Source organism: Pseudomonas sp. FG6 (genome assembly GCF_057809015.1).
This window is the reverse complement of record NZ_JBMDJD010000006.1, coordinates 55,487-113,157: the sequence shown is the minus strand read 5'-3', so window position 1 is coordinate 113,157 and position 57,671 is coordinate 55,487. Positions and strand designations below refer to the sequence as shown.

The following is a 57,671-nucleotide window of genomic DNA, read 5'->3' as shown; positions in this document are numbered from 1 at the left end:
GGCATCAGGCGAATCGTTATAGGTATAGAAAGAGGCGGCAGTTTACCTTATGCATCGCAAGCTGCCCACGCGTTGGCCGGAACTTGGCCGATACGCAGTCTGAAGGGTTGACCCCGTATCAGCTGCGGCGTTCGACGATATAGCGCGCCAGCTCGCGCAACGGCTCGGCCGGCGCGTCAAACGGTCGCAGCGCGTCCAGGGCCTGGTCGCGCAGCTCCAGGGCGTAGGCTTTGGCAGCGTCGAGGCCGAGCAGGGCCGGGTAGGTCGGCTTGTCGCGCGCGATGTCGGCGCCCTGGCGCTTGCCCAGGGTCTGGGTATCGCTTTCCACGTCGAGGATGTCGTCCTGCACCTGGAACGCCAGGCCAATGGCCCGGGCATAGGTCTGCAGGGCTTGCAGTTGTTCAGGTGTGGCGTGGCCGCTGGCCAGGGCGCCGAGCTTGACGCTCGCCTCGATCAACGCGCCGGTCTTGTGCCGGTGCATGTATTCCAGCGCACTCTGGTCCAGCTTCAGGCCTACCGAACCCAGGTCGATGGCTTGTCCGCCCACCATTCCCGCCGGGCCTGCCGCCAGCGCCAGGGTGCTGACCATCTCCAGGCGAGTCTGCGCCGGGCAGTCGCTCAAGTTCGGGTCCAGCAGGGCGCTGAACGCCAGGCTCTGCAAGCCGTCGCCGGCGAGAATGGCGCAGGCTTCGTCGAATTGTTTGTGGGTGGTGGGCTGGCCGCGGCGCAGGTCGTCGTCGTCCATGGCCGGCAAGTCATCGTGCACCAGCGAGTAGGCGTGGATCAGCTCCAGCGCACAGGCCGCGCCATTGGCTTGCTCGGCCGCACCGCCCAGGGCTTCGCACGCGGCATAGGCCAGCAAAGGGCGTACGCGTTTGCCACCGTTCATCACGCTGTAGCGCATGGCTTCGTACAGTCGCGCCAGCTCGGGGCTCGGGGCGGTAAACAGACGATCCAGTGCAGCATTGACCCGGGCCTGGCTGCTGGCCTGATAAGCGCCGATCATTCAGGCTGTTCCGCGTCGAATGGTTCTTCGGTCAGCTCGCCGTCGCGTTCGAGCAGCAATTGCACCTTCTGCTCGGCCTGGGCCAGCGCCGCCTGGCAGTCGCGAGTCAAGCCGATACCCTGCTCGAAAGCGGTCAGCGAGTCTTCCAGCGACAGTTCGCCGTTCTCCAGTCGCTCGACCAGCGTTTGCAGGTCGGCCAGAGATTGTTCGAAATCCAGTGCAGCTTTTTTGCGGGCCATGGCGGCTATTCCGGTTGCTTGTTAAACCGGCGCGACACTAGCAGACATGGGGGGTTGGGGCAAATCAGGGGGGGCTGGATCGAAGCCGGGCGGATGGCTTGCTCTTGTGGCGAGGGAGCTTGCTCCCGCTGGCGCGCGCAGCGGCCCCCCCAAGCTGGCCCCATGGCATGTCAGACGAAATGCGCCCAGCTTTGATGGGGCTGCTGCGCAGTCCAGCGGGAGCAAGCTCCCTCGCCACAGGGTATTCAGTCAGTGGGATAACTGATTCGGTAGCGGGTGCTGCGCCCGCCACCGGGCATCCGTTCCAGGCAACCCTTCTCCAGCAGCTCCGCCAGATGGCGCGTGGCCGTGGCCTTGGAGACCTTGGCCACAGCCTGGTATTGAGCGGCGCTGATGCCGTGCTCGAAGCCTCTTTCGCCGCCATCGAGCAACCGGTTCAGCACTTTGCTCTGTTCGGGGGTGAATATCGACGCGCGATGGGCCTGCCAGAATCGCGTCTTGCCCAGGACGCTTTCGATCTGCGTCATCGCTTTCTGCAAACTGCGCAACAGCGTCTGTAGGAACCAGGTCAGCCAATCGGTGATATCCAGCGTGGCTTTCTGACTGCTTTCGAGGATCCGGTAATAGCCGGCACGGTCGTCCAGGATGCTCACGGACATCGCATAGAAACGAATCGCCTGGGCCTCGCCCTGGGCCAACGCCAAGTCGGTCAGGGTGCGCGTCAGGCGGCCATTGCCGTCGTCGAACGGGTGCAGGGTCACGAACCAGAAATGCGCGATACCGGCGCGCAGCAATGGATCGAGGCCGGCCCGGTGGCGGCTGGCTTCGAACCAGTCGATGAACGCTTGCAGTTGGTGCTCAAGGCCTTGCCGGGGTGGCGCCTGGAAATGAACGGTGGGGCGGTCCAGCCTGCCAGAGACCACTTGCATCGGTTCGTCACCGCGCAACGCCCCCACGCGGATCTGTCGATGGGCGAGGCCATCCGCGTGCTCGGGAAACAGCCATTCATGCCATTCCAGCAGGCGCTCGAATGTCATGGGTTGGTGGTAGTGCCGCGTCGCGTCCAGCAACAGGTTTGCCAACCCTTCGCTGCGTTGGCTGACCGCGGTGTCATCGACGTGTTCGAGGCCCAGGCGGCGAGCCAGGGATGAACGCACCGAGCTGACATTCAATTGCTCCCCTTCGATGGCCGAAGAGGTCACGATGTTCTGCAGCAGGGCGTCCAATTCGTTCTGGGCACTGAGCGAAGCCGTGACCGCGCCCGTCATGCCGAGCAACCGACCCTGGGTTTGCACGCATTCGCGCAACAGTGGGGCCAATGCTTCAGCTTGCCAATGAAAGTCGGGCCAATCGGGCTGTTGCCAGATCCAGTGAGCGCTCATATGTCTGTCCAAAAGATGGATGAGCCGAATACTAACGCTATTCGGCTCATTCCGTGAGCCGAATAAACGCTCTATTCGGCTCACACCACCCCCAGTACGTGATTTCCCACACAGAATCGCGTGTTCCCCGATTGTTAATAATTGGCCGAATCGCTAACCTTCGCGCCATCTACAGCCCCTATATGGCGGGCTCTCGGACGAAACCTGATAAATGACAAGAATGCGCCGGAGGATGGGCGCCAGGTTGCGTTGTGCATGGCAGGAGGCATACATGCGTTTTCTTTCATTGTTGATCGCGTTGGCCGTCGCGCCGCTGGCCTGGGCGCAGCCTTCGGCCGAGCTGTCGGAGCCGGTCGGTGGCTGGCGCTACAGTGGTCTGCTTGATCGCACGGAAAACCCGCAAGTGGCCTACCCCACGCCACCGATCGACCGTGGTGTGCAGCGCAACCGCACGATGATCGAAGGCCGGCTCAAGGCCATGGGCACGGTTCGGCCGCCCCATAGCCTGGCCGTCAACGGCAACCCGCTCAATCTCTACACCGACGACGAGGGGCGGTTCGCCCGGCCTTACGCGTTCGGCGCCGGCTCCAACAGCGTCGAAGTGCGCAGCTCCGAAGGCCAGTCCCTCAAGCGCGTGCAATTCTATGAAGCCAACAACCTGCGCACCCCCGCGCAGATCCGCGTGGTGCTGGGCTGGGATGACCCCAAGGCCGAGCTGGACCTGCACATCATCACGCCCGACGGCCAGCATGCGTTCTTCGGCCATCCCGCGCTGAGCAACGGTGGCGGCCTCGACCCGGATGGCGTCGACGGCCCCGGCCCCGAAATGTTCACCATGACCGCGCCGATGCACGGCACCTACCTGGTCTACGTGAACTATTGGGGCAACTACGGCAGCGGCGGCTACAACTTTGACGAGACCAGCAACGACAACGAGGTGATCACCTCGCAGATCAACCTGGTGCTCAACGAAAACACCGTCGATGAAAAACGCGAAACCTTTGTCGTGCCCCTGCGCGCCATCGGCGATCTGTTGCTGGTCAAGACTTTCAACTACTAAGTATCCGCTCCACGGATGAACAGGCCCTTGTGAATATGAGCGACAACACTGCTTCCCCGACCACGCCGACACCTGTCGCTAAACCTGCGCGCCGCTGGCCGGCGCTGCTGATCGGGCTGTGCCTGGCGGCCGGTGTGGCCGCCGGATTGGGCTGGTTCATGACCAAGCCCAAGGCCCCGCCCACGGCGCTGGCGCTGGAGAAGCTCGGCCTGAGCCGGCCTGATGGCCTGCTCGAAGCCCATTCCCTGAGCCAGTTGCCCAAGGACCTGTTGGCCGTGCCGTTCCTCAAGGCCACGCTCACCGAAGACTTCGTCTTCTACTATGAGACCCACGCCGACCGTCTCGGGTTGATGGGTAGCCTGCGCCGGATCATCTACGAGCATGACCTCAAGCTGCAGGACAGCCTGATCGAGGAACTGCTCGACCAGCCGGCCGATGTCGCCCTGTGGCGCGGTGCCGACGGTCGTCTCAAGGACTTCCTGCTGGTGATGGATCGCGGCGGGCTGGCCAAGGTGCTGGAACCGCTGGCGAAAGTCGCGCTGGACGATACGCAACTGAGCAAGCTCAGCGACCTGAAAGTCGCGGGTGATGAAGTCGCGCTTTACCAATTGAGCTACAACGCCAGCAAATCGCTGGTCTTCGCTTCCCACGGCGACAAGCTGGTGGTGTTGTCCAACCCGGCGAAACTCTATGACCCGGCCAACGGCCCGTCGGACGAACGCGGCAGCGTGTCGACGACCGCCCTGGCGGCCTTGCTCAACGGCGACAAGCTGTTCCCCGAAGCCTTCGGCCTGCCGCCCAAGGCGCCGGAGGTCAAGCAACGTATTTCGGTCAACGCCAATGTGCTGGCCATGGGGTACCAGCGTTTCATCCCGAACTTCGCCGGGCTGCGCTTCGACATGGACGACAAGGGCTGGCACAGCTTCCTGGCCATGGACGAGCTGGAAAACCAACCGGACTTCGACTTCAAACCGATCTGGCAAGCCATGCCCATGGGCGCCAGTGCCTGCGTCGCCTTGCCGTTGGCCGCAGAACCCCAGAAGCCGCTGCTGGTGAAACTCGGCGCCGACGAAAAAGCCGCCCAGGCCATGGTCGACCATGTGGCCGGCGCGGCGGGCCTGTGCTGGTACGCCGATTCGCGGCTGTACACGCCGCTGCTGGTGGCGAGCCTGAACGAAGACGACGGCAAGCTCGACGCCGACCTGGGCAAACTGTTCGGCTCGATGGTGGGCGCTTATGAAAACAATGCCGCCGAGCACGTGTTCCCGGTCGTCGAGAAGCAGGAAGGCGCGATGCACCAATGGCAGCGCCAGGTGAGCTCCAACTTCGGCCCGTACCTGGCCAAGGACTCGCTGCAACCGGACGCCATCACCGGCAAGGCCTTCCTGCGCGTCAGCCTGGCGCGTCATGGTTCGACCCTGCTGTTCTCCCTTGACGACAAACTGGTGGACAAGGCCCTCGGCACGCTCGACAAGCGCTTCCCACCGATGGCTGACGTGGTGCCCAAGGATGTGCTGATGCCGATCTATTTCGGCCCCGATTCCATGGCGCAACTGATGCAGCACGAAACCCTCGACAGCCTGCCCCAGGACATGGAGCCGGTGTTCTACAACGCCGCGCAAACCTACCTGATCCCGAAACTGCGCACCCTGGGTGGCTATGGCAAGTATGCCTTGACGTTGCCGGCCGGCAGCGAGCCGGACGGGCACTGGCAGTGGCTGCCACTGGAATGGAAAGCGCTGTGACCGGACTGATCCGCAATCCCGGATGGGCGCTGTTGCTGGCACTGCTGTGGGGCGGGCCGGCGCTGGCCGTCGAGACGTCGCCTGCCGTCGTGGCGAAGCCATCCGTTGATACGCCGCCGCTGGATGTGCAGCAATCCCAGGTCTTTCGGGCCTGGTTCGTGCGCATCGCCGAGGAACAACTGACCAAAGGCCCGAGCCCGCGCTGGTATCAGCAGGATTGCGCCGGCCTGGTGCGGTTTGCCGCCAACGAGGCGCTGAAGGTCCACGACGATAAGTGGCTGCGCAGCAATGGCCTGTCCAACCGCTACCTGCCGCCGGAGCTTGAGCTCAGTGACGCCCAGCGGCGCCTGGCCCAGCAATGGCAACAGGGCGGCGGCAAGATCGGCCCCTACGTCAACGCCATCAAGCTGATCCAGTTCAACAGTCGCCTGGTGGGCCGCGACGTGGCCCAGGCCCGTCCCGGCGACCTGATGTTCTTCGACCAGGGCGACGACCAGCACCTGATGATCTGGATGGGCCGCTACATCGCCTATCACACCGGCACCACAACCCCTACCGACAACGGCATGCGCTCCGCAAGCCTGCAACAACTCATGAACTGGAAGGACACCCGATGGATACCCGACGCAGCCAACCCCAACTTCATCGGCGTCTATCGACTCAACTTTCTCTCCCAATGACCGGTGCCCGCATGCTGCGCTTGTGTTCAAAACTACCCCTGCTGTTTGCCTTGTTGCTGGCACCTGTCGTCAATGCCGAAGACACGGTGGAACCCAGCGGCTATATGCCGGTGTCCGGTGAAAGCTTCTTCCTGCTGGCCGACAGCAGCTTTGCCAGCGATGAGCAGGCCATGGTCCGCCTCGAAGCGCCGGGCCGTGACTATCGTCGCTTCCGCATGGAGCCGTACGGCGGTGCCGATATCCGCGTCTATCGCATCGAAAAACCGCTGGACTTCCTCAAGCGCCAGAAGAACCTGCACCGCGTGGTCAGCGACGGCCAGTTCAAGGGCGAAGGCCTGTCGAACACCCTCGCGTACTTGTGGGACAACTGGTACCGCAAATCCCGTCGAGTGATGCAACGGGCGTTCTCCTATGAGTCGCGCCAGCAAGTCACCGAAGAGGTGCCGGAACTGAAGGTCGGCGACGCCCTGGTCGCCCCGACCCCGTATGACGCGCCGGCGCAGTTCGCCCTGATCCCGGGCCTGCCGGTGGTCAGCCAGTTCCGTTATCCGCTGTGGCAAGCCAAACCGATCCAGCCGCCGGCAGGCGTCGACCTGGCCGGTTCGTCCAGTGAATTCGTCAGCGTCGCGCCGGGCAACGTCTATGTACCGCTGGGCCAGCTGAAGCCGGGCCTGTACCTGGTGGAAGCGCTGATCGGCAAGTACCGCGCGACCACCATGGTCTTCGTCTCCAACACCGTGGCGGTGAGCAAGATTGCCGGCGACGAGCTGCTGGTCTGGGCCGCACGCAAGCATGAAGGGCGTTCGGTGCCCAAGGTCAACGTGCTGTGGACCGACGGCCTGGGCGTGATGAGCAGCGGTGCCACCGACGACGATGGCCTGTTGAGCCTCAAGCACGTCAGCCCGGAGCGTTCGTTCGTCATCGGCGAAGACGAGGAGGGCGGCGTCTTCGTCTCCGAGAACTTCTACTACGACAGCGAAATCTACGATACCAAGCTCTATGCCTTCACCGACCGACCGCTGTACCGGCCGGGGGATTGGGTCTCGCTGAAAATCGTCGGCCGTGAGTTCAAGAATGCCCGCGACTCGGTGCAACCGGCCGCCGCCGACGTCAACGTCAGCGTGCTGGACGCCACCGGCACCGCATTGCAAACCCTGGCGCTGAAACTCGATTCCAAGTCCGGCACCCAAGGTCGCTTCCAGCTGCCGGAAAACGCCGTGGCCGGTGGTTATGAGCTGCGCTTTAGCTACAAGGATCAGCTCTATAGCAGCGCTTTCCGCGTGGCCGAATACATCAAGCCGCATTTTGAAATCGCCCTGAACCTGGCCAAGCAGGACTACCGCACGGGCGAGCCGGTCAAGGGCAACCTGGTGCTGCTGTACCCGGACGGCAAGCCGGTGGTCAACGCCACTGTCAGCCTGAGCCTGCGCGCCCAGCAGCTGTCGATGGTGGATAACGAGCTGCAATACCTGGGGCAATTCCCGGTCGAGCTGACCAGCAGCGAAGTGACCACCGATGACAAGGGCAACGCGACCCTCGACCTGCCGGCCGCCGACAAACCGAGCCGCTACACCCTCACCGTGTTTGCCAGCGATGGCGCGGCGTATCGGGTCAAGACCACCAAGGAAATCCTCATCGACCGCGGCGCGGCGAACTTCCGCCTGAGCGCGCCCCAGCGCTTCAGCGCCGTCGGCCAGAAGGTAGCATTCAGCTACGTCAATGAAGGCAGCAACGAGCAAGCCAAGGCCGTGGCACCGGGCAGCTACGCCTGGGTACGGCTGGAAGACCAGAGCAAGGGCGAGGGCAAGCTGGCCGCCAAGGACAAGGGCTTCAGCCTGACCTTCGACCGCCCCGGTACCTACAACCTGACGCTCAAGGACGAACACGGCCGCGTCATCGGCGCCGCCGCGCACGCGGTGACCGGTGAAGGCGTCAAGGCCGTGCCGGGCACCGTCGAGATCGTGCTCGACAAGCCGCAATACAAGGCTGGCGACGAAGCCCTGGCCCTGATCACGTTCCCGGAGCCGCTCAGCGACGCGCTGCTGTCCCTTGAACGCGACAAGGTCGAGGCCACGGCGCTGCTGTCCAAGGGCGGTGACTGGCTGAAGATGGAGAAACTCAGCGAGACCCAATACCGCGCGCGCATCCCGGTGAAGGACAAGTTCGCACCGAACCTGACCTTCTCCGTGCTGTACACCAAGGGTGGCCAGTACAGCTTCCAGAACGCCGGCATCAAGGTGGTGACACCGCAGATCGACGTGGGCATCGTCACGGATAAACCCACCTATCGGCCGGGCGACACGGTGACCGTGGACCTGAGCACCCAGTTCGCTGGCAAGGCCGTTCCGGCGCACCTGAGTGTCAGCGTCGTGGACGAAATGGTCTACGCCCTGCAACCGGAAGTGGCGCCGACCATCGACCAGTTCTTCTATCACCCGCGCCGCAACAACGTGCGCACCAGTGCCAGCCTGTCGTTCATCAGCTACGACGTGGCGCTGCCAGGCAGCCCCGGTGCACCGGGCAAGGCCAACCGCAGCGAACGTGGGGTCAAGGTGCTGGAACGGCCGCGTCGCGAAGACGTCGACACCGCCGCCTGGCAACCGGAGCTGGTCACCGATGCCAGTGGCAAGGTCCGTTTCACCTTCAAGATGCCGGACTCGCTGACCCGCTGGCGCATCACCGCCCGGGCGATTGCCGACGACGGCCAGGTGGGCCAGAAGAAGCAATTCATTGCCTCGGAAAAACCGCTGTACCTGAAGTGGAGCGGCCCGACCCGCTTCCGTACCGGCGACAAGCCGCAACTGGGCCTGTTCGCTTTCAGCCAGTCGGAAAAACCGCTGAAGGCCGAACTGGTGATCCGCTACGCCGGTGCCGAGCAGCGCGTGGTGGCGGACCTGAAGAACGGCATCAACTACGTGGCGCTGCCGGCCCTGGCCTTGAGCAGCGGCGACCTGAGCGTGCAGTTGCAATTGAACGGTGAAACCCAGGACACCCTGGCGGTGAGCCTGAGTGCCAGCGGCAATGGTTGGCAAGTCACCCAGAGCCAGCGCCTCGACGTGGCGGGTGGCGACACACCGCTGAGCCTGCCGGCTGACGCCAGCGATGTGCGCCTGCGCCTGGACGACAGCCCGCAAGCGCTGTTCCGTTCGGCACTGGATGACCTGCTGGGTTATCCGTACGGCGGCGTCGAGCAGACCGTCAGCCAATTGCTGCCGTTGAGCATTGCTTATCCGACCCTGGCGTCGAACCCGCAGGTGCGCGACCGCTTGCGCCTGATCATGCAAAACAGCCGCTTGCGCCTGGTGCAGATGGCCGGTCCGTCGGCGAGCTTCACCTGGTGGGGGCAGGACGGCGAGCCGGATGCCTTCCTCACCGCGTACGCCTATTACGCCGACTGGCACGCCAGCAAGGTCCTGGACGTGAACCTGCCGCCGGAACACTGGCAGCGGGTACTGGAGGTCTACGCCAAGCAGGCCGGCGATACGCCGCTGCTGCAACGTGCCTTGATCCTGTCGTTCGCCAAGCAGATGCAATTGCCGGTGAACACCTTGCTCAGTGGCCTGATGGATGACCTGGCGAAGGCCAGCGAAGACAGCAGCGAGAGCGTGACCGACAATGGCGAAGACAGCCTGGTCATGAACGCACCGGATTCGGCCCTTGGCCTGGCCAGTGCCCGAGTCCTGACGGCGTCCCTGGCGAAACAGGCGAAGGTGCCGTTGCCGGCGGCCTTCAGCCGTCAACTGGACGCTGCGCAGCAGCAACTGGATGTCAGCTCGCAGCCGTTCGTCGAAGCCCTGGTGCTGTCGTTGCAAACCTTCGACCAGGCACGCGCCACGGCGCTGCTGGAACGCGTACTGCCGCAACAGTCCACGCTGGAACGGGCCCTGGCCCTGACCTGGCTGCAACACAGCATCGAACAGGCCGCGCCGGCCGTGGCCCTGGCACCGGGCGAAGGCTGGAAAGCCAAGCAAGGTGCTAGCGGCGAAACCTACTGGCAATGGCAAGGCGCGCAGCTGCCGACGATGCTGACCCTCAGCGGTGCCCAGGAACGTCCGCTGCAAGCGGCGCTGAGTTTCCGCAGCCAGCAACCGCCCGTGACGCCGATGGCCGTGTCCATCACCCGTCGCCTGTCGCGGCTGGTGCCAGGTGACGAGGCCTTCACCTTCAAGCTCGAAGCCGTGGGCAACAAGCCGTTGTCCAGCGACAGCCTGTACCTGGATGAAGTGATCCTCAACAGCAAAGCGCCAACGCCGCTGCGCTACGGCATGCTGGAAGTGCCGTTGCCGCCGGGTGCCGACGTGGAACGCACCACCTGGGGCATCCAGCTGCAAGGCAAGGCCGACAGCGAACCGACCTCCCTGGAAAGGGCGCGTTTCGAGCCGGGTCAGATGGCTTATGCGGTGCCGGTGGATGCCCTGAGCGGCGAGCTGCGCCTGCGTCACCTGGTGCGCTTCTCCCAGAAAGGCCAGTTCAACCTGCCGCCGGTGCGCTTCACCCAGGTCTACGCGCCGCAGCATCAGGCCCAGGAACAGAAACCAGCGCTCGGTCAGGTCACGGTCAACTGATATGCGCAGGCCTTGGGTCTGGTGGTGGTTGTGCTTGATTCCTGCGCTGGCAACAGCGCAGGAGGAGCCGTTGCGCCTGGCCTTCGACGGCCAGTTGCTGCGGGTCAGCCAGACCCAAGTGCTGGATCGCCAGCCGCTGCCGGACTCCCTGCAAGCGCCACTGGGCAGTGTGTGGAAGCTGTTCGTCTATGCCTGGCTGGTGGACACCGATGCCCGCGAGCCGGCCTACGAATGTCGCGGTGAATCGAAAGAAGAGGTCTACTGCTGCACGGCTGGGCAGAGCATCGGACGTGACCAGGCCTTGGTGAAATCCTGCGGCTTGTACTTCGAGCCGCAGCGGCTCGGGCTGTCGGCCAGTCACTGGCGTGATTACTGGCAGGCCCGCCAGGCGCCGGCGTGGCTGGCGGACCTGTCGAACTTGCAACCGCAGACGCAAGTGCCCGTCGCGCAACTGCTCAAGGCCCTGGGCACGCTGCCGGGCCAGGACCAGGCGCGCCGGGTCCTGCTGGACGTGGTGCTCAGCGCGGCGGACGGGCGTCTGGTCGGTGAATTGGGCAGTCGCCTGCGGGTCAAGACCTGGAGTTGGCTGGGTGATCAGGGGCCCGCGTCCCGCCAGGGCGGTTTCGCCGGTTGGCTGGTGGACGGCACGCCGGTGTGGGCCGGGGGCCGTGGCACCAGCCAGCAGGTGCTGAAGGTGTACGGCAATGGTTTGGCGACGGCTTTGCCGTCCCGCTGGCCGGCGGAAACCGGGCGTTGTGTGGAAGTCGGCCTGTTTGCCCGCTATCCCTGGCAACGGGTGATGGCGGGCGACCGTCCGGCTACGCCGGGGCAGTTGCGCGGCGATTACCGCGTCGAGTTCACCAACGGTAACCAACTGGACATTCACAGCGACGGCGAACTGTTCCTGTTGCCGGGCAAGTTGGTGGCGCGCTTGGATCGCGAGGAGTACGTCGCCCGGGTTTTGCAGCGTGAAGCCAAGGCCGAGCCTGCCGAAGCCGCCAAGGCGTTGGCCGTGGCGATCCGCACCTACCTGCTGCAAAACGCCCAGCGCAACGGCGACTGCCTGAGTATCGACGACAGCAGCCATCGCCAGCGCGTCGCGCCACGCCCGGCTGCGCCGGAAACTCGCGCCATTGCCGCCTGGACCAGCGACCTGGTCCTGGCCGGCACCGACGTCACTTACCACTCCGACCAACCTGGCCCGGACAAACTGTCCTGGGCCCAAGCGGTGGAGCAAGCCAATGCTGGCCAACGCTACGACGCGATCCTGCTGCACGCCTATCCGCGCGCCAGCCTCAGCCGCTGGGACAACCCGGTGGCGGCTTGCGAAGCGCTGCCCGGCGCCCAGGATTGGCTGCTCAAGCAACGTCGCGGTTGGCGTGAACGGCTGGAAAGGGAAGTGGGTTACAACGAACTCAGCGCGTTCGCCGTCTGCCGCCTGGCCTTTGGCCGGCCTTACGTCGATCGCGAACGCCAGCGCATCTATGTGCGCGGCGTGCTGACGCTCCAGGATCGCCTGGACCTGACGCACGAATATCTGCACCTGGCCTTCGAAGCTCACCCCAACGGCCAGGATGAAAACTATATCGAAGGGCTCGCCCGTCACCTTTTGTTGGAATAGACCATGACACTCCGTTATCCCCAGGTCTTGTTGCTGCTTTGCGCCCTGACCGCGTTGCCACCGGCCATGGCCGCCAACGGCGTCACCATTGACACCCCGATCGGCGGTTGGCGCAGCGGGGCGCCGGGCGGCGAAGACGAAAACTTCAGCCAGACCGTCAACTACCCGGCCTCCTCGGTCAACACGCCGGTGGGCCAGGCCAGCACGGCCCGGATCACCGGCCAGATCAAAGGTGCGCCCAAGGACAACGAGCCAGGCAAACTCATTGTCAATGGCGTGAGCATGCCCTTGAAGGTCGATGAGGAAGGTCGCTTCGACCGGCCGTTCTCGTTCCCCAACGGCAGCAACAGCGTTGAAGTGCGCAGCGCCGATGGCACGCAGCGCCATCGCACGCAGTTCCTCAACGCCCGCGGCGGCGCGACCCCGGCCAAGCTGCGCGTCCTGCTGACCTGGGACAGCGACGGCACCGACCTGGACCTGCACCTCATCACCCCCGACGGCGCCCACATCTGGTACGGCGACCGCGTCGCCCCCAACGGCGCCGCGCTCGACGTCGACGTCACCACTGGCTACGGCCCGGAAATCTTCGCCATGCCCGCGCCGATCAAAGGCCAGTACCTGGTGTACGTGAACTACTACGGCGGCGGCTATCGCTATTCGGACGACAGCGAGGAAGGCGAGGGCAGTGGCGAACAGGCGCAACAAGCCCTGACCACCGCGCAAGTCACCGTGATCACCGAAGAAGGCACGCCCAGCGAAAAAATGGAAACCTTCGTGGTGCCGATGCGGGCGGTGGGCGAGCTGACGTTGGTCAAGAGCTTCAGTTACCCATAGGCCTCCATCGACACATTCAACATCACGGCCAGCCGGCCCACCGCCATCGCGAGCAGGCTCGCTCCCACAGAAGTCCCGGGTGAACGCAAAATTCATGATCATCCCCAAACCCTGTGGGAGCTGAGCTTGCTCGCGATAGCGTCGGCACATCCAGCACCACTGCCAACTGACCCTCCGCCATCGCGAGCAAGCTTAGCTCCCACAGAAGTCCCGGGTGAACGCAAAATTCATGATCATCCCAAAATCCTGTGGGAGCTGAGCTTGCTCGCGATGGCGGAGGCACATCCAACATCGCTGCCAACTGACCCACCGTTATCGCGAGCAAGCTTAGCTCCCACAGGGTCATCGGGCGACCGCGAAAAAAAACTCACGCGTGAGCTATTGTGAGGTTTGAAAAGTACCTGTAGTGTTTCTCACGCGTGAGTTTTTCACAGTGAGGTCAGCACCATGCAAAGCAGCTCTCCATCAGACCCACCTGTCGGGTCTGCTACCGAATCAACGAGCCGTAAGGGAGAGCGCTCGAAATCCCCCGCGAAAAAGCCGTCGAGCTTCTACATGAAGCAGATGCGCGCGGGCTTGAGTGCCGCCGGGTATGTGAAACACGAGACTTGGGTGCTTCCCGAAAACCGAAGCCTGCTCAAGCAGATGGAGAAACAGCTACGCCAACCGATTCTGGCTGGCTCATTCATGTCGGAGGATTACATGAGCGCAGGTAACAACTGGAACATCGACCGTCTCTACAGCGCCCTTCAGGCCCTGGACGAAGTGGTTGCGAACGACATCACTCTCTCCCTCGTCCAAGGCTCCGAGTCCAGCATCAAGCTGGAAATGAACGATTTCGGCGGCCTGCCGATTTACATCGCCGTGGTGGGCGACCAGATCATCGTCGACACCGTCCTGGTGGATGTCGAGTCGATCAACGACGTGGCGGCCTTCAATGACGCCGTGTTGCGCAGCCGGGAGATGTTCCCGCTGTCCTCGATCGGCATCGAGTCCATGCCCAACGGGCAAGTCGTCTACAACATGTTCGGTGCCCTGAGCGCCGATTCCAGCCTGACCAACGTCGTGACCGAGGTCAAAACCCTCGTCGACAACGTCCAGCGCGCCAGCGAAGCCTTCGAACGCTTCTTTATCTAAACACCGAACAGGAGCAGTCCAATGACTCAGTCCATCTGGAGCAAATTGTTCACCGCCCTGCGTGGTGGTGCCAGCGAAGTCGGCGAAGCCATCGTCGACCAACAGGCCTTGCGCATCCTCGACCAGGAAATCCGCGACGCCGACAACGCCCTGGCCAGCGCCAAGCGCGAGCTGGTCACCATCATGGCCAAGCACAAGCTGGCGACCGATCGCGTCGGCGAATACAACGCCAAGATCAAGGACCTGGAAGCCAAGGCCCTGGCCGCCATCCAGGCCAACCGTGAAGACCTGGCGCTGGAAGTGGCCGAAGCCATTTCGACCCTGACCAACGAACTGGACGCCGAGCAGAAGCACGCGACCGAATTCGGTGGTTACGCCGACAACATGCGCAAGGACATCACCAAGGCCGAAAGCCGCATCAAGAGCCTGCGTCAGCAAGTGGACATGGCCAAGGCGCGCGAGAGCGTACAGAAAGCCCAGGTCAGCGCCTCGATCGCCAGCGGCGGCGCCAACGGCAAGCTGGAAACCGCGGTCGGCACCCTCAACCGCCTGCAAGCCAAGCAGCAACAACGCGCGGCCGAACTGCAAGCCCAGGACGAACTGGCCGAAGCCTCGACCGGCAACGATCTGGAACGCAAGCTGCGCGAAGCCGGCATCACGCCGAACGAAGGCAGCGCCAATGCGATCCTGGAGCGGCTGAAGAAAAAATCGGCTGAGTAATCGGTACGCGCTGATCAGTGAAAGCCAGGCACAGTCCTTGTGGCAAGGGGACGTGTGGGAGCAAAGCTTGCTCGCGATGAAGACACCTGGGGCTTTGAAAGACCGCGTCGCCTTCATCGCGGGCAAGCCTTGCTCCCACAGAAATGCAATGTGCCACAGGTACTGTGCCTGGCCTGCTTGCTCATCGGATTTAATTGTGGCGAAGGGACTTTTATCCACGCCCCACAGCAGGTTTAATGCTGTCCGGCCACTACGCTCCAGCCCGCAGACGCCAGAGCGATGATGCCGCCAGGAACAAAGCCCCACGGAGTCAGGGACGAAATGTCGATTTTCCTTTTGTTGCGTGCCTACGCTTCGTCGTTCTTCCACCGGTTCGGTTGGGCGGGCCTGGCCATGGCGTTGGGCGTGCACCTGGCAACCGCCTGGATCGGGCTGGTGCTGCTGGGCGAGCAACACCTCATCGCGGCCGCCACATTCACCTACTTTTACCTCACCACCACGCTCACTGTCGGCTACGGCGATCTTGCGCCACAGACCGCGGCGGGACGCATTTTCGTGGCCACCTGGGTCATGCTCGGGGGCATTGCGCTGCTGACGGCGGCCATCGGCAAAACCACCAGCAGCGTCATCGACGTATGGAGAAAAGGCATGAAGGGCAAAGGCGATTTCACCGGCAAGGTGGGCCACACCGTGCTTATCGGTTGGGAGGGCACGTCCAGCGAGCGTGTCATCGAACTGCTGCTGCAAGACGAAACCTCCAACGACAACCTGATCGTGATTTGTGACTGCGGCCTCGAAGAAAACCCGATGCCGGGCAAGGCCAGCTTCATCAAGGGCGACAGCCTGTCCTCCGTCGCGCTGTTGCAACGTGCCGGTGTGCCGGGTGCCGAGCGCGTGCTGGTGCGAACCCACTCCGACGACCTGACCCTGGCCACCGTGCTGGCGATCAATCAACTGAGCCCTGCCGGGCATGTGGTCGCCCACTTCAACGACAGTGAAATCGCCGCCCTCGCCAGCGCCTATGCGCCGAGCCTGGAGTGCACCTCAAGCATGGCCATCGAGATGCTGGTGCGCGCTTCCCAGGATCCGGGCTCGTCCGTGGTCATCAACGAACTGCTCTGCGTCGGCCAAGGCGCCACCCAGTACCTGATGAAACTGCCCGAGGCGTTCGAAGCCACGTTCGGCGACCTGTACGCGCGGATGAAAGAGCAGCACAACGCTACACTCATCGGCTATCGCGCCAAGGGTGACCTCCACCCGTCGATCAACCCGCCCGGCGCCACCCGTGTCGTGGGCGGTGAACTCTTCTACATCGCTTCCACGCGTCTCAAGGACATCTGCCATGGGCTGGTTTAAACAACTGATGGGCCTCGAGGCCCCGAACGCGAACCCAACCGCCAGCAGCGGCACGCCCATCAGCGGGCCGCTGGGCCTGGCCTCCGGCAAACAGGTCACGTTCGATGCCACGCTCAAATTGCTGCTCGACGGCAACAGCGCCGTGATCATCCCGGGCTCCCAGCAGATCTGGAGCCTCGGCGTGGTTGATCTCGGGCAGTCGAACTGGCTGTCGCGCTGCTACATGAACGACGAGGACTACTGGCTGCAAGTGCACACCAGCGGCGACGTCGCCGGGCAGGTCGAGTCGGTCATCCTGTTCAACTACCAGAGCTACGTCACGATCAACAGTGAAGCGGAGTTGCGCCGCTTGGCCGGCCCCGAAAGCCTGATCGGCCTGCCGACCTACACCCACAACGGCGTCGAGTACACCCGCGAATGGGGCACCGAGACCGGCCAGACCGAGCTGGTGGCGATGAGCGAGCGGGTGAGCAATCCGGACGAGTCCTACAGCATCGAGCACCATTCGATGCTCTACGCGCGCGACACCGGCCTGACCGATCGCCGGGAATTCTTGCTGTTCTCCGTCGAAGAGGACGCCGAAGGCACCGTCAGCTTGAGCACTTCGCTGGGCATTTCGCTGTACACCACCGACCTGAACACATTTTGAAAAAGGAACACGTCCATGCTTGAAGCGCTCTCCATTTCCCTGAACAAGGCCGCGGTGTTCGGCTTCGTCCTGTACATCCTCGGCGCTGCGGTGCTGTTCGCGCTGTTCCAGTTCATCTACATCCATGTCACGCCCCACAAAGAGCTCGAACTGATCCGCTCGGGCAACGTGGCCGCGGCCATCGCCCTGAGCGGTGCCCTCATTGGCTTCGCCATCCCGGCGAGCAACGTGATCGCCTATTCGGTCAACCTCCTCGACTTCGTGGTCTGGGCCGTGATCGCCGCGTTCGTCCAACTGCTGGCCTTCCTGGTGACCAGCCTGGTGCTCAAGGGCGCTTCCGAGCGCATCAAGAAGGGTGAAATCGCCGCCGGCATCTACATCGCCGCCGTGGCCATCAGTGTCGGTCTGTTGAACGCCGCCTGCATGACGCCTTCCCAGAACTGATTGCGCCACGGAGATCCCGATGAAACGAAGCAAGTACGTCCAGCTTTCGCTGGCTGCGTCGGTCGCCCTGGCGATATCCGGCTGCGGGCCAACGGAAAAAACCTACAGGTTGCAGAAGAAATACAACTTCCAGTCCGTCCAGCAATGTGTCGATGAAAAGCTGCCGGTGGACATTTGCGCCGACGCCTACATGACCGCCATGGCCGAGCACCGCCGTATCGCGCCGGTGTACGACAGCCAGGCCGATTGCGACGCCGACTTTGTCGCCGACTGGTGCCAGCAAGACTCCGCCGGCAAGTTCATTCCCAAGCTGGGCGGCTTCGAGCTGAGTGCCGATGGCGAGGTCACCCAATCCCAGGTGGACGCCGCCCGGGCCCAATTGCCGGCCTCGGAAGCGAACACCGGCGGCTCAGGCTTCAGCAACCTGCTGACCGGCATGCTGATCGGCAACATGCTGAGCGGCAACCGCAACAGCTATTACGCCGAGCCGGTCTACCGCTACCGTGATGATCGCGGCGACTTCGGGTCCTCGACCCTCAGCCAGCGCGTCTCGCGAGGCACGACGTTCACCAAGTCCAACCAAGCGCGATACGGCGGCTACACCGACGCCATCAAGACCAGCAGCAAGCCGATCTCCGTTGCCTCCTCCACGTCTCGTGGCGGTTTCGGCAGCAAGGCCAGCGCCCGCAGCGGTTGGGGCGGTTCGAGCAGCTTCGGCGGCTGAGGAACACGCCCATGAAGAAGATCCAATGCGCCGAGCGTCATGATTGGAAACAGACCGCCGAGAGCCTCGGCTTTATGTTCCACACCATCGACGGTGAACCCTATTGGGACGAGCGCGCGTACTACCAGTTCACGCTCAAGCAGATCGAGGACGACCTCGAAGACCCGACCAACGAGCTCCATGAGATGTGCATGGACCTGGTGGCCAGGGTGGTGCAGAGCGAGGAACTGCTGGAGCGCCTGAGCATTCCCGCGCCGTACTTCGACCTGGTGCGCACGTCCTGGCTCGAAGGCCATCCGCACCTGTACGGGCGCATGGATTTCTCCTACAACGGCAACGGCCCGGCCAAGCTGTTGGAGCTCAACTACGACACGCCGACCAGTCTGTACGAGGCGGCGGCGTTCCAGTGGGGCTGGCTGGAGCAATGCATCGAGCGCGGCCTGCTGCCGGCCCATGTGGACCAGTTCAACAGCATCGACACCAAGCTGCACCAGGCGTTTGCCCAGCTGCAACTGACGAAGCCTTTTTACTTCGCGTCGATGAAAGACTCGGTGGAAGACAAGGGCACCACGGACTACCTGCGCCTGATCGCGGAAAAAGTCGGCATCGAGTCGCGGCACATCGACATCGAAGACATCGGCCTCAACAGCGAAGGGCGTTTCGTCGACCTGGAGGAACGCTGGATTCCCCACCTGTTCAAGCTGCACGCCTGGGAATTCATCTTCCACGAACCGTTCGGCGAGGCGATTGCCCAGAGCGACACGCAGTTTTTCGAGCCGGCCTGGAAGTCGATCATCTCCAACAAAGGCATCCTGCCGTTGTTGTGGGAGTTCCACAAAGGCCACCCGAACCTGCTCGCGGCGCAGGTGGACCGCGACACGAGCAAAGCGGTGCCCAAAGGCTGGGTGCGCAAGCCGTACTTTTCCCGGGAAGGGGCGAACATCGAGCTACAGACCGCTGACGGTGTGATCGTCAAGGAAGACGGCCCCTACACCGACGCCCCGTTCATCCTCCAGGAACTCGCGCCCCTGCCGCGTTTTGGCGACAGTTACACGCTGATTGGCTCTTGGGTCATCGGCGACCAGGCCGCCGGCATTGGCGTGCGGGAAGACAACAGCCTGATCACCAAGGATTCCAGCCGGTTCTTGCCGCATTTGATCCTGGATTGATTGCTAAGTCCCACAGGGTGTACCCCTGTGGGAGCAAGGCTTGCCCGCGATGAGGGCGATGCGGTCTTTCTGACTGACCGAGGTGGCTGCTTCGCGAGCAAGCTTTGCTCCCACAGGGACTGGTGCTTACCTGCCCCCAGGGTGTGTTTCCATAGGTTCAGGTGTTCGCCAAGGACATTTTCAGGTCCACCAGTACCGCACCAAATGAAAGAAAATCGGCGCGGCGAAGCATACCGAGTCCAGGCGGTCGAGCATGCCGCCGTGGCCTTCGATCATGTGGCCCCAATCCTTCACCCCACGGTCGCGCTTGATCGCCGACATGACGATGCCGCCGGCAAAGCCGAGCAGGTTGATCAGCAAGGCGATGAGGAACGACTGCCACGGATTGAACGGCGTGATCCACCACAACGCGCCGCCGATCAGCGAGGCGAGGAAGATGCCGCCGGCAAAACCTTCCACGGTTTTTGAGGGTGACAGGTTTGGCGCGATCTTGTGCTTGCCGAACAACTTGCCGCACACGTACTGCAACACATCCGACAACTGCACCACGATCACCAGGTAGGCGATCAACAACAGGTTGCGCCCTTCGAACCCGGCGATGTCCAACGTCAGCAGTGCCGGTACGAAAGAGATGCAGAACACCGCGATCATCAGCCCCCACTGGACCTTGGAAGCACGCTCCAGGAAGTGCGTGCTGTCGCCGCCCAGGGACGCCAGGATCGGCAGTAGCAGGAACACATACACCGGGATGAAAATCGAAAACAGCCCGTACCAGTCGTAGTAGATCAGCAGGTATTGCAGCGGCAGCGCCAGGTAGAACGCGGCCACCAGCGCCGGGTAGTCACTGCGTCGTGTCGGGGTCAGGGTCAAAAATTCCCGCAGGGCGTAGAACGACACCGCGTAGAACAACAGGATGACCGCCGCGTTACCGAGCCAGAACGCGACGCCGATCACCAGCACCATGATCCACCAGGCATTGATCCGCGCGTTGAGGTTGTCGATGACCGAGTTCGGCTCGCCTCGGGTTTTCAACTTGAGAATGAAACCGACCAGCGAAGCCAGCACCAGAATCGCGCCGATCCCGCCAAACAACATCAGGGTATATCGATCCATGTCAAACGTGCTCCGGGGCCAGTGCCAGCAGCGCGGCGCGGCTGCGTTCTAGAAATTGCTCTTTGCTTTCGCCTTCTTCGATGCACAGCGGCGCGCCGAAACTGGTGGTGCACAACAGCGGCAGGGGCAGCACACGGCCCTTGGGCATGACGCGGTTGAGGTTGGCGATCCACACCGGGATCACCTCGACCTCGGGGTGGTTTTTCATCAAGTGATAGATTCCGCTCTTGAACGGCAGCAAGCCCTCGTCCGGGTTACGCGTGCCTTCGGGGAAGATGATCAGCGAGTCGCCGTTTTCCAGCGCTTCGAGCATCGGCTGCAAAGGGTTATAGGACGGGTCCTTGCGCTCACGGTCCACCAGCACACCGTTGAACACCCGGTTGATGATGTAGCGGCGCAGCGGACTGCTCTGCCAGTAATCGGCCCCCGCGACCGGGCGGGTGAGCTTGCGCAGCGCCGGCGGCAAAGAGGCCCAGAGCAGGACGAAATCCCCGTGGCTGCTGTGGTTGGCAAAGTAGATCCGCTGCACCGGCTTCGGCGCACAGCCGAGCCACAGGCTGCGAGCGCCCGTGACCATGCGGGCGGCGGAGGTGATGAGGTGGGCGACCGCGGGTTCTAGCATGAGGATTCCTTGTCCAATGAAACTCGGGGGTTAGCCATTTTTGATGGCTGATCAATATTTGAGCTGACAAACAACTGATGGCTGAAACAAATAGCTGTGGCTAACAAATACCTGTTGGCTGACAAGTACCAGTTGGTTTACCGATAACTTTGACTGACAACTACCTGTTGGTTGACTACTACCTATTGGCTGACAACTACCTATTGGCTGACAACTACCTATTGGCTGACAACTACCTGTGGCGAGGGAGCTTGCTCCCGCTGGGCTGCGAAGCAGCCCCAAAACCAGCACTGCGGTGTGTCAGATGGATTGCATCCAGCTTTAGAAGGGGCCGCTTCGCAGCCCAGCGGGAGCAAGCTCCCTCGCCACAAAAAAACCTAGCCACACAAAAAACTAGGCACAAAAAACCTAACCACAAAAAACTTATCCGGAAGCGATTAGCCACGGGCTGGCGAGGATAAAGCCCAGCACCAACACAACCTGCACGCCCACCAGCCACACTTGCCTGCGCAACAACGCCAGCGCCCCCTGTCGGCGCTCGGTCCAGGGCCGGCCGGCGCGTCCAGGCGGTTGCAGGCCGAGGGCGGCGAGGGCCTGGTCCAAGGCCTGGGTGCGTTCGGCCAGCGATTGTGTGCCCTCGGCCACGCGCTGAAACAGATCGGCATCGAAAGCCACCCGAAATGCCCAGTACTTTTCCAACACCCCAAGCACCAACAGCACCGCGCTCAACGCCACCAGCCACGGGGCATTCACCCCGACCAGCCATGGCCCCAAACCCAGCAGCGCCGCCAGCAACGTCAGCCCGGTGGACAACTGGTCCAGCGCATGCCCACGGCGCAACAGGCTCGCCACGCTGTGGAGCTCCATGTCACTGCTCATGGGCAAGGCCTTGGGCGAACTGCGCCAGCGCTTCACGGTGTGCGGCATGCAAGACAATGTGCGGGCGCGCACGTTTGATCTGCACGATCGCCGCATCGACGCTCGCCGCCCGGCCGCTGTGCAACAACCAGGCAATCACGGCCGTGGCACTGCGCGAATAGCCCAAGGCGCAGCAAACCAGCAGCGGTCCTTGCTGGCGCAGGCGCTCGATAAATTGCGCAGCCCTCAGGCACTGCTCAGGTGTAGGGGCCGTCAGGTCGAGCACTGGCAACGAACGATAGGCGATGGCTGTGCTGTCCGCCGACAACTCGGCGCAAAGGTCGAGCACGCCGGTAAACGCGCTGTCTTTCAACTCCAGCGGCGTGGGAATTCGCCCGAGCCAGACGCCATCCACCACCTCATCCGGCTGCGGATGCTGGCGCGTCCACCAGCGGGAATTGATCCACGCCGCCGCCAGGTACGGCGCCAGCAACCAACGCGCCGCCGGGCTCAACCGGCCATCTTCGCGCTTCTGGAAACCGTCGGCGCCGAACGCCAGGTAATTCAGCGCCACCATGAGCACCGCCACGGCCGGCCAGATCAGCCACAGCCAGGCGCCGCCCCAGGCAAACGCCGGAATGAACATCGCCGCCGCGCCCAAGCCATAACGCAAGGCCAGGCGCCGACGGGCAGGGTCTGTCGCCAGGCGCGCACTCAGCAGCGGGCTCGACCGATCCAGCGGCCACAACCAGACACATAGCCAACCGGCCAATGCGCCCGTGGGCAGGTCAATAAAGTGATGTTGATAAGTGGTCAGCACCGACACGCCAATCAGCGCGAACCAAACGTGCATCAACCCACGCCAGATTCCCCGCAAGTGTCGCTGATAGCAGACCCAGAGGATCACCAGCAGCGCGATGTGCAGCGACGGCGCCTGGTTGAACGGCTTGTCGAAGCCGGCCAGCACCTCGAATAGCCAACCGAACACGCCGTCCATCTCGGGCCGGGGGAAGGTGAAGCGCAGGGGCCAGAGCAGGAAGCAACTGACCGCGATCACCTGGGCCGTGAGCAGGCGCAAGGCGTGGCGCTTGAGTTCTTCACGGCTGCTGGGCAACAACAGCGACAGACCGTAGAGCAGGTCGATCGACCAATAGGGCACGATCGTCCAGGCCATGAACGGTATGTGGCTTTCCCAGCCGAACACCAACGTGCCGACGTCGTCGCGCTGGGCAGTGACCCAGGTGGCGAAGCCGTAGGTGGTGAAGAACAGCGGCGCCAGCAACAGCAGCCACAGCACCGCCGGTTTCAGCAGTGCGGGCTCGCGGGCCGGGGCGATGACGGCGCTCATCACTGCACTCGCTGCGCCAGCGAAACGCTGAAGATGCCCCATTCATCGACCCGCAGGGTGATCTTGCGAAAGCCTGCCGCCTCCACCAGTTGATCCATTTCCGCCTGGGTACGCCGACGCATCACCCAGGCTTGCCCGGCGCGGTGGCTGGTGAGGGCGCGGGCGATCAGCTCCAGTTGCGGGTGCCACGGTTGGCCGGTGTAGATCAGGAAACCGCCGGGCTCTACCGCCTCGGCCAGGCCGGCGAGGGAGTTGCCGACCATCTGGTTGTCGGCGAACAGCTCGTACAGGCCGGACACCACCGCGAGGGTCGGTTTCGGGTCGAGGGCGGCCAGGTCCTGGCGATCGAAGGCGTCGCCCTTGACGAAGCGTGCGATGTCGCCCAGGCCTTTTTCAACGATCAACGCGCTGCCGTCGCGCACGTTGATGTCGCTGTAGTCGCGCAGCAGGATCGATTCGGGCAGCGGATTGACGCCGTGCAGCGCTTCGAGAATGTAGCGGCCATGGCCGGCGGCGATGTCGACGATGCGCACCTCGCGGTTCGCTTCGCGCAGCTTGCCCATCGCCAGGCGCAGCAACTCCTCGACGTTCAGCTTGCGCTGGCGAATGCCGCGCCAGCCGATGGAGTTCAGGTAGTTCTTGTCGATCATCCGCCCCAGCGCCGAGGTGCCGGTGGGGATGTTGCGGTAGACGTAATCCAGGGTGCTGCCGGAGTCGAAGCCGGTGTCGAAGCCCAGCTTGACCCCGTCCGACATCGTGCTGCCAAAGCGCATGCTGGCGCGGGTCATGCGCCAGTACAGGTCACACGGCGAATTGTGCGGCAGCGGCGTGGCCAGGGATTCGGCTTCGGCGCAGGTCGCGCCCAGGCGATCGGCCTCCAGCAGGGAAGGGCGCTCCAGCGGGCGGGCAAAGTTTTGCAGGATGAAGCGACGAGCGCTGGCGATGGCCGGCGCGCGGTTTTTTTCGCCGAGGGTGTCGTGGAAGAACCCTGGCAGGATGTGTTTTTCCTTGTGCAGGCTGCCCAGGCGTTCGAAGAACTGCTCCTGGGGTTTGCGGTGCACCACGAAGTCCGAACCGGAGATCAGCAGTTGCGTCGGCACCTGGATCGCCTGGGCATCGGCCACCACCCGGTCGGCGGCTTCGTAGAGGCCCAGCAGCACGTTCACCGAAATGGCCTTGGTGATCAGCGGATCGCTGTCGTAGGACGCCACGCGCTCCGGGTCATGGCTGAGGAATTTCGCCTTGACGTAGCTGTTGACGAAAAAGTTGCCGCGAAACTTGCGCATCAGCGCCAGGCCCTGGCGGGCGAAGGGCACGTAGAGCTTGACCTTGAACGCCGGCGACGCCAGCACCAGCGAACGGATGCGCGGCGCGTAGTCGTGGACCCAGGTGGACGCGATCACCGCGCCGACGCTCTGGGCGATCACGGCGATGTTCGGCTCGTCGATCTGGTGCTTGGCGCCGATGTGGTCGCAGAAGGTCTGCACGTCCCGCGCGCTGGTGGCGAAGCTCGGGCTGTCGCCACGCTCGCCGGGAGACTTGCCATGGCCGCGTGCGTCCCAGGCAAAGAAGTCGAAGCCGGGCAGGTCCAGCTCGTCCACCAGGTGGGCGATGCGCCCGGAGTGTTCGTGACCACGGTGAAACAGCAACACCGCCTGGCGCGGCTCGGCCGGATCTTGCGTGACGGCAGGCCAGTGCCGGTAGAACAACTCCACGCCATCATGGGTGGTGAACGTCAATTCCTGGGCTTCGCGCATTGCAACTTCCTTATGCTGAGTGAGCGTTATTCTTCACTTGGGCCAAACCCTGGCGAACCCGGTTGACCAAGGTATAAACCAGCAGGGCGGCCATCACCGCCATCACCCCGTTGACCCAACCGGCTCCGAGCCAACCCAGGGCAATACCGGTGGCCAACACGCCACACACGAAGGCCCGATCACTCTTGCCCATGGGCCCGTCATAGCGCCGAGAAGCCCCGACCATCGCCCCCAAGACGCCTGCGTATTCGCTGAACAACGCCAACAGGGTGACCGACAACACGAGCAACAGGCTGGTATCGGGAATCAGGGCAAAAGGCAGGATCAAGGCCGCGTCGGCGATGATATCGCATAGCTCATTGAGGTAGGCGCCCAGATGCGATTGTTGGCCAAACTCCCGGGCCAGCATGCCGTCCACGGCATTGAGCGCCATGCGCAGGAACATCCAGGCCGGCACCAGGGCGAACACCCAGGCGTGGCTGGCGAACGCCGCGACGGCCACGCCCACCAACACCGAGACAACCCCGGCGAGCAGCGTGACTTGATTGGCGGTGACGCCCTTGTCATAGAGCCGCTGGACCGTGGGCCGAAGCAGGTTTTGGAAGGCGGGTTTGAGTTGGTAAATGGAGGGCATTGCGGTGGCGTCTCCTGGCCGGATTCAGAGGGTGCGTCGTGCAGGTGCGAGATTACGACAGGTTGGGGGATTGCTGGCGGGTATTTATCGAGAATGCGCGCGGGTCGGCATCTGCGAGAGCCACATAACTCAAGAAACACACAATTCAAGAGTCCCCCGGAACCCTGTGGCGAGGGAGCTTGCTCCCGCTGGGGTGCGAAGCACCCCCCAAAACCAGGCACTGCGCAGTGTCAGGCTGATCGCATTTGACTGATCGGGGCTGCTGCGCACCCCTGCGGGAGCAAGCTCCCTCGCCACAATGAGTCATGCAGCTCTGACTGTGATCACCAGCTCCCGCCTCAATCCAGCCATTAAAAAAACCAGCCCTTTGGCACCGATAACATCGTTTCTCGGCGTCGGGGCTTTTCCCTATATTGGCCGTCAGATCCGGTGGATGGCTCAACATCCACGCCTTCAGCGTGAGTAGTCGCAATGAACAATAAACCTGACAGCACAGGGCTTGATAACGCAGGAGCAGCCACCCGGGCGGTGTGGGGGGGGGAGCAGGTCAGGCACCCCTACAACGCCACGCAAACCCCCATCGTCGCCAGCGCTGCATACGGTTACGACGACATCGACGTCTGGTACGACGTCGCCTTGGGCAAGGCCCCCGGTTTTATCTACAGCCGCATGAGCAACCCGACCGTCGAGACCCTCGAAGCCAAGATCCGCGAACTGGAAATGGCCGAGTCCGCCGTGGCTTTCAGCAGCGGCATGGCGGCCATCAGCAGCGTGCTCTACACCTTCCTGGCCCAGGGCGATCGCGTGGTGTCGACCAAGGACAGCTACGGCGGCACCAACAAGATTTTCGAAGAGTTCCTGCCGCGTACCGGCGTGACCGTGACCTTGTGCGAGGCCTTCGATCACGACGACATCGAGCGCGAAATCGCCAAGGGCTGCCAGGTGCTGTACCTGGAAACCCCCACCAACCCGACCCTGAAGATCCTCGACATCCCGCGCTTGGTGGCAGCGGCCAAGCGCGTGGGCGCCCTGGTGGTGGCGGACAACACCTTTGCCACGCCGCTCAACCAGAACCCCCTGGCCTTGGGCGTGGACGTAGTGATCCACAGCGCCACCAAGTTCCTCAGCGGCCACGGCGATGTGCTCGGCGGCCTGGTGTGCGGCAGCGAAGCCTTGATGAGCAAGGTGCGTCACTACCGCGAAATCAACGGCGCCAGCCTCGACCCGTTCTCGGCCTACATGATCATTCGTGGCATGAAGACCCTGGTGCTGCGCATGCGCCAGCAACAACACAGCGCCCGGGCCCTGGCGGAGTTCCTCTGCACCGAGCCGCTGGTGGAGTCGGTCAATTACCCGGGCTTGCCCACTCACCCGAATCACGCCGTGGCGTGTGCGCAGATGTCCGGTTTCGGCGCCATCGTCAGCTTTGTCCTGGTCGGTGGCATGGACACCGTCAAGCTGCTCCTGCCGCGCCTGCGCTTCGCCCATTGCGCCGGCAACCTGGGTGCGGTGGAAACCATCTACGGCCCGGCCCGCACCACCAGTCATGTCGAGAACACCTTGGAAGAGCGCCTGGCCCTGGGCATTTCCGAAGGGCTGGTGCGGGTGTCGGTCGGCATCGAAGACACCGACGACCTGCTGGACGACCTGAAACAGGCCTTCGCCTTCGTCAAGAAAACCCTCAATCCGCAACGCAATGAAACGCCCGTTGAAACAGCAAACTGAAGTCTGAAAGTTGATACCCCACCACAAGGCCGTGTGTGGGGCGTTCATGAAATAGGAATAATAATAAAACCGAGTGGCGACGTACTTTACTCTGCCTGGCAACTTGTCGCGGACGTTGATGCGCGCCCCATTACTTTCATGAGAACAACCATGTCCATAAAAGAACAACAACGTGATTCAAGTTCCGGCTTTAAACAGGAAATGCAGACACGGCATATCGTCATGTTGGCGTTGGGCGGTGTCATCGGTACCGGACTGTTCCTCACCTCGGGCTACACCGTTAACCAGGCCGGCCCACTGGGGGCGGTGATCGCTTACATCATCGGCGCGCTGATGGTCTACATGGTGATGATGTGCCTGGGCGAACTGGCGGTGCAGATGCCGGAAACCGGTTCGTTCAGCACCTACGCCACGCGTTTTCTCGGGCCGGGCACCGGCTACACCGTGGCCTGGTTGTACTGGCTGACGTGGACGGTCGCCATCGGTTCTGAATTCACCGCCGCGGGCATCCTGATGACCCGCTGGTTTCCCGACACCCCCGTGTGGATCTGGAGCGCCCTGTTCGCCGGCTTTGTCTTCCTGACCAACGTGGTGTCGGTGCGCTTGTTCGCCGAGACCGAATTCTGGTTGTCGCTGGTCAAGGTCGTGACTGTGGTGGTGTTCTTGCTGATCGGTGGCGGGGCGATTCTCGGCCTGCTGCACATCGACCAGGCCCACAGCATCGGGCTGGGCAACTTCACTCGCGAAGGGCTGTTTCCTACTGGCTTCATGCCGATTGCCATGACGCTGCTGGCGGTTTCCTTCGCGTTCTCCGGCACTGAACTGATCGGCATTGCCGCCGGCGAAACCAAAGACCCGCAGCGCAACGTGCCACGGGCCATCCGCACCACCGTGCTGCGCCTGGCGGTGTTCTTCGTCGGGACCATTTTTGTCCTGGCGACCTTGTTGCCCCGCGAACAGGCCGGGCTGGTGGAAAGCCCCTTCGTCACCGTGTTCACCTACATCGGCATCCCATACTCGGCCGACATCATGAACTTCGTGATCATCAGCGCCTTGTTGTCGGCGGCCAACTCCGGGTTGTACGCCGCGTCGCGGATGCTCTGGACCCTCAGCGACCAGGGCCACCTGCCCAAGCAATTCTCGGCCCTGACCCGCCTGGGCACGCCGCTCAACGCGATCATCGTCAGCATGGCCGGTGGCGCCGCCTCGTTGCTCAGCAGCGTGTTCGCCGCCGACACCATCTACCTGGCGCTGGTGTCGATCTCCGGGTTGGCCGTGGTGGTGGTGTGGATGAGCATTGCCGCGAGCCAGATCGGTTTCCGTCGTCACTACGTGGCCAACGGCGGCGACATTCGCGACCTCAAGTTCCGCGTGCGGGGTTATCCGTGGGTGCCGCTGGGCGCGCTGGTATGCTGCAGCCTGGCGTGTGTCGGGATCGCCTTCGACCCTGAACAGCGGGTGGCGCTGTACTTCGGCGTGCCCTTCATCGCCTGGTGTTATTTCGTGTATTTCATTACCCGCAAGGGCCGCCAGCAACGCTTGTCGGTCGCGGCCCTGGCGCAACCGTCCAGCTGAAGGCGGGGCAGGTGCGCTCGGTGGCGTAATGCGTTCATCTAAGGTATTCGACAACCCTGTGGCGAGGGAGCTTGCTCCCGCTGGGCCGGGCTGGCGCTCCAGCGCGAAGCGGCCCCAGAACCGACCGGATGCGGAACACCAGACGCACCGCATTTGCCGGTTCGCGACTGCTTCGCAGCCGAGCGGGAGCAAGCTCCCTCGCCACTGGAGTCAAACAAACCGTAAGTGAACAACATTACGCTCGGTGGCGGGGGTTTAAAGGTCAAGACTATGAAACAAAAGCCATTACCGCCATTGAACTGGTTGCGGGCATTCGAGGTGTCTGCCCGCTGCCTGAACTTCACCCACGCCGCCGATGAACTGTTCTTGACCCAGGGCGCGGTCAGCCAGCAGATCCGCCAACTGGAAAGCCACCTCGGCGTCGCGCTGTTCAAGCGCCTGCCGCGTGGGCTGGGCTTGACCGAGGAGGGCCAGGCGTATCTGCCGGTGGTGCAGGACGCGATCACGCGACTGGCGGTGGGCACCAACGAGATTTTCGGCCAGCACAAGCGCCGGCCGATCAAGGTGCGTGGCAGCCTGGCGTTTTTCGTGCACTGGCTGGCGCCGAAGCTGGTGGATTTTCGTCAGGCCCATCCGCACGTCGACATCCGCTACATCAGCAACATCTGGGTCAAGGAACTGGACGGCGAAGACGACCTGGAGATCCGCTGGGGCCACGGTCATTGGCCCGGCCTGGTGTCGCAGCGCCTGACCTGGGACACCTTGTTCCCGGTCTGCGCGCCGGACCTGTTGGCGAGTTTGAAGACACCGGCCGACGTGGCGAAGCATCCGTTGTTGCACGTGCTGGGCTACGAAGAAGGCTGGGGTTACTGGTTGAACATGGTCGGTGCGGACTCGGTGGACTCCTCGACCGGCATGCAGTTCGACACGCTGGTGTGCACCTTGCGCATGGCCGAGCTGGGACTGGGCATCGCCCTGGCCCGGTCGTCGATGGTGGACGACCTGCTGGCGCACGGACGGCTGGTCGAACCCTTCACCCAGCGCATCGAAGCCAGCGAATCGTTCTACCTGGTGCGCAGTTCGGGCGCCGACCAGCACCCAGACGCGGTCATGTTTTCCACCTGGCTGGTCGAGCAGGCGCACCGTTTCAAATGATGGATTTTCTATGAGTGACGGGAGCCAACCATGCGCTACGTAAGTACCCGGAATTCGGCCGTGCAGGTCGATTTCGAAAAGGTCGTGTTGTCTGCCATCGCCGAGGACGGCGGGTTGTTCGTCCCGGTCGAACTGCCGCAGTTCGAGCCCCAGGAAATGGCCAACTGGTCGACTTTGTCCTATGACGAACTGGCCTATCGCGTGATGAGTCCGTTCGTGGGCGAGGCGATTCCCGAGGCCGACTTCAAGCGCATCCTCAAGGAGGCGGGCAGCCAGTTCAGCCATCGCTCGCTGGCGCCCCTGCACCAGGTGGATCGCAACGAATGGGTCCTGGAACTGTTCCATGGCCCGACCCGCTCCTCGAAGGATTTTGCCGCGCAGTTGCAGGCGCGGCTGGTGCAATACTTCCTGCGCAAAACCGCCCGGCGCGCCGTGGTGATCGGTGTCACCAACGGCGACACCGGCTTGGCGGCCATCGAGGCCTTCAAGCACTGCGAAGAAACCGACGTGGTGGTGATCTACCCCGAGGCCGGCGTCCCGCAAGCACAGCTCCAGGCACTGCAAGCGACGGCGCATCCGCGGGTTCATCAAGTGGCCGTCGCGGGCAGCTTCGACGAGTGCCAGACCTTGGTCACTCAACTGTTCCGGCAGCACGAAGCGATCAGTTTCAACTCCAGTAATTGGGTCAGCGTCATGGCCCAACTGGTGTTTTATTTCCACGCCGTGTTGCAATTGGGCGGCGCGCAAAGGCCGATCGGTTTCAGTGTGCCGGCGGCGAGTTTTGCCGAGGTCTACACCGGCTACATCGCGCAGAAGATGGGCTTGCCGATCACCCAGATGATCGTGGCGACCAACCAGAACGATGCGCTGCACCAGTTCTTCTTGAAAAACCATTATTCGCGGCTGCGCGCCAGCAAGACCCTGTCGCCGGCCATGGACCTGTCGATCTTCTCCAACCTGGAGCGGTTTTTGTGGGAACTCTACGGGCACGACGACCAGGCGGTGAGCGCGCTGATGCGCACCTTCGAAACCAGCGGCGAAATGACCATCGCCAACGAGTTCTGGTTGCAGGCGCGGATGATCATCGACTCCTACGCGGTCAGCGATGAACAGACGCTTAACGAAATCACCTCGCTGTACCGCGACACCGGCTACGTCATCGACCCCCACACCGCCACCGGCGTGCTCGCGGCGCGCCTGTACCGGCGCAGCCTGGTGGCACCGATGGTGACCTTGGGCGAGATATCACCGGCCAAGTCGGCGCAGTTGCTCGGCGAGTTGGGCATCGGCATCGCCGCCCCACAGCCGCCGGTTTCGGCGCAGGGCCCGGCGTTGATCCAGCGCATCCAGCCGGACGATGTCCGTGCTCTCCATCAACTGCTCGGCGCCCTGTAACAGGAGGCTCACATGAAGCGAATCCTCGACCCCCTCGACGAGCGCATCATCGCCGAACTGCGCCTCAACGCCCGCGCCGCCCACGCCGAGTTGGCGGCGAAGGTCAACCTCTCGCGCAACGCCGTGCGCCAACGCATCGAACGCCTCGAACGCGACGGCGCCATCCAGGGTTACACCGTCCGCACCGGAGAGGGTGCACACGCCTCGTCGAGCATCAACGCCGTGATCTTCGTCTACCGCTACGACCGCATGCGCGGCGCCGAAGTGCTGCAAGCCCTGCAGGCCATGCCGGAAGTGCAACAGTGCGACGTGATGAGCGGCGAATTCGACCTGATGCTCCGCGTCGGCGCCGCCAACCCTGAGCGCGTGCACAAAGTCTGGAAAGACATCGCCGCCTTGCCCGGGGTGGAAAACACCGTGACTTCGTTTGTGTTGTCGTCGGTGGTTTAGGCACGCTATCCGCCACAACAGTGAACCCTGTGGCGAGGGAGCTTGCTCCCGCTGGGCTGCGTAGCAGCCCCAATACCATCCACAGCGGTGTGTCAGGTTGATCGAGTTGATCTTGCTGGGGGGCTGCTTTGCAGCCCAGCGGGGATAAATCCCCTCGCCACAAATAGACCCCGTCAAGCCAACCAGCCAAGCCAACCCATGTTGGCTTTTTTCATGCCTGTCGCTTTGCCCACCCCCTGGTCAAACCGCCCAAAAAATAGAGCAAATTGGCATATTTCACTGCCAAGCCCACCCCCCTAACCTAGATCCCAACAAGCTCTACACCCCAATCCCCCGGATCAAGGACATAACAAAAATGACTGAATACAAACTGGCGCTGGTCGGCTTCGGCGGTGTGAACCGGGCATTGGCTCAACTGATTGCCGAGCGCAATCAGCAGTGGAAAACCGAACTGGGCTTTACCCTGAAAATCGTCGGCGTGACCGACCTGTTCCTCGGTTCGGTGATGGACCGCCACGGCCTCGACGCTGCGTCGCTGGCCAAACTGCCCGCCACCAAAGGCGCCATGGCCCAACTGCCTGGCGGCACCGTCGACGCCCTCAACGAAGCCGTGATCAAAGACTGCGGCGCCGACATCATCGCCGAAGCCACCTTCACCAACCCGGTGGACGGCGAGCCAGCCACCTCGTTCTGCCGCTGGGCCCTGGAGCGCGGCAAGCACGTGGTCACCACCAACAAAGGCCCCATCGCCCTGCACGGCGCCGAGCTCAAAGCCCTGGCCCAACGCAACAACGTCGCCTTCGAATACGAAGGTTCGGTGATGAGCGGCACCCCGGTCATTCGCCTGGCCAAACAATCCCTGGCCGGCAGCTCGATCACCGGTTTCGAAGGCATCCTCAACGGCACCTCCAACTTCGTCCTGAGCGCCATGGAAGGTGGCCTCGGGTTCGCCGAAGCCGTCAAGCAGGCCCAAGCCCTGGGCTACGCCGAAGCCGACCCGACGGCCGACGTCGAAGGCCATGACGTGCGCCTCAAAGTGGTGATCCTCGCCAACGAACTGCTGGACGCCAAACTCACCGTCAGCGACGTCGCCTGCAAAGGCATCTCCGCCATCAGCCTCGACGACATCGAAAAAGCCCGGCAAAACGGCGCACGCTGGAAACTCATCGGCGCCGCCATGCGCCAGGCCGACGGCTCCATCAGCGCCAGCGTCGAACCACGCCTGCTGAACAACGCCCACCCACTGGCGAGCATCAGCGGCGCCACCAACGCCGTGTCGTTCACCAGCGAACTGCTGGGCGCCGTGACCGTCTCCGGCCCGGGCGCAGGTCGCACCGAAACCGCCTTCGCACTGCTGTCCGACATCATCAGCATCCACCAATCGGCAACCCGCAAACAGGAGCACACCCTGTGAACGTCTCGCGCCTGGCCCTGGCGGTCGTCGAACCGCTTATCGAAGTCCTCAACCCATTTGACGGCACCGTCGTCGGCGCCGTCGCGGATGTCTGCGCCTCCGAAGTCCCACACCTGCTCGAAACCGGTCGCAGCGGCGCGCGCACCTGCGCCGCACTGCCGCGTCATCGCCGCGCAAGCATCCTCGAACAAGCGGCGCTGAACGTCGAACGCGACGCCAAGGCCTTCGCCCGGCTGATCGTCGACGAAGCCGGCAAGACCCTCAAACAGGCCGAAAAAGAAGTCAAACGCTGCGTCAACACCCTCAAGCTCTCCGCCGAAGAAGCCAAGCGCAACGCCGGCGAAATCGTCCCGTTCGACGCCTACGAAGGCGCCGCGTCGCGCCAAGGCTGGTTCACCCGCGAACCCCTGGGCCTGATCGTCGCCATCACCCCCTACAACGACCCGCTGAACCTGGTCGCCCACAAACTCGGCCCGGCCATCGCCGGCGGCAACGCGGTGATCCTCAAACCGTCCGAGCTGGCGCCGCTGTCGGCCCTCAAACTGGTCGCGTACCTGGTGGACGCCGGCCTGCCCGAAACCGTGGTCACCGTCGCCACCGGCGGCGCCGAACTCGGCAAAGCCCTGGTCGCCGCCCGCGACGTGCGCATGATCTCCTTCACTGGCGGCTTCGTCACCGGCGAACAAATCGCCCGCACCGCCGGCCTGAAAAAACTCGCCATGGACCTGGGCGGCAACGCGCCGGTCATCGTCATGGGCGACTGCAACCTCGACGCCGCCGTCGAAAGCTGCGTCTCCGGCGCCTTCTGGGCCGCCGGGCAAAACTGCATCGGCACCCAACGCCTGCTCATCCACGCCCCGATCTACGAAGCCTTCCGCGAACGCTTCGTCAACCAGGCCCAAGCCCTCGTCGTTGGCAACCCGATGCTCGCTAACACCGACATCGGCCCGATGATCACCCAACAAGCCGCGCAAAACGCCGAACAAGTCGTCAACGAAGCCCTGCAACAAGGTGCCACCTTACTCTGCGGCCACCGCCGCCAAGGCAACTGCTACGCCGCCACCGTGCTGGAAAACGTCGACCACAACAGCCGCCTATGGCGCAACGAAGCCTTCGCCCCGGTGGTGGTCCTGCAACCGTTCGGCACCTTCGACGAAGCCATCGCCCTGGCCAACGAACCCGAATACGCGCTGCACGCGGGCATCTTCACCAACGACCTCGGCACCGCGATGAGCGCCGCACGGCGAATCGAGGCCGGGGGCGTGATGATCAACGACTCGTCGGATTTCCGATTCGATGCCATGCCGTTTGGCGGCTCCAAGTACGGAAGTCTGGGCAGGGAAGGGGTGCGCTTTGCGTATGAGGAAATGACCCAGCCGAAGGTGGTTTGCTTGAATACATTGGGGTAACAGGTCAGGTCGTTGGCATCGGGCAGGTTTGGTCACCTGCCTGATGTTTTTTTGCACACACCCAAATCCAAACCCACCGCCATCCCCCTGGGTGTACCACCATCCCCCAGTGGAAACCGGGCCCCTGTGGGAGCGAGCCTGCTCGCGATGAGGCCAGCCAACCCACCCCCGCAACCAAGCCAAACCCCTGTGGGAGCAAGGCTTGCCCGCGATGCTCTTCACCCACTCTCGACGACATAACAACCCGCCATCCCGGACAGCTGTTTATCGCTGCATCCCGGGAGCACCCACGACCGACATCGCCTTGCGCCATTGCCTACAACTGCGCCAGAATCCGCCGGCTTGTGCGTCTTGGGGATGGTCGGTAGCTTGGGTCCTGTCACTGCTCATCAGTGATCGGGTTTAGTCGCCCGTCGTTGCTAAGTCGCTTAGGCGTCCATCAGTCAGGTATCCCCATCCCTGCACTCGATGGTGGCTGTGCGCAGGGCGCCCTCGGGCGCGCCGATTTCTTAGCTCGTCGGTCGACTAACCTGCGTACAGCTGCCACCCATCGTTTAGTCGCGATCGGGTCGTGGCCTCAATTTAGAGAGCTAAGGCTATGGTCAAAATTACACCGAACCCTCCCGTCACAGACGAACATGAATCCCGCGTTCAATCTACCCGCAACAAGAAACTGGATGAAGCTGCCAACCGGGCTTTGGATTTTTATCTGAACCCTACGCCGAAGAAAGAAACGTCTGAGAAGCCCGACACCATTTTCCGTATTGCGCCTGATGTTGATTCGGAGTGTCTGCTTGTAAATCTCAGTGAAAATTTGGCTTCGGCCAATGCGATGCTCAGTGATCTGGCGTTTGACCTGGAAGGGTCGCGACGGCATGTGGTGCTGGGGATTTTGCAGGTGGTGGAGCTGAGTGAGTTGTTGGCGAATCGGGTTTTGGATGTTGTTGAGGTGAGGTAGATACGGGGAATTGCTTGCCCTTCTGGCATAAAAAAGGTCTTGCTTGGCAAGACCTTTTTTTGTGTTTGGAGTTGAGGTAGCGGTCAATCCTCCACGAAGTAATCGCTATCCAAGTGCTTCACTTCGTAAACCTGTTTGACGCTGCAACCCAGATTGTTTTCAACCATCAGCCGCGCCAGCTCCAACCCATCGATCAACACCACTTTGATATCCAGGCTCAGAGCGGCCTCGCGGGCGCCGTTGGAAAAGTCCGAAGTAGTAATGAACACGCCCTTGCGAGCGCGTTGGCGGGTGAGGGCGCCGATGAACTTATCGATTTCCGGGCGGTGTACGGTGTTGGTCCAACGCTTGGCTTGAAGATAGATAACGTCCAGGCCGAGCTTGTCTTCCTTGATGATTCCGTCAATGCCATCGTCGTTGGTTTGTTGCGTCGCGCGTCCAGCTTCCTTGCGTGAACCGCCGTAACCCATGGCGATCATCAGATCGACTACCAGTTGCTCGAAAAAAGTCGGCGAGGCGGCCCGCACCAGGGCCAGTAATTCGTCCGCCAGAGATTGAGTCAGCGCCTGGTGTGCTGCGGCCAGTTGCTCGTCGGGGGTAGCTTGTTCGACCGGTTCGCTCTGCAAGGCAGACGCAGGATCATCGGCGGGACTGGTCGTATGGAACGCGGCAAATTCCGGATACTGCTTGAGCCATCTAACGGTAATGCGTGCCGGCCCGTTGTTCAGCGCCTCTCGACCGCGTTCGGTGATTTGCACCAGTCCCTTTGCCGGAATGCTCAGCAGCCCCGCCTTATTCAGATAGGTGCGCGCCCAACCGACACGATTGTTGATGATCGTTTGCTTGCCGGAAGGCAGACGTTCGCTGCGCTCCTCCTCGCTGAGCTGAAATTCGTTGGCAATATGCTCGCGAAGCTCGCTTAGTGTCAGCGGAGTATGGTCGGCGACGGTGGCCAGTATCGGCCGCATGACGCTCTGAAAGTCCGGGATGGGCATAAGTAACTTCCTGTTCAGTTGCCGAGGTCTATTAAAGCAGGTGCGGATCCTGGTTGTCGTGCGCCTAGACCTTCACCCTAAACAGTGACTGGTGTCTGGGCCGGAGACTTACTGATATCGAGTGCATTCAGTGGATGCCTGGATGATTGCGTGAGGTGTGTTCCCCAACCGCTTTGTGGTGGCGTGATTGATCTTAAATCGGGAGTTCGAAAGATCACGAGCAAGAGAAGAGCTTCAGACGCCTTCGACTTCGATCCCATGTTCTGCCAACCATGTCTTGCGTTGTGCATAGTCCGGCATGACGCGCTCCAAGCGGAGCCAAAATTCCGGGGTGTGATGTGGCTCTTGCAGGTGCACCATCTCATGCACCACTACATATTCCGCAATCGGCTTGGGCAGCAGGATTGTTTTCCAGTGAAAGTAGAGCTGTGCGCCTTTGCCACAGGAGCCCCAGCGATAGCCCAGATCCTGTACACGCACACCGCTGGGAGTCAGGTCCATGCGGGCTTGGTGGTTCTTGACGCGTAAGGCCAGCCAACTGCGGGCATGTTCGCTGTACCAACGGATGAAATGTTCGCGGGCTTGTGGCAGTTCGCTACGCAGCAGGCGGAAGCGACCGGCAGAAAGTTTCAGCGGCACATCCTGCTCATCAACCAGTTTGAGACGATAACTTCGCCCCAAGTACAAAAAACCCTCTCCGTCGACGTATTCCTTGGTGGGGATTGAGCGCTGCAGGCGTTCCTTTTCGGCGAGACGCGAGTAAATCCAGAAGCTTTTTTCCGCTACGAATTGCCGCAGCGCTTGTTCCTCAACGTCTGGCGGGGCAGACAGAATAAGTGTGCCGTCACGCTCGACGGTGATCTGTAGCGTCTTGCGCCGCGCGCTGCGGCGTAGCGTCAGTTGCAGATCGTCTACGGTGAGGGTTTGATTACTCACAGCAACATCAACCGTTCATGGCTGGCTCTCGCTTGATCTATCAGACGATCAGACAGCGCCCCCGCCTTATCACTATCCACCAAGGGCGGACGCAGTCGCATCAAGTGATCGAACAGCTGACCGGCCAACTCCTCCTGTGCGGCTCGCTTGCGTGGGCTCCAGATATCGCGGTGGCTTTGGAGTTCGCCCACCAACAGATCGACCAGTTCCACTGTCACATCCTTCAAACGCAGCAGCTCGGCGGACTGCGGAATGGCGTCGGCACACACCACATCCAGCAGGGTGCGCAAGAAGGGGGCGTAGTGCTCGGGCAAATCCAGAGCGCTGTAGTCATCGCTCATTTGACCGCTGCGCAGCTCGTTGATGAGCTTCTGCATCTGCTCAACCAACTGATCCCACTGGTCGCCCAGTGACTTGAGCAGGTCGTTCAGGCGTTCGGATAGCTTGCGATAGAGCACCGGATCTTCATCAGCATGCTTGCGCACATGCGAGCGAATGGCGTGCTCCATCTCTGAGGCCTTGGCGCGGTCGTTGACGCTGCGCGACAGCTGCTTCTCGAAGTCTGCGTCGGTGAGCTGAATCGGTGGGATCTTCGGGTTGATGCCCAGCGAGATAACGTGATCGTCGATCAGCTTGCGCACCTTGGCACCTACATCTTTGCCCAATTGCGGCAGGTCCTTGTAGCGCCCGCGTGCCCGAGCGTGAATATAGGCCAAACGCTTGGCATCTTTGACGAAGGGCAGGCCCTCTGGGCGAGGCAGTACGGTGTCCAGTGAATCGAGGAACGCTTTGAGCTTTACCGCAAATTCGGCGCGCACCTTTTCCGACTCCAGTGCGGCAAGGCAGGCTTCGGCATCTTCCAGCGACTCGATGCCCTGGCGACGCAGCACGTCCACCACACGTAGATGACGATCTCGCAGTACCGGCACCTCGTCCTTGATGCTGCTCAGCGCACCTTCGATATCCTCGTCGGCATAGGCTGCTAGGGCTTCGCGCAGGTGGTTGGCGACCCCGTAGTAGTCGACCACGATGCCGCAGCGTTTGCCAAAACCAGTACGGTTGACCCGTGCAATGGCTTGCAGCAGCTCTGCTTCCTTGATTGGCCGGTCAAGGTACATGACCCCTTCGATGGGGGCGTCAAAGCCGGTGAGCAACATAGACTTAACGATCAGGAAGGCCAGTGGATCGGCCTTGCCCGGCTGCTCATGATTCAGCGGCTTCTTGAAGCGCTGGATCAACTGCTCGTGCTTGCTGCCATCCGTCCAGGTTTTCCACTCGGCCGGATCGTTATTTGAGCCGGAAATAATCGCTGCGAACTCCAGGCTGCGTAGCCTGTCGCGATAGCGCCACGCCTGCACGCGTGCCTGTAGCTTGGGTGAACGCTGACACAGGGCTTCATCATCAAGGCCCTTGTCGGCTGCTGGCAACGCATCGGCCTCAATCAGCAGCTCATCGCGGGCACTCTCTAGCGCATGGAAGTAACGGATGGCTGCTATTCGGCTATAGGCCACCACCTGCGCCTTGTAGCCGTTGGGCAGAATATTGGTGACGTAGTGACGGAGGATATCGCGCGCCTTGTCGGCAATCAGCGCAGGGGCATCAAAGATATGGCCCTTGGTGGCGTATTTTTTCTTGATCAGTTCCAGCTCTTCCTGGCTGTGCTCGCGGAACAAATCTTCGAACAGCTCATCCAGGCTCGCCCCGTCTTTCACTGCGCCCTGAGCAGTGCGTCCTTCGTAAAGCACCGGCACTGTTGCGCCATCTGCCTCGGCTTCCTTGATGGTGTATTTGTCGATGAACGCTCCGAAAATTTCGTGGGTGCGCTTCTTGTCGCCCATGATGATCGGTGTACCGGTAAAGCCGATGCGCACGCAGTTGGGCAGGCCCGCCAGCAAGTTCGCGTGCAGATCGCCGGCCTGGGTGCGGTGCGCCTCATCGATCAATACCAGAATGCTCTCGTCGTGGTTGAGCACCTCGAACGGTTTGCTTACCAGATAGGGCGCGCGCTTTTCTGCGGCTTTGAGAAATGGCGCAGCTTCCCCACCTTCCTCCTGCTCGGGGTTGCGATACTTCTGAATGGTAGCGAACACCAGACCGGGGCCTTGGCGACGGGCCAAGGCTTTAACGCCCTCGATATTGGACGCCACCTCCGGCAGCTCGCCGCTCAGCGTGGCGGTGGCGGCGAGCTGGTTTTGCAGATCTTTACGGTCGGTGACCACGATGATCTTGAAGCGACGCAGCTGTGTATCCGTGCGCATCTTGCGCACCAGAAATACCATGGTCAGGCTCTTGCCCGACCCCTGGGTGTGCCAAACGATGCCGCCGCGCTGGTCGCTCTCGCCATGCTCAAGGCGTGTCTGCCCGCGTTTCATGCGGGTCACCGTGCGGTTCACTGCGCGGAACTGCTGGTAGCGGCAGACCGTTTTGATGGTCTGTCCGCCAACCTGCATAAACAGCATGAAGTGCCGGATCAAGTCGAGCAGGTGGGCCGGCGTCAGCATGCCTGCCACCAGGCGTTCCTGCTCAGACAGTTTGGCTTTGTCCAACTGCTCGGCCACTGACTGCTCGCTGCCACTGCCATCCGGGCCAACCACGGTTTTCCATTGGGAGAAATGCCCGAAGCCGGCCCCAATGCAGCCCACCCGTGCTTCGTCGTAGCTACTGGCGACCAACAGCTGCACGCTGGCGAACAATGTCTCGTTGCCCTCGTTCTCCTCGACCTCGAAGGCCGCCTTGCGTTGGTTGCTGTAGCGACGCAATTGATCGACAGCCTCGACCAACGGTTCTGGAATGGAGGGGCTCTTGCACTCCACCACCACCAGCGGGATGCCGTTCACCAACAACACCAGATCCGGGACAATAAATTTCTTGCCGCTGTTATAGCCCGGCGGGCAATCCACTCGGAACTGGTTGATCACGCTGAAATGGTTATTGGCCGGGGTGGCCCAGTCGATGTACTGGATGGTCTGGCCACGTCCGCCTTCCCAGCCGGGGAGGCCGTCGACAGTGATGCCTTTGAGCAGCAGCTCAGTAACTGTCTGGTTGGCTTCCATCAACTTGCCGGCACCCACGCGGGTAACGGCCGCCAGTGCTTCGGCAATGCGCTGCTCATCCAGCCAGGGCTGACCGTCGCGTAGGTTGATGGCACGCAAGCGCTCGGCCAGTGCGGCCCGCTGAATCACTTCACTGAAGTTGCTGCGGCCAGTGATGGCCGGATCGTCGAGGCTGCCCTCGATATGCTTCCAGTTCAGCCCCTGTAACTGAGCCACAAAGGGCTTCTCGACGTCATCCAATTCCCAGCCCATGGGTTACTCCTTTAATCCAGTTCAGGCGTGTATGGGCTCATACAGGCTCATAGCGGCTCATAGCGGCTCATAGAATTTTTAGCCGAGCTTATAGACCGACCAGCGTCGTTCACCCTGCTGTATCAGTGCACCCTTATCTTTCATGCGCTTGAGCAGTTTTGCCGCCTGATCAGGCGAGAGCCGGCAAAGATCCATTACTTCAGCGCGCTGAATCTGCCCATGCTGCTGCACATAGTTCAGCACCATTTGCTCATGTTGAATGGGTGTGAAGCCTGCCTGGCGGGTATAACCGGCCTTGTCGCCTACGGCCTGGTACAGGCTGGCCGACAGCGTATAGCTGCGCCCTCGGGTAGAACCGTGAGCCTCCACCAAGCCGGCTTCGGTCAGGGCTTCCAGGGTGCGTTTGGCGCTGGCGGTGTCGCGCTGGATCTGTACGGCCAGTTCGTCGGCCGTGACGCGCTTGGTCTCTCGCAGGGCGGCGAGGGCGATCAGGCTGTCGATGGGCAGCTCGGCGTTGGTGGCGCGCTCGTGCTCGACTACCAAGCGGCGGAAGTCCAGGTCGGCCTCGGCTGTGGGCAGGCGCAGCACCACGCTCTGGGCGGTGGTGTAGCTGTAGTCTGGGGCCGGTCGGCCGAATTTGAGCATACCGCGAAAAATCTTGTCCACGCCTCGGCCGGAGCGTTCGACCACGCCGACACGCTTCATGGCGTCGGCCAGCGCCGGGTTGCGCGGGCGCGGTTCGGTCACCAGCAGGTTGGCCAGGGTCACGCCATCGACCAGGCCACCGGGGTTGCTGACCACTAGGGCATCGTCTTCCAGGCGCACATGCACCGCGCCCCGGCCGTGGTAGTCACGGTGGACCAAGGCATTGGCTACGGCTTCACGGAAGGCGCCGAGGTCGACCTTAGGCACCGGCACGCGGAATAGGCCGACCTGTAGTTCTTCCTCGGGGTTGTAGGGGCGAAAGTTGGTTTCCAGCCAGTCCAGTGCCTTGAGCAATGGAAAGCGGCGAAACTCGTTGAAGCGCACTGCCTGCTGGGCCAGCACCTGGAAAGCGAACTCATGGGTGGGCACCAACTGGCGCAGGGAGGTTTCTCGGCCGATCAGTAGCAGGCCTGTAAGGGTCGGCACGCGCGTACCGTCCGGCTGGCGCGCAGTGAGCAGCAGTGCGCCATCCAGGGCTTCGTCGTCCAGTTCCAGCAGCACGCGGTCGCCGCCGTATTGCTGCACTGCTTGGCGCAGGCGCTCACGCTCCAGCGGGTCGAGATCGGCCAGGGTGGCGCCGGCTACTGGCTGGGCGGAGACATCGAGCAGGCCGAAGCTGCCTGCGCGGCTGCTGCGCTCATGGGGCAGCATGGCTATGCATTCGGGGGTGCCATCGTGCTTCAAGCGACGGCGCAGGTAGACGCCGCTGGTGGTGGCTACCTCGCCCTGGGTTTTGGGCACATGGATACGCGCCACGGTCACACCATCCAGGTCGACCGCCTCGGCCTGTACGTTCAGCGATGGCGAGGTGCGCGCTGCGATCATGCCGGCCAGGCCCTCCAGCAGGCGATGCTCGGGATGCAGGCCGGTGGGAGTGCCGTCGTCCTCGACACCTAGCCATAGCTCGCCGCCTTCGGCATTTGCCAAGCAGACCAGCGCTTCGATTAGTTCGCGGTCGGGGAGCTTGCTGCGGTCGCTCTTGAATTCGACGGTGAGGGATTCGCGAGGTGGCAGGCGCTGGGGCATGTCAGGCTTCCGTAGGGGCAGCAGTTAGCTGCGTTGACTCCAACAACGGAGTGACACGCACACGGCCGGTCAGTAGGTCATCCATCAGGCCGTTTTTTTCCTGTTTTAGTTTTTCAAGCATGGCCAGTTCTTGCCGGAGCTTAGAGGCCAAGGCCTTGGTCCGATCACTGATCTCTTTTTGCTCCTGCAAGGGAGCGACAGCCACGAGCAAGTTTCGGATAGCCGATTGACTGATGTTCTTCATGCTCATGCTGGTGCCAGTTGCTGAAATCTCAATCTGAGACCGGACATACGGCTGTTGCAAGCAAAGAAATAAATACTCCTTCGAAGCCATGCCATCATTTACCAACAAGCGCAGCGTCTTGTCGCAGAGCATTAATTTTGGTTGTGGCTCTTCTACCAGACATGCCATTCCAACAAGTTCGGGAGTATTTGCACGCGTAATCAAGAGATCGCCTGAGTGCACCTCATAAGCAGGATTAACAAGAGATGCATGCTCTACAAGCTTGTTTTGGTCAGACCGGAATCCGTCGGGATGAACAGCGCTCACCTTCAGTACGCCCCAATTTCCAGAGGGAGCTGGAGTATCGGAGCAGTTCGGGCTTTTTCCCGCCTCGATGTCAGTAAGCAATGCAGAGATTGATCGTAAATCCCATTCCCTCGGAATCAGTCCCAACGGTGACTTCTTGTAGAGCTGGGGCGCTTCGCTCTGCGCTGGGCGCAATTGGCCGTTGGCGTCGATGCCTCGGGTCAGCAGGTCGTGCAGCAGGCCCTGCTTGACGGCCTTAAGCTTGCCGATTAACGTCTCGGTTTCGCGAATGGCGGTGTCGAAGATATCGAGGATATGGGCAATTCCTTGCTGCTCCTGAACTGTTGGAACAGGAAGCGCGCTTGCTTTAACAGGTTTACGGCTTAGCTCTAACTGATTGGTCGATCCAGCGTAGCAAAATCGCTCAAGGTGGCTCTGTCCCCAAGACGTACGCAGCACGGCATTGAGCCATCTTCCATCAGCGGCTTCAGCCCTTGGCCGAAGCACGGTGACATGCCCGTCAACAATAAAGACCGCGTCATGATCGAATACAACCGATCGGCCAATAGTCCCTGTGCCGGTAGAGTTCAGCAGGACATCACCAGACTCCGGGCGCAGCACATTACGCATCGCTCGATCTGCATGAGGGCGGGCAAACTCAGGAGCGAAGCGAGATGTGGTGACACACCGCTGACCGATGGCCAAAACGCTGCTGCCCTCCACATAAACCGGTGCCGTGCCTCGGGAAATCAGGCTGCACAGTTCATCGAGCTTCTTTTTTGGCCATCCTGCCTGATTGGGTATCGAGATTTCCAAAGGTAGGAACTCTTGCTCAGACATACCCCAGCCCCTTCAAGAATCCTTGCAGTGCCTGCGCCGCCGCATCGCGTTTCTGTTCTATCTCGTTCAGCGTTACTCGGTATTTATCCCACCAGTTTTCGAAGGCAGCGACGATTAGCTTGCGTTGGGCCGCGATATAGCGCTCAACGATGGCCTGCATATCGTTGTGCAGGATGGTCAACAGCAGTTCGGCGGCCTGCTCCTCGTCCAGGCCGTCGACCGCCTGGTTCAGATGGGTGGCGAAGTTTTCCTGCAGAGACTTGAGCTGTTGCTTCACCTTTACCAGCTCGGCCTTCCAGGCCTTGAGCTGCGCTTCGTCGACAGGGTTTTCCTCTTCGTCGACATATGCTGCGCTGTCGGCCTCGTCAGCCCCTTCCCCTTTAGCTGGAGTGGCGGCCTTGAGCTGACTATCCAGCTCGACCTTTTTCGCTTCCAGCTCGGCCAACTCGGCAACGAAATCACCAAGCAGGAATCTCACCAGCTTGTGCTCCAGCGGGCTTTGCTTGCTGGTCTTGTCTTCCAGGGCGGTGATGATGCTGGTGCGCCAGGCGTCAATCACGCCCCGGATGCCGCGGGCCATCAGGCCGAGGAAATCGTATTTACTCTGGTACCAGAAGCCGGCGACGATGCCCCGGACCTGGAAGGGGTCAAGCAGACCGATGCCTTCCAGCGTCTGGCTAAAGCTTGCTAGCAGTTCGCTGCGCAACTCGACCAGCGCGGCGCTGTTTTCCTGCTTCCCAGCAAGAGCGGTGATACGTGGACTGTGTATGTGCCACCAAGTCTCGAAGGCTTCACGCAGGGCGGTTTCCTTGGCCTGCAGACCGACGTTGCCTTCTATGGCCGGCTTGAGGTCGGCTCGGCGATTCAGCTCGGTGCGAAAGTCGAAATACTGCGCGTCGCGCGCCACGAAGAGGTCCTGCGGATCGACGCCATGGGCGGCAAATAGCGAAGCTTTCGCTTCGACTTCGGCTTTGGGCACCCCGCCCAGCAGGTGGGCACGCACATCATGCGGCTCGGGTGGCGGTGCGTTATCCACATAGCGGCGGATATTCAGGTTGTAATCATTGTCGCGCAGGGTGGCGATATCCACCACGTCGCTGAGGCCGTCGATCTGGCGAAACTCATCGAAGGCGGTAGTGATCTTCTCGATGTGCTCGGGCAACAGGTAGTTCTGCGCACGGCCCTCAAAGTATTCGCGGTCGGCATTGATAAACAGCACCTTGCTCTGGCGCTCGACAGGCTTGGCGCTGACACGGTTGGCGCCTTCCTGCTTTTGTTGGCGCAGGATCAGGATGCAGGCGGGAATACCGGTGCCATAGAACAGGTTGGCCGGCAGGCCGATCACGGCTTCGAGCAGGTCGTTCTCGATAATGCCAGCGCGGATGCCGCGTTCCTCACCGCCCCGGAACAGCACGCCGTGGGGCAATACGGTAGCGATCATGCCCTCGTCGTGGGTTACGGCGAGCATGTGCTGGAGGAACATCAGGTCGGCTTTTTTCGAGCCCAGTGGCACCTCACCGAAGCGGAAGCGCTGCTCGCGGAAAGTAGGATTCCAGGCCAGGCTGTCATCCGGATTTTTCTCGGTATGGCCCCAGTTGATGGAGAACGGCGGGTTGGTGAGGATGCGGTCGAAGCGGCGCAGTTCGCCGCCTTCGATATGCCGTGGGTTGGCCAAGGTATCTTCGTTCTCCAGCCCGTTGCCGCTGATGCCATGCAACAGCATGTTCATCCGTGCGATGGACCAGACGGTGCCGTTGAATTCCTGGCCGAACAGATTGGCCTTGCGACCGTCTTCGCCGTGCTCGTCCATGTATTCCTTGGCGGCAATCAACATGCCGCCCGAGCCACAACACGGGTCGTAGATGTCGTGTTCGAGGCGTGGCTTGAGCAGGTGAACCATCAACCGCACTACCGCGCGCGGTGTATAAAACTCGCCGCCCTTCTTGCCGGCCGAGTCGGCGAACTCGCCGATCAGGTACTCGTAGGCGGCGCCGAGCAAGTCGGGGAACTCGAAGTCGCTGTTGCGCAGACGCACCTCACCGAAGTGGGTGATGAGCTGGCGCAGCTTCTGATCGGGAATCTTGCTCTGGCCGACCTTGCGGGTGAAGTCGATGTGCTCCAGCACCCCTTCCAGGTCCGCATTGTTGCCCTCGATGCCGGCCAGCGCCTTGTTCAACAGATCGCCGACATTGATGTGCGCTTCGTTGAGTACGTACCAGAATCGCGAATGGATGGGCACCCAGAAATTGCCATGAAGCTTGTACCAGCGCGGATTTTCCGCCATGGCACATGCCTCGGATTTACTCATGCCGGCATTTATCTGATCGGCAACCACCTGTTCATAGCGCTCTTCGAATACGTCGGAGCAACGCTTGAGGAACAGCATGCCAAAAATGTATTCCTTGAACTCCGAGGCATCCATCTTGCCGCGCAGAATATCGGCAGCCTTGAACAGATGGCGTTCCAGTTGTTGCAGCGTGAGGGGCATTGCGGAATCTCTTCTGGACACTCAGGAACGGATGCTGATCCTGATGGTATTAAATGCCGGGGATTGTATCCCAATCCAGGCTCGGCACTGAGCAGACTCGGTTGTACATGGGGCAGGTTGGGCGGCGCAAGACTGGATGTCCGGACGCTTGAATGCCGTCGCTGCGAAGGTAACTAGAGATTTCAGACATTAAAAAGCCGGCTTTTGGCCGGCTTCTCGTTGACTGATTCAGTTCGTTTTTGACAAACCTCACCAGCCTTCAAAACGTACACCCGGCTCTTGCGGCCGGCTGTGGGACTTGGTCAGAAAGTGATCTGCCTTGTCGGTGCGAGGCTTGGGCTCGCGAATGTGGGGCGCAGGATACTCGGGTTTGCTTTGGAAGCCCAGGGGTAAGTGGTGTGGAATCATTGGGTTAGGGGTTGTTCAGGGGGAGAGTAGGGGGCTGCTGCGCAGCCCAGCGGGGATAAATCCCCTCGCCACAAAAGCTTCTCGCCACAAGGGGAGTCCTCACCATATGGAGCTTCTCGCCATAAGGGGCTCTTAGCCAGATGGAGCCTTCTCGTTATACGGAGCGCCTGCCATGGTCTTTCTATCTGGGTTGCTCATTCGTACAGCGGCGGCCTCTGCTTGTTCAGCGTGGACCACCAGAACACCCACCCAATCACCCGGATGTTTTGCGCATCGATCTGTTCGGCACTGAAAACCTCGTCGGGGTACGCCGTATTGTTGTGGCTACGCAGGCGCAGTCGGTTACCGGGAACGCGGTGCAGGTATTTGATGCGGAGCATGCCGTCGTGTTCGAGGGCGTAGATTTGGCCGTCGACGATGTGGGTCAGGCCGCGGTCGATGGCGAGGGTGGAGCCGTCTTCGATGCGTTCGGCCATGCTGTCGCCGACCATGGTGGTGCAGATGGCGTCGCTGGGGTCGATTTCCAGGGTTTCGAGGTGGCTGCGGGGCAGGCGGATGGCGAGTTCGGGGATTTCGATGATGTGGGTGTCGGGTTCGCCGGGCGCGATGGGGGCTTCCTTGTAGAAAGGCAGTTCGATGTCCGTGGTTTCCGGGACGCTGTAGACGCCTTGGTCTTCGGCGGCTTCGTAGGTGGTGCCAGGCCCCAGGCCCAGTGGGGTTTGAGGGCCTTCGCCGGTGGCGAGCCACTGTGGGCTGACCGTCAGCAGGCTGGCGATGGAGTGGATGCGTCCCGGTGGGATGCCACGGTTGAACCAGTTGTTCACGTGCTGCGATTTCACGCCGTACAACTTCGCGAAGTCGGCGGATCGGATGTGGGCTTCTTTAAGGAGGGCTCTGAAGCGGTCGCCACTGGAGATCATTTTCATAAACGGAAAGTTTAGGGGCGAGGCTGTTTTCGGCAATAAACAAGTCGTTCAAATTTATAAGATGATCTTTCCGTTTGCGGGATTTGAATTGAGAGTGGTAAACGCAATTAAACGCTGCCAATACATCTTTGTATTAACTTTTATTCAGGTATAAAAAAACCCCGGTGCATGCCGGGGTTCTTCTTCAATTCAGTTTCAGCCTTTGTAGGCGGCAACCGACTTGGTGATCGCTTCGCGGGCGGCGTCTGCGCCGGCCCAGCCTTCGATCTTGACCCACTTGCCTTTTTCCAGGTCTTTGTAGTTCGCGAAGAAGTGCTCGATCTGCTGGATCAGCAGGGCTGGCAGGTCGGTGTATTCCTTCACGTCGACGTACAGTTGCGACAGTTTGTCGTGGGGTACGGCGATGACTTTGGCGTCGCCGCCGCCGTCGTCGGTCATGTTCAGGATGCCGACTGGACGGGCGCGGATAACCGAGCCTGGGGCCACTGGGTAAGGGGTCACGACCAGCACGTCGAGGGGGTCGCCGTCGTCGGCCAGGGTGTTAGGGATGTAACCGTAGTTGGCCGGGTAGAACATTGGGGTGGCCATGAAACGGTCAACGAACAGGCAGTCGCTGTCCTTGTCGATTTCGTATTTGATCGGGGCGTGGTTGGCCGGGATTTCGATCGCGACGTAGATGTCGTTCGGCAGGTCTTTGCCAGCCGGAATCTTGCTGTAGCTCATTGGGCGGTGCCCCCGTTAGATGACCAGGTGACTGGTCGGATTGACCAAAAAGTGGCGGCGATTATAGGCATATTCGGCCGCTGTTGCCATGTGCTCAGGGTCTTAGAGACTTTGGTATGACGCCTGATAGACCGGATCTTGCGCTTGAAGTTGCCGCAGCCGGGCCAACGGATCCTGGCGGTAGAACGCCATGAGTTGCGCGTAGACCTTCGGATAGGCCTGGTGCAGCAGGTCCGGGGCGCTGAAGAAGTATTCGCTGGTGACGGCGAAGAATTCCGCCGGGTTTTCCGCGGCGTAGGGGTCGATGGCGGTTTCGGTGTCCGGGTTGTGGTCGAGTTGGCGGTTGAGGTCGTCGAAGGCGTGTTGCATGGCCTCGGCCCAGTCGCTGACGCGCATGTCGGCGTGCAGCGGTGGCAGGCCGTTGGCGTCGCCGTTGAGCATGTCGAGTTTGTGCGCCAGTTCGTGGATCACCAGGTTGTAGCCGTCCCAGCCGCCGCTGGCCATCACGCCGTCCCAGGCCAGGATGATCGGGCCTTGGGGCCAGGCTTCGCCGCTGTGTTCGCCGTCCCATTCGTGTTCGATGCCGCTGGCGTCGCGATGGCGTTGGGGGCTGAGGAAGTCGTCGGGGTAGAGGACGATTTCGTGGAAGCCCTGGTACCAGTTCAGCTCGCCCAGGTGCATCAACGGCAATTGGGCCTGGGCGGCGAGCAGCAGGCGTTGTTCCTGGTGCAGTTCGACGCCGGGCAGGGCGGTGAGGTGTTTGTCGTGCAGGAACAGGACGCAGGCTTCGCGCAGCCATTGGTCCTCGGCGGCGCTGAGGCCGTCGAGGAAGCTCAGGTGTTGGCGCACTCGCTGCCAGGTGTCCTCGGCCACGGGGTGTTTGGCGAGGGTGCGTCGGCGGCGCCAATTGCTCAGGGACCACATGGGTGATCAGGCTTTCGAGGCGCGCTGGTTCAGTTTGCTGCGCACCAGGCTGATGATCATCGGCAGCAGCGATACGAAGATGATGCCCACCACCAGCAGCGACAGGTTTTTCTTGATGAACGGTACGTTGCCGAAGAAGTAGCCCAGGGTGACGAGGCCACCGACCCACAGCATGGTGCCGAGGACGCTGAAGCCCAGGAAGCGTGCGTAGGGCATTTTGCCGACGCCGGCCACGAAAGGCGCGAAGGTGCGGATGATCGGCAGGAAGCGCGCCAGGGTCACGGTTTTGCCGCCGTGTTTGTCGTAGAAGTCGTGGGTTTGTTGCAGGTAGTCGCGGCGGAAGATTTTCGAGTTGGGGTTGCTGAACAGTTTTTCGCCGACGGTGCGGCCGATGAGGTAGTTGGTGCTGTCGCCGAGGATCGCCGCGAGCATCAACAGGCCACCCAGCAGCAGCGGGTCCATGGCGCCACCGGCGGCCACGGCGCCGGCGATGAACAGCAGGGAGTCGCCGGGCAGGAACGGCATTACCACCAGGCCGGTTTCGCAGAAGATCACCAAAAACAGGATGGCGTAGATCCAGGTGCCGTAGTTGGTGACCAGCATGTCGAGGTACACGTCGAGATGCAGGATGAGGTCGAGGGGGTTGAAATCCATGTAATGCACCTGTGCTGGCGGCCCGACTCGGCAGGCTTGTGGGTCTGGCTTGGAGAGGCTACAGGGTTTGTAGCTTTTTCTTACAAGCCGGGGAGAGCGGCATTATACGGGGTGGATTGTGAAGCGCGTGTTGAGTTTGTAGCGGGGGATTTCGGTGTGTTGCCTTGGGGTGAAACACCTGTGGGAGCAAAGCTTGCTCGCGATGGTGGTTATTCATTCAACATTGAAGCGGCTGACAGACCGCTGTCGCGAGCAAGCTTTGCTCCCACAGATCTATCTCCCACAGATCTATCTCCTATGGATATATCTCCCATGGATATGCCTGCTTGCTCGCGATGGCGGCGGGGCAGACAGTATTGATGTCGCCTGACAAACCGCTATCGCGAGCAAGCTTTGCTCCCACAGAACGATCAGTCCGTAGTAACTGGCTCAGATCCCTTCGCTGATCGGCAACACGTAGTTCTTGAACTCGGTGTCTTCTTTAAAGCCAATCGATTCGTAGGTTTTCTGCGCCACTGCGTTGTTGCTGCTGGTGGAGACGCGCATGCGTACGGCGTTGGTTTCCTTGGCCATTTTTTTTGCGGTGCGGATCAGGTGGTCGGCGACCAGTTGGCGGCGGGCGTCTTCGGCGACGTAGATGTCGTTGAGGATCCACACGCGCTTGAGCGACAGCGACGAGAAGCTCGGGTAGAGCTGGCAGAAGCCCAGCAGTTTCTGGTCGTCGTCATCGGGCAGGGCCAAGTAGATCACCGACTCCTTGCGGCGCAGGCGCTTTTCGAGGAACGCCCGGGAAGAGTCCGGGTAAGGCAGTGAGCCGTAGAATTCCCGGTATTTGACGAACAATGGGGTCAGCAGGTCCAGGTGTTCCAGGGTCGCTTGAATAATCCGCATGGCAGGTCTCGCTTGCAAAGGTCGACATAGAGTCTGACAACAACGGCGCGCTGCCGTGCTTTTGATGCTGCCTGAAAGCGGATCAGAAACGCAATCGGACAAACGGATCAGCTTTGGGGCGGCATCAGTAGGAAATTACCTTTCATATCAGCGCCGTTTTCCGACTCTAGAGTGTGAACCTGGGCCTCGTCCTTCAAATTGACACCCGAGAGCTGCCGGCGGCAGGCCTCGCGCATCAGGTAGACCAAGCGATGGGCTGCCATGCCATAACTCAAACCTTCGAGCCGGACGTTAGAGATGCAGTTGCGATACGCATCGGTCAGACCGACCTTGGGATTATAGGTGAAGTACAGCCCCAGGCTGTCTGGAGAGCTGAGACCAGGGCGTTCACCGATGAGGATCACCGACATTTTCGCGCCGAAGCGCTCGGCCACTTCATCGGCCACGGCGACGCGGCCTTGTTCCACCAGGATGACCGGCGAAACCGACCAGCCTTCGGCGGCGATCTGTTCTTCCAGCCGCGCCAGGAACGGCAGCGTATGCCGATGCACCGCCAGCGCCGACAGGCCGTCGGCCACCACAATGGCCAAGTCCACGCCGCCGGGGTGGGCCGCTGCGTAGTTGTCCAACGCCTGCGCCGAGGCTTCGTCCAGGCGTCGGCCCAGGTCCGGACGTTGCAGGTAGCTGTGGCGGTCGGCGGCGGCGCTGTGCAGCAACAAGCTTTCGCGGCCGCGTTCGGCCAGTTGCGCGCGCAGGCCCGGGTGGTCGAATGCCAGGTGCACGGCGTCGCGGGCCTGGGCGTGGGCGTATTGGAAGTCCAGTTGGGCCTGGGTGGGCAGGCTGGTGCCGGTGCGGCCCAGGGCGATGCGCGCCGGGGTCAGGTTGCGCAGGTTCAGCCAAGGGTTTTGCGAATCGACAGTTTCTTTGTCCATCGTCAGGTCACTCATCCCAGGTTAGCCAAGGCGTGACGAAACGCCGGTGGCAGGTTGTCGCCGAACCGCACCCGGCCGTCGGCCTGGGTGAAGATGCCCATGTTCGCCAGCCACTGTTCGAACTCTGGCGCCGGCTTCAGGCCCAGGGTCTGGCGGGCGTAAAGGGCGTCGTGGAACGAGGTGGTCTGGTAGTTGAGCATGATGTCGTCGGAGCCGGGAATGCCCATGATGAAGTTGATCCCGGCCACGCCCAGCAGGGTCAGCAGGGTGTCCATGTCGTCCTGGTCGGCTTCGGCGTGGTTGGTGTAGCAAATGTCACAGCCCATCGGCACGCCCAGCAACTTGCCGCAGAAGTGGTCTTCGAGGCCGGCGCGGATGATCTGTTTGCCGTTGTACAGGTATTCCGGGCCGATGAATCCTACAACCGTGTTCACCAGGAACGGCTTGAAATGGCGTGCCACGGCGTAGGCCCGGGTTTCGCAGGTCTGTTGATCGACACCGTGGTGGGCGTTGGCCGACAGCGCGCTGCCCTGGCCGGTTTCGAAATACATCAGGTTGTTGCCGAGGGTGCCGCGATTGAGGCTGAGCCCGGCATCGTAGCCTTCTTTCAGCACGTTGAGGTTGATGCCGAAACTGGCGTTGGCCGCTTCGGTGCCGGCGATGGATTGGAACACCAGGTCCAGGGGCACGCCGCGGTTGGCCGCTTCGATGGAGGTGGTGACGTGGGTCAGCACGCAGCCTTGGGTCGGGATGTCGTAGCGCTGGATGATGGCGTCGAGCATTTCCAGCATGGCGCAGATCGAGGCAGTGCTGTCGGTGGCCGGGTTGATGCCGATCATGGCGTCGCCGTTGCCGTAGAGCAGGCCGTCGAGGATGCTCGCGGCGATCCCGGCGGGCTCATCTGTAGGGTGGTTGGGTTGCAGGCGCGTGGACAGGCGCCCGCGCAGGCCCAGGGTGCCGCGGAACTTGGTGACCACGCGGATTTTCTGCGCCACCAGCACCAGGTCCTGCACGCGCATGATTTTCGACACGGCGGCGGCCATTTCCGGGGTCAGGCCCGGGGCGAGGGCGCGCAGGCTGTGTTCATCGGCGGCGTCGCTGAGCAGCCAGTCGCGAAAACTGCCAACGGTGAGGTGGCTGACGGCGGCGAAGGCGTATTTATCGTGGGTGTCGACGATCAGCCGGGTGACTTCGTCGGCCTCGTAAGGGATCAGCATTTCTTGCAGGAAATGGCTGAGGGGCAAGTCGGCCAGGGCCATTTGTGCGGCCACGCGCTCGCCATCGTTGAGCGCCGCGACACCGGCCAGAAAATCCCCGGAACGCGCCGGGCTGGCCTTGGCCATCAGGTCTTTGAGGCTGTCGAAGCGGTAGGTCTGGGCGCCGACGGTATGGGCGAATGCGGCCATGGGGCGGTGTCCTCTTGGTTCTCTGGATAACTCACATACACAGTGCACTTCTATATGGCAGGCACCGGGCAACAGGCCCGGCGCCGGTGCACTTCAGATACCTGTGAGCATAGCGTCCACCGGAGCGCTGGAGCGTTGCTTGGCGGTCAGTTGGAAGTACAGGTAGCCGACAATCATGAAGCCCAGGAACACCAGGCCGATCAAGGTGTTGAACCAGGCCATCGCCACCAGGCAGACCACCGCCAAAAACAGCGCAATGCCCGGCACGATCGGGTAGCCCGGCGCGCGGAAGGTACGTTCCAGGTTCGGTTCGACCTTACGCAAGCGGAACAGGCTGAGCATGCTGATGATGTACATCACGATGGCGCCGAACACCGACATGGTGATCATCGCCGCCGTCAGGCTCATGCCCTGCAGGTTCACCAGGCCGTCGCTGTAGATCGCCGCGATGCCGATCACGCCGCCGGCCAGGATCGCCCGGTGCGGCGTCTGGAAGCGCGACAGTTTCGCCAGCCCGCGCGGCAGGTAGCCGGCCCGGGCCAGGGCGAAGAACTGGCGCGAGTAGCCGAGGATGATCCCGTGGAAACTCGCCACCAGGCCGAACAGGCCGATCCACACCAGCATGTGCATCCAGGTCGAGTTGTTGCCGACCACGGCCTTCATCGCTTGGGGCAGCGGGTCGTTGATGTTCGACAGGGTGCGCCAGTCGCCCACGCCGCCGGCCATGATCATCACGCCGATGGCCAGGAACACCAGGGTCAGGATGCCGCTGACGTAGGCGCGGGGAATGGTGCGTTTCGGGTCCTTGGCTTCTTCGGCGGCCATGGCCGCGCCTTCGATGGCGAGGAAGAACCAGATTGCGAAGGGGATCGCTGCGAAAATGCCCGGGATCGACGCGAGGGTGAATTCATTGGAACCCGACCAGCCGTTGAGCACGAAGTTGCTGAAGCTGAAGCCCGGTGCGACCACGCCCATGAACACCAGCAACTCGGCCACTGCCAGTACCGTGACCACCAGCTCGAACGCCGCGGCGATGCTGACGCCGAGGATGTTCAGGGTCATGAACACGATGTACGCGCCGACGGCGGCGAGCCTGGGGTCCAGTTCCGGGTATTGCACGTTGAGGTAGGCGCCGATGGCCATGGCGATGGCCGGTGGGGCAAAGACGAATTCGATCAGCGTGGCGATCCCGGCGATCAACCCGCCTTTCTCACCGAATGCCCGTCGGCTGTAGGCGAAAGGCCCGCCGGCATGGGGAATTGCGGTGGTCAGCTCGGTGAAACTGAAGATGAAGCAGGTGTACATCAGCGCCACCATGAGGGCGGTGACGAGGAAGCCCAGGGTGCCTGCGGTACCCCAGCCGTAGCTCCAGCCGAAATACTCGCCGGAGATCACCAGGCCGACGGCAATGCCCCATAAATGCAGGGTGCCGAGTGTGGGTTTGAGTTGGGTAGTAGAAGTCATAAGTCCTCTCTGTCTTTTTTATTGTTTGATCTGTTGGACTTTCGGGATTGCTGTGGAGCGGGCACGCAAGGCTCATGCCAGAGCGTTGGGGCGATAGTTTGATGGTGTCGGTGAGGGCGCTATCGCGAGCAGGCTCGCTCCCACAGGGGGAACTGTTCAATCCACAGAAAGTGGAGTGACCCACAAATCCCTGTGGGAGCGAGCCTGCTCCGGGCGGCGATCCGACGATAGCTATCTAAAGGGCCAGGCAAAATGACCTGCCTGGCCCCAATGGCTTAGAAGAACCCCAACGGATTGATGTCGTAGCTCACCAGCAGGTTCTTGGTCTGCTGGTAGTGGTCGAGCATCATCTTGTGGGTTTCACGACCCACGCCGGACTTCTTGTAGCCACCGAACGCGGCGTGCGCCGGGTACAGGTGGTAGCAGTTGGTCCAGACGCGACCGGCCTTGATCGCCCGGCCCATGCGGTAGGCGCGGTTGATGTCGCGGGTCCACAGGCCGGCGCCGAGGCCGAACTCGGTGTCGTTGGCGATCGCCAGGGCTTCGGCTTCGTCCTTGAAGGTGGTGATGCTCACCACTGGGCCGAAGATTTCTTCCTGGAACACGCGCATCTTGTTGGTGCCCTTGAGCAGGGTCGGCTGGATGTAATAACCGCTGGCCAGGTTGCCTTCGAGTTTTTCCACCGCGCCGCCGGTCAGCAGCTGTGCGCCTTCGCCCTTGGCGATTTCCAGGTAGGAGAGGATCTTGTCGAATTGCTGCTCGGACGCCTGGGCGCCGACCATGGTGTCGGTGTCCAGCGGGTCGCCGCGCTTGATCTGCTCGATCTTCTTCATCACCACTTGCATGAATTCGTCGTAGATCGACTCTTGCACCAGGGCGCGGGATGGGCAGGTGCAGACTTCGCCCTGGTTGAAGAACGCCAGCACCAGGCCTTCGGCGGCTTTTTCGATGAAGCTCGGCTCGGCCTGCATGATGTCTTCGAAGAAGATGTTCGGCGACTTGCCGCCCAGTTCCACGGTGGACGGGATGATGTTCTCGGCGGCGCATTTCATGATGTGCGAGCCCACCGGCGTGGAACCGGTGAAGGCAATCTTGGCGATGCGCTTGCTGGTGGCCAGGGCCTCACCGGCTTCTTTGCCGAAACCTTGCACCACGTTCAGCACGCCCGGCGGCAGCAGGTCGCCGATCAGTTCCATGAGTACGCAGATGCCCAGCGGGGTTTGCTCGGCGGGCTTGAGCACCACGCAGTTGCCGGCGGCCAGGGCCGGGGCGAGTTTCCAGGCGGCCATCAGCAGCGGGAAGTTCCACGGGATGATCTGCCCGACCACGCCCAGCGGTTCATGGATGTGGTAGGCCACGGTGTTGCCGTCGATCTCGGCGGCGCTGCCTTCCTGGGCCCGCAGGCAACCGGCGAAGTAGCGGAAGTGGTCGGCGGCCAGGGGGATGTCGGCGTTGAGGGTTTCGCGCACGGCCTTGCCGTTGTCCCAGGATTCGGTGATCGCCAGGGTTTCGAGGTTGGCTTCGATGCGGTCGGCGATTTTCAGCAGGATCAGCGAACGGGCCTGGACCGAGGTCGCGCCCCAGGCATCGGCGGCAGCGTGGGCGGCGTCGAGGGCTTTCTCGATGTCTTCGGCCGTGGAGCGCGGGAATTCGGCAATGGGCTGGCCATTGACCGGGGAAGTATTGGTGAAGTACTGACCTTTGACCGGCGCGACGAATTCGCCGCCGATGTAGTTACCGTATTTGCTCTTGAACGAAACGATAGCGCCTTCGGTACCGGGGTGAGCGTAACGCATGATGTTCTCCTTGGCTTTTGTGCTTATACGGGAGGCCGCGCAAAATTGAGCGCCGGTATTCAAGCGTAGAGCAAAGGTCGGGCCATTGCCTTGCAGGGCCCGGAAATCAAGACTTTAGGAGGAGTTCATTGGATAAATGGAGGCCAGTCGTGACGATTGCGATACAGGGAATGTGACACTTTGTGCCATCGGTGAGACAGTCTGTGACTGCCGGGTCGCGCCAGCATTGCAAAGGTTGTTGGGCTGGAGGATGCTGGCCTTCGATGGCGAGGGCGATGGACGAACCGCTTTTGTGGCGAGGGAGCTTGCTCCCGCTGGACCGCGAAGCGGTCCCCCAAAGCCAATTCGCCTAGCCTGATGTACCGCGTGCTCAAGCTTTGGGGCTGCTGCGCAGCCCAGCGGGAGCAAGCTCCCTCGCCACGGGTAATGTGTCTGCAGGTCCAAAAGGTCCTTCGGGAGAATAATAAGAAATGCACAGCAACCACTTAAGTCGCCATGCCCAGCAGGTCCTCACGGTCACCCAGGGCAAGGCCCACCTGCAAGGCCCCGGCAGTGATCCGTCGATTGCTCGTTCCTGGCTGCGCTGCCTGGAGGATTACCACCTCGACCCGGCGCAGAACCTCGCACCGACGGTGCTTGAGCATGGCCGGATATTGGAAAGTCGCGAGCGCCTGCAACAGGTGTTGCACATCGCCGGTACCGAAATGACCAGCCTGCACCAGCAACTTTCCGGTGCCGGGCATGCGGTGCTGCTCACCGACGCGCGCGGCGTGATCCTCAACTGCGTCACCGCCCCCAGCGAGCGCAAGATTTTCGAGCGGGCCGGCCTGTGGCTCGGCGCCGATTGGAGTGAGTCCTGCGAGGGCACCAACGGCATCGGCACCTGTTTGGTGGAGCGCCAGGCCCTGACCATCCATCAAGAAGAACACTTTCGCGGCCGTCACACCGGCCTGACCTGCTCGGCGAGCCCGGTGTTCGA

At 61.9% G+C, this 57,671-nt stretch carries 47 protein-coding genes and 1 pseudogene (2 of these 48 running past the window's edge); 22 read left to right on the top strand and 26 right to left on the bottom strand.

Going from position 1 to position 57,671, the window contains the following annotated elements; all coding sequences use genetic code 11:
• The 4 genes from dxs to ACODSJ_RS05855 all read right to left on the bottom strand — a co-directional run.
• Window positions 1-5: the 5' portion of a 1-deoxy-D-xylulose-5-phosphate synthase gene (dxs, locus tag ACODSJ_RS05870; protein ID WP_489100838.1), read on the bottom strand. The gene continues 1,894 nt to the left of window position 1, outside the view; the window shows 5 of its 1,899 coding nt (coding positions 1-5); it begins with the start codon at window positions 3-5; the stop codon falls past the left edge of the window.
• Window positions 6-118: 113 nt separating this feature from the next.
• Window positions 119-1,006, bottom strand: a complete 888-nt coding sequence (gene ispA, locus ACODSJ_RS05865; protein ID WP_489100837.1) for a (2E,6E)-farnesyl diphosphate synthase — start codon at window positions 1,004-1,006, stop codon at window positions 119-121.
• The gene (locus ACODSJ_RS05860; protein ID WP_003185917.1) at window positions 1,003-1,245 is read right to left on the bottom strand and encodes an exodeoxyribonuclease VII small subunit; all 243 of its coding nucleotides are present in this window, start codon (window positions 1,243-1,245) and stop codon (window positions 1,003-1,005) included. The genes ispA and ACODSJ_RS05860 overlap by 4 nt, the downstream gene beginning before the upstream one ends.
• 245 nt (window positions 1,246-1,490) lie before the next feature.
• Complete coding sequence (locus ACODSJ_RS05855) at window positions 1,491-2,627, bottom strand: Fic family protein (protein ID WP_489100836.1); 1,137 nt, start codon at window positions 2,625-2,627, stop codon at window positions 1,491-1,493.
• Between the two features lie 271 nt (window positions 2,628-2,898).
• Here ACODSJ_RS05855 and ACODSJ_RS05850 point away from each other — a divergent pair, with 271 nt between their 5' ends.
• Entirely contained in the window at window positions 2,899-3,687 is a 789-nt protein-coding gene (locus tag ACODSJ_RS05850; protein ID WP_489100835.1) for a YfaP family protein, read from the top strand.
• A gap of 516 nt (window positions 3,688-4,203) precedes the next feature.
• Here the strand turns inward: ACODSJ_RS05850 and ACODSJ_RS05845 are convergent.
• Window positions 4,204-4,310, bottom strand: a pseudogene (locus ACODSJ_RS05845).
• Between ACODSJ_RS05845 and ACODSJ_RS05840 the strand changes: the two are divergent.
• From ACODSJ_RS05840 to ACODSJ_RS05785, 12 genes are all read left to right on the top strand, one after another.
• Window positions 4,296-5,432 carry a DUF2138 family protein gene (locus tag ACODSJ_RS05840; RefSeq protein ID WP_489100834.1) on the top strand — a complete coding sequence of 379 codons (1,137 nt, stop codon included), beginning with the start codon at window positions 4,296-4,298 and terminating at the stop codon, window positions 5,430-5,432. The pseudogene ACODSJ_RS05845 and the gene ACODSJ_RS05840 sit on opposite strands and share 15 nt — an antisense overlap.
• Window positions 5,429-6,112, top strand: coding sequence for a DUF1175 domain-containing protein (locus ACODSJ_RS05835; RefSeq protein WP_489100833.1), 684 nt, complete (start codon window positions 5,429-5,431; stop codon window positions 6,110-6,112). Before ACODSJ_RS05840 ends, ACODSJ_RS05835 begins: the two co-directional genes overlap by 4 nt.
• The gene (locus ACODSJ_RS05830; protein WP_489100832.1) at window positions 6,109-10,677 is read left to right on the top strand and encodes an alpha-2-macroglobulin family protein; all 4,569 of its coding nucleotides are present in this window, start codon (window positions 6,109-6,111) and stop codon (window positions 10,675-10,677) included. The genes ACODSJ_RS05835 and ACODSJ_RS05830 overlap by 4 nt, the downstream gene beginning before the upstream one ends.
• 1 nt (window position 10,678) lies before the next feature.
• Window positions 10,679-12,298, top strand: coding sequence for a DUF2300 domain-containing protein (locus ACODSJ_RS05825; RefSeq protein ID WP_489100831.1), 1,620 nt, complete (start codon window positions 10,679-10,681; stop codon window positions 12,296-12,298).
• 3 nt (window positions 12,299-12,301) lie between these two features.
• Window positions 12,302-13,132, top strand: coding sequence for a YfaP family protein (locus tag ACODSJ_RS05820; RefSeq protein ID WP_489100830.1), 831 nt, complete (start codon window positions 12,302-12,304; stop codon window positions 13,130-13,132).
• Window positions 13,133-13,687: 555 nt separating this feature from the next.
• Entirely contained in the window at window positions 13,688-14,269 is a 582-nt protein-coding gene (locus ACODSJ_RS05815; protein ID WP_489100829.1) for a YjfI family protein, read from the top strand.
• Window positions 14,270-14,290: 21 nt separating this feature from the next.
• On the top strand, window positions 14,291-14,989 hold the full coding sequence (locus ACODSJ_RS05810; RefSeq protein WP_489100828.1) for a PspA/IM30 family protein: 699 nt from the start codon (window positions 14,291-14,293) through the stop codon (window positions 14,987-14,989).
• A gap of 321 nt (window positions 14,990-15,310) precedes the next feature.
• A complete protein-coding gene (locus ACODSJ_RS05805) occupies window positions 15,311-16,345 on the top strand; it encodes an ion channel (protein WP_489100827.1) in 1,035 nt (344 codons plus the stop codon).
• Window positions 16,332-16,994 (top strand): DUF2491 family protein, encoded by a 663-nt coding sequence (locus ACODSJ_RS05800; protein ID WP_489100826.1) that lies wholly within the window; start codon window positions 16,332-16,334, stop codon window positions 16,992-16,994. The genes ACODSJ_RS05805 and ACODSJ_RS05800 overlap by 14 nt, the downstream gene beginning before the upstream one ends.
• A 15-nt stretch (window positions 16,995-17,009) precedes the next feature.
• Window positions 17,010-17,438 carry a DUF350 domain-containing protein gene (locus ACODSJ_RS05795; protein WP_260958121.1) on the top strand — a complete coding sequence of 143 codons (429 nt, stop codon included), beginning with the start codon at window positions 17,010-17,012 and terminating at the stop codon, window positions 17,436-17,438.
• Window positions 17,439-17,457: 19 nt separating this feature from the next.
• Complete coding sequence (locus tag ACODSJ_RS05790) at window positions 17,458-18,162, top strand: DUF1190 domain-containing protein (RefSeq protein ID WP_489100825.1); 705 nt, start codon at window positions 17,458-17,460, stop codon at window positions 18,160-18,162.
• Window positions 18,163-18,173: 11 nt separating this feature from the next.
• Window positions 18,174-19,331: a glutathionylspermidine synthase family protein gene (locus tag ACODSJ_RS05785; RefSeq protein WP_489100824.1), complete on the top strand. Its 1,158-nt coding sequence runs from the start codon at window positions 18,174-18,176 to the stop codon at window positions 19,329-19,331.
• Between the two features lie 180 nt (window positions 19,332-19,511).
• Here the strand turns inward: ACODSJ_RS05785 and ACODSJ_RS05780 are convergent, their stop codons facing one another.
• The 6 genes from ACODSJ_RS05780 to ACODSJ_RS05755 all read right to left on the bottom strand — a co-directional run bounded on the left by ACODSJ_RS05780 (window position 19,512) and on the right by ACODSJ_RS05755 (window position 25,663).
• Window positions 19,512-20,444, bottom strand: coding sequence for a phosphatidate cytidylyltransferase (locus ACODSJ_RS05780; protein WP_489100823.1), 933 nt, complete (start codon window positions 20,442-20,444; stop codon window positions 19,512-19,514).
• Between the two features lies 1 nt (window position 20,445).
• Window positions 20,446-21,066, bottom strand: a complete 621-nt coding sequence (locus tag ACODSJ_RS05775; RefSeq protein WP_489100822.1) for a lysophospholipid acyltransferase family protein — start codon at window positions 21,064-21,066, stop codon at window positions 20,446-20,448.
• A 423-nt stretch (window positions 21,067-21,489) separates the two neighbouring features.
• A complete protein-coding gene (locus ACODSJ_RS05770; protein WP_489100821.1) occupies window positions 21,490-21,945 on the bottom strand; it encodes a hypothetical protein in 456 nt (151 codons plus the stop codon).
• Complete coding sequence (locus tag ACODSJ_RS05765) at window positions 21,935-23,272, bottom strand: phosphatase PAP2/dual specificity phosphatase family protein (protein ID WP_489100820.1); 1,338 nt, start codon at window positions 23,270-23,272, stop codon at window positions 21,935-21,937. The genes ACODSJ_RS05770 and ACODSJ_RS05765 overlap by 11 nt, the downstream gene beginning before the upstream one ends.
• Window positions 23,272-25,029, bottom strand: coding sequence for a bifunctional alpha/beta hydrolase/class I SAM-dependent methyltransferase (locus ACODSJ_RS05760; protein ID WP_489100819.1), 1,758 nt, complete (start codon window positions 25,027-25,029; stop codon window positions 23,272-23,274). The genes ACODSJ_RS05765 and ACODSJ_RS05760 overlap by 1 nt, the downstream gene beginning before the upstream one ends.
• 10 nt (window positions 25,030-25,039) lie before the next feature.
• Complete coding sequence (locus ACODSJ_RS05755; RefSeq protein ID WP_489100818.1) at window positions 25,040-25,663, bottom strand: CDP-alcohol phosphatidyltransferase family protein; 624 nt, start codon at window positions 25,661-25,663, stop codon at window positions 25,040-25,042.
• A 471-nt stretch (window positions 25,664-26,134) separates the two neighbouring features.
• Between ACODSJ_RS05755 and ACODSJ_RS05750 the strand changes: the two genes are divergently transcribed.
• From ACODSJ_RS05750 to ACODSJ_RS05715, 8 genes are all read left to right on the top strand, one after another.
• Complete coding sequence (locus ACODSJ_RS05750) at window positions 26,135-27,388, top strand: cystathionine gamma-synthase family protein (protein ID WP_489100817.1); 1,254 nt, start codon at window positions 26,135-26,137, stop codon at window positions 27,386-27,388.
• A 150-nt stretch (window positions 27,389-27,538) separates the two neighbouring features.
• Window positions 27,539-28,963, top strand: coding sequence for an amino acid permease (locus ACODSJ_RS05745; RefSeq protein WP_489100816.1), 1,425 nt, complete (start codon window positions 27,539-27,541; stop codon window positions 28,961-28,963).
• A 270-nt stretch (window positions 28,964-29,233) separates the two neighbouring features.
• Window positions 29,234-30,118, top strand: a complete 885-nt coding sequence (locus ACODSJ_RS05740; protein WP_489100815.1) for a LysR substrate-binding domain-containing protein — start codon at window positions 29,234-29,236, stop codon at window positions 30,116-30,118.
• A 30-nt stretch (window positions 30,119-30,148) separates the two neighbouring features.
• Window positions 30,149-31,513, top strand: coding sequence for a threonine synthase (thrC, locus tag ACODSJ_RS05735; RefSeq protein ID WP_489100814.1), 1,365 nt, complete (start codon window positions 30,149-30,151; stop codon window positions 31,511-31,513).
• A gap of 12 nt (window positions 31,514-31,525) precedes the next feature.
• Window positions 31,526-31,963, top strand: a complete 438-nt coding sequence (locus ACODSJ_RS05730; protein ID WP_489100813.1) for an Lrp/AsnC family transcriptional regulator — start codon at window positions 31,526-31,528, stop codon at window positions 31,961-31,963.
• Between the two features lie 355 nt (window positions 31,964-32,318).
• Entirely contained in the window at window positions 32,319-33,377 is a 1,059-nt protein-coding gene (locus tag ACODSJ_RS05725; RefSeq protein ID WP_489100812.1) for a homoserine dehydrogenase, read from the top strand.
• A complete protein-coding gene (locus ACODSJ_RS05720; RefSeq protein WP_489100811.1) occupies window positions 33,374-34,786 on the top strand; it encodes an aldehyde dehydrogenase family protein in 1,413 nt (470 codons plus the stop codon). The genes ACODSJ_RS05725 and ACODSJ_RS05720 overlap by 4 nt, the downstream gene beginning before the upstream one ends.
• Before the next feature lie 598 nt (window positions 34,787-35,384).
• Window positions 35,385-35,744: a DUF6124 family protein gene (locus tag ACODSJ_RS05715; protein WP_489100810.1), complete on the top strand. Its 360-nt coding sequence runs from the start codon at window positions 35,385-35,387 to the stop codon at window positions 35,742-35,744.
• 83 nt (window positions 35,745-35,827) lie between these two features.
• Here ACODSJ_RS05715 and ACODSJ_RS05710 read toward each other — a convergent pair whose 3' ends face one another.
• From ACODSJ_RS05710 to exaC, 15 genes are all read right to left on the bottom strand, one after another.
• Window positions 35,828-36,739, bottom strand: coding sequence for a restriction endonuclease (locus tag ACODSJ_RS05710; protein ID WP_489100809.1), 912 nt, complete (start codon window positions 36,737-36,739; stop codon window positions 35,828-35,830).
• Between the two features lie 234 nt (window positions 36,740-36,973).
• On the bottom strand, window positions 36,974-37,675 hold the full coding sequence (locus tag ACODSJ_RS05705; protein WP_489100808.1) for a M48 family metallopeptidase: 702 nt from the start codon (window positions 37,673-37,675) through the stop codon (window positions 36,974-36,976).
• Entirely contained in the window at window positions 37,672-40,980 is a 3,309-nt protein-coding gene (locus tag ACODSJ_RS05700) for a type I restriction endonuclease subunit R (RefSeq protein WP_489100807.1), read from the bottom strand. The genes ACODSJ_RS05705 and ACODSJ_RS05700 overlap by 4 nt, the downstream gene beginning before the upstream one ends.
• A gap of 78 nt (window positions 40,981-41,058) precedes the next feature.
• Window positions 41,059-42,711: an ATP-binding protein gene (locus tag ACODSJ_RS05695; RefSeq protein ID WP_489100806.1), complete on the bottom strand. Its 1,653-nt coding sequence runs from the start codon at window positions 42,709-42,711 to the stop codon at window positions 41,059-41,061.
• 1 nt (window position 42,712) lies between these two features.
• The gene (locus ACODSJ_RS05690) at window positions 42,713-44,080 is read right to left on the bottom strand and encodes a restriction endonuclease subunit S (protein WP_489100805.1); all 1,368 of its coding nucleotides are present in this window, start codon (window positions 44,078-44,080) and stop codon (window positions 42,713-42,715) included.
• Window positions 44,073-46,568, bottom strand: a complete 2,496-nt coding sequence (locus ACODSJ_RS05685; protein WP_489100804.1) for a type I restriction-modification system subunit M — start codon at window positions 46,566-46,568, stop codon at window positions 44,073-44,075. Before ACODSJ_RS05685 ends, ACODSJ_RS05690 begins: the two co-directional genes overlap by 8 nt.
• Window positions 46,569-47,170: 602 nt before the next feature.
• On the bottom strand, window positions 47,171-47,902 hold the full coding sequence (locus ACODSJ_RS05680) for a LexA family transcriptional regulator (protein WP_489100803.1): 732 nt from the start codon (window positions 47,900-47,902) through the stop codon (window positions 47,171-47,173).
• A 195-nt stretch (window positions 47,903-48,097) separates the two neighbouring features.
• Window positions 48,098-48,625, bottom strand: coding sequence for an inorganic diphosphatase (ppa, locus tag ACODSJ_RS05675; protein ID WP_007990564.1), 528 nt, complete (start codon window positions 48,623-48,625; stop codon window positions 48,098-48,100).
• Between the two features lie 102 nt (window positions 48,626-48,727).
• Window positions 48,728-49,549 carry a M90 family metallopeptidase gene (locus ACODSJ_RS05670; protein WP_489100802.1) on the bottom strand — a complete coding sequence of 274 codons (822 nt, stop codon included), beginning with the start codon at window positions 49,547-49,549 and terminating at the stop codon, window positions 48,728-48,730.
• A 6-nt stretch (window positions 49,550-49,555) separates the two neighbouring features.
• A complete protein-coding gene (locus ACODSJ_RS05665) occupies window positions 49,556-50,203 on the bottom strand; it encodes a DedA family protein (protein ID WP_489100801.1) in 648 nt (215 codons plus the stop codon).
• Window positions 50,204-50,632: 429 nt separating this feature from the next.
• Window positions 50,633-51,094, bottom strand: a complete 462-nt coding sequence (locus tag ACODSJ_RS05660; protein WP_489100800.1) for a GNAT family N-acetyltransferase — start codon at window positions 51,092-51,094, stop codon at window positions 50,633-50,635.
• Window positions 51,095-51,201: 107 nt separating this feature from the next.
• Window positions 51,202-52,026, bottom strand: a complete 825-nt coding sequence (gene eutC / locus ACODSJ_RS05655) for an ethanolamine ammonia-lyase subunit EutC (protein WP_489100799.1) — start codon at window positions 52,024-52,026, stop codon at window positions 51,202-51,204.
• A gap of 11 nt (window positions 52,027-52,037) precedes the next feature.
• Window positions 52,038-53,432: an ethanolamine ammonia-lyase subunit EutB gene (locus tag ACODSJ_RS05650; protein ID WP_489100798.1), complete on the bottom strand. Its 1,395-nt coding sequence runs from the start codon at window positions 53,430-53,432 to the stop codon at window positions 52,038-52,040.
• A 93-nt stretch (window positions 53,433-53,525) separates the two neighbouring features.
• Window positions 53,526-54,896, bottom strand: a complete 1,371-nt coding sequence (gene eat, locus ACODSJ_RS05645) for an ethanolamine permease (protein ID WP_489100797.1) — start codon at window positions 54,894-54,896, stop codon at window positions 53,526-53,528.
• A 275-nt stretch (window positions 54,897-55,171) separates the two neighbouring features.
• Window positions 55,172-56,692, bottom strand: a complete 1,521-nt coding sequence (gene exaC / locus ACODSJ_RS05640) for an acetaldehyde dehydrogenase ExaC (RefSeq protein WP_489100796.1) — start codon at window positions 56,690-56,692, stop codon at window positions 55,172-55,174.
• Between the two features lie 470 nt (window positions 56,693-57,162).
• Here exaC and ACODSJ_RS05635 point away from each other — a divergent pair, with 470 nt between their 5' ends.
• Window positions 57,163-57,671 carry the 5' portion of a sigma-54-dependent Fis family transcriptional regulator gene (locus ACODSJ_RS05635; RefSeq protein ID WP_489100795.1) on the top strand. It continues 1,399 nt past the right edge of the window, so only the first 509 of its 1,908 coding nucleotides appear in the window; it begins with the start codon at window positions 57,163-57,165; its stop codon lies off the right edge, out of view.

Excerpts from the sequence above, each read along its gene's own strand:
- ispA (WP_489100837.1), bottom strand. The coding sequence starts at position 1,006 with ATGATCGGCGCTTATCAGGCCAGCAGCCAGGCCCGGGTCAATGCTGCA.
- ACODSJ_RS05860 (WP_003185917.1), bottom strand. The coding sequence starts at position 1,245 with ATGGCCCGCAAAAAAGCTGCACTGGATTTCGAACAATCTCTGGCCGAC.
- ACODSJ_RS05855 (WP_489100836.1), bottom strand. The coding sequence starts at position 2,627 with ATGAGCGCTCACTGGATCTGGCAACAGCCCGATTGGCCCGACTTTCAT.
- ACODSJ_RS05850 (WP_489100835.1), top strand. The coding sequence starts at position 2,899 with ATGCGTTTTCTTTCATTGTTGATCGCGTTGGCCGTCGCGCCGCTGGCC.
- ACODSJ_RS05830 (WP_489100832.1), top strand. The coding sequence starts at position 6,109 with ATGACCGGTGCCCGCATGCTGCGCTTGTGTTCAAAACTACCCCTGCTG.
- ACODSJ_RS05825 (WP_489100831.1), top strand. The coding sequence starts at position 10,679 with ATGCGCAGGCCTTGGGTCTGGTGGTGGTTGTGCTTGATTCCTGCGCTG.
- ACODSJ_RS05820 (WP_489100830.1), top strand. The coding sequence starts at position 12,302 with ATGACACTCCGTTATCCCCAGGTCTTGTTGCTGCTTTGCGCCCTGACC.
- ACODSJ_RS05815 (WP_489100829.1), top strand. The coding sequence starts at position 13,688 with ATGAAGCAGATGCGCGCGGGCTTGAGTGCCGCCGGGTATGTGAAACAC.
- ACODSJ_RS05810 (WP_489100828.1), top strand. The coding sequence starts at position 14,291 with ATGACTCAGTCCATCTGGAGCAAATTGTTCACCGCCCTGCGTGGTGGT.
- ACODSJ_RS05805 (WP_489100827.1), top strand. The coding sequence starts at position 15,311 with ATGTCGATTTTCCTTTTGTTGCGTGCCTACGCTTCGTCGTTCTTCCAC.
- ACODSJ_RS05800 (WP_489100826.1), top strand. The coding sequence starts at position 16,332 with ATGGGCTGGTTTAAACAACTGATGGGCCTCGAGGCCCCGAACGCGAAC.
- ACODSJ_RS05795 (WP_260958121.1), top strand. The coding sequence starts at position 17,010 with ATGCTTGAAGCGCTCTCCATTTCCCTGAACAAGGCCGCGGTGTTCGGC.
- ACODSJ_RS05790 (WP_489100825.1), top strand. The coding sequence starts at position 17,458 with ATGAAACGAAGCAAGTACGTCCAGCTTTCGCTGGCTGCGTCGGTCGCC.
- ACODSJ_RS05785 (WP_489100824.1), top strand. The coding sequence starts at position 18,174 with ATGAAGAAGATCCAATGCGCCGAGCGTCATGATTGGAAACAGACCGCC.
- ACODSJ_RS05780 (WP_489100823.1), bottom strand. The coding sequence starts at position 20,444 with ATGGATCGATATACCCTGATGTTGTTTGGCGGGATCGGCGCGATTCTG.
- ACODSJ_RS05775 (WP_489100822.1), bottom strand. The coding sequence starts at position 21,066 with ATGCTAGAACCCGCGGTCGCCCACCTCATCACCTCCGCCGCCCGCATG.
- ACODSJ_RS05770 (WP_489100821.1), bottom strand. The coding sequence starts at position 21,945 with ATGAGCAGTGACATGGAGCTCCACAGCGTGGCGAGCCTGTTGCGCCGT.
- ACODSJ_RS05765 (WP_489100820.1), bottom strand. The coding sequence starts at position 23,272 with ATGAGCGCCGTCATCGCCCCGGCCCGCGAGCCCGCACTGCTGAAACCG.
- ACODSJ_RS05760 (WP_489100819.1), bottom strand. The coding sequence starts at position 25,029 with ATGCGCGAAGCCCAGGAATTGACGTTCACCACCCATGATGGCGTGGAG.
- ACODSJ_RS05755 (WP_489100818.1), bottom strand. The coding sequence starts at position 25,663 with ATGCCCTCCATTTACCAACTCAAACCCGCCTTCCAAAACCTGCTTCGG.
- ACODSJ_RS05750 (WP_489100817.1), top strand. The coding sequence starts at position 26,135 with ATGAACAATAAACCTGACAGCACAGGGCTTGATAACGCAGGAGCAGCC.
- ACODSJ_RS05745 (WP_489100816.1), top strand. The coding sequence starts at position 27,539 with ATGTCCATAAAAGAACAACAACGTGATTCAAGTTCCGGCTTTAAACAG.
- ACODSJ_RS05740 (WP_489100815.1), top strand. The coding sequence starts at position 29,234 with ATGAAACAAAAGCCATTACCGCCATTGAACTGGTTGCGGGCATTCGAG.
- thrC (WP_489100814.1), top strand. The coding sequence starts at position 30,149 with ATGCGCTACGTAAGTACCCGGAATTCGGCCGTGCAGGTCGATTTCGAA.
- ACODSJ_RS05730 (WP_489100813.1), top strand. The coding sequence starts at position 31,526 with ATGAAGCGAATCCTCGACCCCCTCGACGAGCGCATCATCGCCGAACTG.
- ACODSJ_RS05725 (WP_489100812.1), top strand. The coding sequence starts at position 32,319 with ATGACTGAATACAAACTGGCGCTGGTCGGCTTCGGCGGTGTGAACCGG.
- ACODSJ_RS05715 (WP_489100810.1), top strand. The coding sequence starts at position 35,385 with ATGGTCAAAATTACACCGAACCCTCCCGTCACAGACGAACATGAATCC.
- ACODSJ_RS05710 (WP_489100809.1), bottom strand. The coding sequence starts at position 36,739 with ATGCCCATCCCGGACTTTCAGAGCGTCATGCGGCCGATACTGGCCACC.
- ACODSJ_RS05700 (WP_489100807.1), bottom strand. The coding sequence starts at position 40,980 with ATGGGCTGGGAATTGGATGACGTCGAGAAGCCCTTTGTGGCTCAGTTA.
- ACODSJ_RS05695 (WP_489100806.1), bottom strand. The coding sequence starts at position 42,711 with ATGCCCCAGCGCCTGCCACCTCGCGAATCCCTCACCGTCGAATTCAAG.
- ACODSJ_RS05690 (WP_489100805.1), bottom strand. The coding sequence starts at position 44,080 with ATGTCTGAGCAAGAGTTCCTACCTTTGGAAATCTCGATACCCAATCAG.
- ACODSJ_RS05685 (WP_489100804.1), bottom strand. The coding sequence starts at position 46,568 with ATGCCCCTCACGCTGCAACAACTGGAACGCCATCTGTTCAAGGCTGCC.
- ACODSJ_RS05680 (WP_489100803.1), bottom strand. The coding sequence starts at position 47,902 with ATGAAAATGATCTCCAGTGGCGACCGCTTCAGAGCCCTCCTTAAAGAA.
- ppa (WP_007990564.1), bottom strand. The coding sequence starts at position 48,625 with ATGAGCTACAGCAAGATTCCGGCTGGCAAAGACCTGCCGAACGACATC.
- ACODSJ_RS05670 (WP_489100802.1), bottom strand. The coding sequence starts at position 49,549 with ATGTGGTCCCTGAGCAATTGGCGCCGCCGACGCACCCTCGCCAAACAC.
- ACODSJ_RS05665 (WP_489100801.1), bottom strand. The coding sequence starts at position 50,203 with ATGGATTTCAACCCCCTCGACCTCATCCTGCATCTCGACGTGTACCTC.
- ACODSJ_RS05660 (WP_489100800.1), bottom strand. The coding sequence starts at position 51,094 with ATGCGGATTATTCAAGCGACCCTGGAACACCTGGACCTGCTGACCCCA.
- eutC (WP_489100799.1), bottom strand. The coding sequence starts at position 52,026 with ATGGACAAAGAAACTGTCGATTCGCAAAACCCTTGGCTGAACCTGCGC.
- ACODSJ_RS05650 (WP_489100798.1), bottom strand. The coding sequence starts at position 53,432 with ATGGCCGCATTCGCCCATACCGTCGGCGCCCAGACCTACCGCTTCGAC.
- eat (WP_489100797.1), bottom strand. The coding sequence starts at position 54,896 with ATGACTTCTACTACCCAACTCAAACCCACACTCGGCACCCTGCATTTA.
- exaC (WP_489100796.1), bottom strand. The coding sequence starts at position 56,692 with ATGCGTTACGCTCACCCCGGTACCGAAGGCGCTATCGTTTCGTTCAAG.